We start from the raw sequence: 56,295 nt of genomic DNA, 5'->3' as shown, positions 1-56,295 counted from the left end.
ACAGCTCCCGCTGCGCCTTCTTCAGCTTCTTCTCCGCCCGGCGCAAAAACCGCGGCGAATCAATCTTCGTGCCGTCGGAGAGAACGGCGAAGTGCGTCAGGCCCAGGTCGATGCCGATCGCGGCGTCCGGCCCGGGGCCTGACCAGCGTCCCTGGCCGGTGTCGGGGTCGGTGTCGATGACGAAGGAGGCGAAGTATCTCCCTGCCGAGTCCCAGATCACCGTGACGCTGGACGGCGTGACCGGCAAAGACCTGGACCACTTCACCCGTACCTCGCCGATCTTCGGCAGGGACAGCCGCCCACGGTCGGTGATCTTCCAGCGGGCGTTCGCGGTGAACCGGATCGACTGCCGGGCGTCCTTGCGCGACTTGAACCGCGGCGCGCCCATCTTCGGGCCTTTGCGCTCGCCCTTCAAGGAGGCGAAGAAGTTCCGGTACGCGCTCTCCACGTCCCGCAGGGCCTGTTGCAGGACGACCGAGGAGACCTCGGCCAGCCAGGACCGCTGGGGGGTGTGCTTCGCCTGGGTGACCAACTGTTGGGACAGGGCCGCGGCCCTGGGGTAGGGCTTCTCAGCCGCGCGGGCGTCCTCGCGGGCGCGCACCGCGTCGTTGAACACGACACGGGCGCACCCGAACGCCATGGCCAACGCGGCACGTTGACCGGGCTCCGGGTACAACCTGAAGGCGTACCGAAGCTGCATGCGGTGACCGTACGAACGAGCCACACCAGCTGTCGCCGGGAACATCCGCTCCCCATCCCACCCCTACAGCCCCCGGTCCGGCTCCGCCGGAACGGCTTCGCTCGCGGCCCCATCGGCACGACTGCCCGGAGCTGGGCCGGCGGACGGGTGGGCGGCCGCCGCAGCGGTCGGGCTGCCCGCAGCTGCGCGGCCGAAGGGTGAGCGCCGGCCCAGCGGCGCCACTGCCCGCAGCTCGGCGAACGGACGGTGCCGCCTGCGGGCTGCGTCAGCAGCAGCGGCTCTGGGGGTGGGTCTCCCTGTGGTGGGTGCGTAGGACCTCGTACTCCCTGCGGGTCGGGAGCGGGCACTCCGGGTGGAGCTGTCGGTGTCGGTCGCAGTAGCGGTCGTACTCCGACTCTCCGGTGAGCTCCCGCAGGTACCAGCGCACCGCGCCCGCCCAGCGGGCGGCTCGCCGCATCAGTGGGCCCCCTCCGGAATGCGGGACTCGACGTACGGCGCCTCCGTAGTCGGCAGCGTGCCCGGGGAGCGGACGGCGCGTACGCAGACCACTGCCGCGTTCACCAGCACCACCGCGACCAGGAGCAGGAACAGGGCGATCAGGACGCCGTCGACCGTGGAGTTCGTGACGACCGTGTGCATGTCGTCGAGGGACTTGGCGGGCGGGAGGACCTGGCCGGCGTCGATCGCGTCGGAGTAGCGGGCGCGTTGGGCGAAAAAGCCGATCTTGGGGTCGTCGGAGAAGATCTTCTGCCAGCCGGCGGTGAAGGTGATCGCGACCACCCAGGCGAGGGGGACGCCGGTGATCCAGGCCCAGCGGAGTCGGCCGGACTTGACCAGTACCGTCGTGCAGACGGCCAGGGCGATGGCTGCCAGCAGCTGGTTGGCGATGCCGAAGAGCGGGAAGAGCTGGTTGATTCCGCCGAGCGGGTCGGTGGCGCCGGTGTAGAGGAAGTAGCCCCAGGCCGCCACCACGAGGGCGCTGCACAGCCAGATGCCCGGCTTCCAGTTGACCCGGCCGACCGGCTTCCAGACGTTGCCGAGCATGTCCTGGAGCATGAAACGGCCGACCCGGGTTCCCGCGTCCACCGTGGTCAGGATGAACAGCGCCTCGAACATGATCGCGAAGTGGTACCAGAAGGCCTTCATGGCCGTACCGCCGAAGACTCCGGAGAAGATCTCCGACATGCCGACGGCCAGGGTGGGGGCGCCTCCGGAGCGGGCGATCAGGGTCTGCTCCTCGACCGCCCTGGCCGCGTGCGTCAGTTGGTCGGGCGTGATGGTGAAGCCCAGGCCCGCCACCGCGTGCGACGCCGACTCGGCGGTCGCGCCCAGCAGTCCGGCCGGCGCGTTCATCGCGTAGTACAGGCCCGGCTCCAGGGTCGCCGCGGCGATCAGCGCCATGATCGCGACGAACGACTCCATCAGCATGGCGCCGTAGCCGATCAACCGGACCTGGGACTCCTTCTGGATCAGCTTCGGGGTGGTCCCGGAGGAGACCAGGGCGTGGAACCCGGACAGCGCGCCGCAGGCGATCGTGATGAACAGGAAGGGGAAGAGGGAGCCCGCGAAGACCGGGCCCGCGCCCGACGTGGCGAAGCCGGTCACCGCGTCCGCCCTGAGCACGGGCGCGGCCACGATCACGCCGACCGCGAGCAGCGCGATCGTGCCGATCTTCATGAAGGTGGAGAGGTAGTCGCGCGGGGCGAGCAGCATCCACACCGGCAGGACGGAGGCGACGAAGCCGTAGCCGATCAGGCAGAAGACGAGGGTCGTGGGGCTGAGGGTGAAGGTGTCGGCCAGGGAGGAGTTCTGCACCCAGCTGCCGCCCACGATGGCGAGCAGCAGCAGGGCGACGCCGATGAGGCTCGTCTCGACGACCCGGCCGGGGCGGATGCGGTGCATCCAGAAACCCATGAAGAGGGCGATGGGGATGGTCATCGCCACGGAGAAGGTGCCCCACGGGGAGTGGGCCAGCGCGTTGACGACGACCAGCGCGAGCACGCCCAGCAGGATGATCATGATGGCGAACACGGCGATCAGCGCCGCGGCCCCGCCCGCGCGGCCGATCTCGTCGCGGGCCATCTGCCCGAGCGACTTGCCGTCCCGTCGCATGGACAGGAACAGCACGACCATGTCCTGCACCGCCCCGGCGAAGATGACTCCGGCCACGATCCACAGGGTGCCGGGCAGATAGCCCATCTGGGCCGCGAGCACCGGTCCCACCAGCGGTCCGGCGCCGGCGATGGCGGCGAAGTGGTGGCCGAGCAGGACCCGGCGGTCGGTGGGGTGGAAGTCGACGCCGTCCTCGAGGCGTTCGGCGGGGGTGGCCCTGCGATCGTCCGGCCGCAGCACGCGGCGGACGATGAAGCGGGAGTAGAAGCGGTAGGCGATGGCGTACGAGCCGAGGGCCGCGACCACGAGCCAGACCGCGGAGATCTTCTCGCCCCGGGCCAGCGCGAGGACGCCCCAGGCGACGGCGCCGAGCAGGGCGACACCGGTCCACAGCAGGACGGACCGAAGTGATGTACGCGACTTTTCGGGCGCTGGCAGGCCGGTTTCGGGCAGGGTGGACGTAGGCATGGCGGCTCCTCACCGGGGCGGTGCGGGACACCTCGTGACACGAGGTGCCTGGAGATCAGCGGCGGGCGGCTCTCCCGCTCGCTGTCGGTCTGTGCAAGAGTTGCCCACCCGCCGGAACCGGTTGACAGCGAATTTCCCGAGGATTTCCCGCCGGTTCTGTGTCCTCCGATCGGGCCGCCCGCGCAACTCCCCCGTGAGGGCTCAGGCACACCAAGGACGGTGACCCATGGCCGACGGCGCCATGACCGCGACGTTCCTCGCCGTGATCGGCGGGGCGTCGCTGCTCGCCGTGACCGCCCGTCGCCTGCGCCCGAGCGACCGGCTGCCCTCGTTGGAGGGCTGGGCGCTGGCGGACCGCAGCCTCGGACCGGTGTGGACGTGGCTGCTGCTCGGCGGCACGATCTTCACCGCGTACACCTTCACCGCCGTACCGGGACTGGCGTACGGCAACGGGGCGCCCGCCTTCTTCGCGGTGCCGTACACGGTGATCGTCTGCCCGCTCGCCTTCGTCCTGCTCAGCCGCCTGTGGACGGTGGCCCGCCGGCACGGCTACGTCACCGCCGCCGACTTCGTGCGCGGCCGGTACGGGTCGCCGCCGCTGGCCCTGGTGGTCGCGCTGACGGGGATCCTGGCGACGATGCCGTATCTGGCGCTGCAACTGCTCGGCATACGGGCGGTGCTGACGGCCGGCGGCGTCTATCCGCGGGGCGCGGCCGGTGACCTGGTGATGGTGGCGCTGTTCGCGGGGCTCGCGGTGGCCACGTACCGGCACGGGCTGCGGGCGCCCGCGGTCATCTCGGCGCTGAAGGCGGTGGCGGTGTTCGTGTCGCTCACCGCCGTGTGCTGGCTGGTGCTGGTACGGCTCGGCGGGCCCGGGCCGGTCTTCGACGGCGCGGCCCGGCGGCTGGGCGGGACGGACGTGGCCCACTCCCCGCTGGTCCTCTCCCCCGCGCAGCAGCCCGCGTACGCCACGCTCGCGCTCGGCTCGGCGCTGGCCCTGCTGATGTACCCGCACGTGCTGACCGCGGGTTTCGCCGCCGACGGGCCGCGCACCCTGCGCAAGGTCTCCGTGGCGCTGCCCGCCTGGACGGGGCTGCTGGCCCTCTTCGGTTTCCTCGGCATCGCGGCCCTCGCGACGGGCGTACAGGCGCCGAAGGGCGGGGCCGAGGCCGCCGTGCCGATGCTGGTCGACCGGCTGATGCCGGCCCCGCTGGCCGGGCTGGTCTTCGCCGCGATCACCGTGGGCGCCCTGGTGCCGGCCGCCGTGATGTCGATCGCCGCCGCGACGAGCTTCGTACGGAACGTGTACGTCGAGTACGTGCAGCCGACGGCCACGCCCAAGCGGCAGGTGCGCATCGCCAAGGCGGTGTCGCTCACCGCGAAGGTGGGGGCGGTGGCGTTCGTGTTCGGGCTGCGCGACCAGGACGCCATCAACCTCCAGCTGCTCGGCGGGGTGTGGATCCTCCAGGTCTTCCCGGCCGTGGCCGTCGGGCTGTTCACCGGGCGGCTGCATCCGCGGGCGCTGCTCGCCGGGTGGGCCGTCGGCATGGTGGCCGGAACCCTGATGGTCGTGCGCGGAGGGTTCTCGTCCATCGTCACCCTGGGGTTCGGCCCGCTGGAGGTCTACGCCGGGCTCGCGGCGCTCCTGCTCAACCTCGTCGTCGCGGTGGCCGGCACCGCGGCCCTCGATCGTTTCGGCGTCCCGCGCGGCGCCGACGCAACAGACCTGCCGTCCCGCCTGACCGTCAGGCGACGCCCCGAGACGGGAGCGAACCACCCGTGAGACGCAGACACCCGATCCCCGTACCGGAGCCCTGTCTCGAGCCCGCGGCGGGGCCGTCGCCCGAGCCACTCGCCCCCGCGGCGACCGACCCGGCCGAACTGGAACGCGAGGCCGGCCTCGCCCGGCTCTTCGAGGTGCACTACTCCTCGATGCTGCGCCTGGCCGTGCTGCTCGGGGCCGACGACCCGGAGAACGTCGTGGCCGAGGCGTACTACCAGATCTACCGCAAGTGGCGGCGGCTGCGGGACGTCCGGGCGGCGGAGGCGTACCTGCGCTCCACGGTGTGCAACCTGACCCGGATGCGGATACGCCACCTCCAGGTCGCCCGCAAGCACGTGGAGAACCCGCCGGTGCCGCCGGACGAGACCGTCGCCTCCGCCGAGAGCACCGCGCTGCTGCGGGACGACCAGCGGGTGCTGATCGACGCGCTCCAGCAGTTGCCGGCCCGTCAGCGCGAGGCGCTCGTGCTGCGACACTGGCTCGGGCTGAAGGAGGGCGAGATCGCCGCCGCGATGGGCATCTCCAGCGGTTCGGTGAAGACACACACCTCACGCGGCATCGCCGCTCTGACCCAGGCGATGGAGGCCCGGCGATGAACGACACCGGTCCGGACCGCACGGACGAGAACCGAACGGACGACAACCGCACGGACGAGAACCGCACGGGCGGGGACCGCACCGAGCAGGAACTGCGCGAGGCCCTGGAGGCGCTGGCCGGCGGGGTGCGTGCCGCTCCCGACGCCTACCGCACCGCGCGCGGCGAGTGGCTGCGCCGCGAACGCCGACGGCGGCTCGTGCTGGCCGTGCTCATCACGGTCGTCTTCGCGCTGGCCACGCTGATCGGGCTGTGGGTGCTGAACCAGACCCCGTCGGACCCCGGGGTGATCTTCTCCGGTGCCGGCGGCGCCCCGAGCCACGCGTCACTCGCCCGGCCCCACCCCTGATTGCCCCACCGGTCCGCCGGGAACCCGAACTGCCGTGCACCCCCGTATCGAGGACTACGCACTGATCGGTGACGAACAGACGGCGGCCCTGGTCGGCATGGACGGTTCCGTCGACTGGCTCTGCCTGCCGCGCTTCGACTCGGCGTCCTGTTTCGCCCGGCTGCTCGGCAAGGAGGGCCACGGGCACTGGCGCATCGCCCCCAAGGGCGTCAAAGGCCCCTGCACACGGCGCGCGTACCGCCCCGACACGCTCGTCCTCGACACGGAGTGGGAGACCGACGAGGGCACCGTGCGGGTCACCGACCTGATGCCGCAACGCGACCGCGCGCCCGACCTGACGCGCGTCGTGGAGGGCCTGAGCGGCCGGGTGACCGTGCGCAGCACGCTGCGGCTGCGCTTCGACTACGGCTCGGTCGTGCCGTGGATGCGCCGCGCCGACGGCCACCGCATCGCCGTCGCAGGACCGGACTCGGTCTGGCTGCGCAGCGAGCCCGCGGTGCACACCTGGGGCGAGGACTTCGGCACGCACTCCGAGTTCACCGTGGCCGAGGGCGAGAAGGTCGCGTTCGTCCTCACCTGGCACCCCTCGCACGAGCCGCGCCCGCCGCTGGTCGACCCGCACGAGGCGCTGCGCACCAGCGTCGAGGACTGGCAGACGTGGGCGGCGCGCTGCCGCTACGACGGCCCGCACCGCGACGCCGTCGTCCGCTCCCTGATCACCCTCAAGGCCCTCACCTACTCCCCCACCGGCGGCATCGTCGCCGCCCCCACCACCTCGCTGCCCGAGGAACTCGGCGGAGTGCGCAACTGGGACTACCGCTTCTGCTGGCTGCGCGACGCCACCCTCACCCTGGGCGCCCTGCTGGCGGCCGGCTACCAGGAGGAGGCCGAGGCCTGGCGCGACTGGCTGGTGCGCGCGGTCGCGGGCGACCCGGCGGACCTGCAGATCATGTACGGCCTGGCCGGCGAGCGCCGACTGCCCGAGTTCGAGCTGCCGTGGCTGCCCGGCTTCGCCGACTCCACGCCCGTACGCATCGGCAACGAGGCCGTGTGCCAGCTCCAGTTGGACGTCTACGGCGAGGTCATGGACTCCCTGTCGCTGGCCAGGGCCGCGGGCCTGCCCGCCAAGCCGCACATGTGGGCGCTCCAGGTCGCGCTGATGAAGTGGCTGAAGGCGGAGTGGCGCCGGCCCGACGAGGGACTGTGGGAGGTGCGCGGCGGGCGCCGCCAGTTCGTCCACTCGAAGGTGATGGTGTGGGTGGCCGCGGACCGCGCGGTGCGCACGCTGGAGGAGAATCCCGCGCTGCACGGCGACCTGGACGGCTGGCGGGCGATGCGGGACGAGGTCCACCGCGAGGTGTGCGAGCAGGGCTACGACCCCGAGCGCAACACCTTCACCCAGTACTACGGCTCCCGCGAGCTCGACGCGTCCCTGCTGCTCATCCCCCGCGTCGGGTTCCTGCCGCCCGACGATCCGCGCGTGACCGGCACCGTCGACGCGGTCCTCGCGGAGCTCGGTCACGGCGGCCTCGTACGCCGCTACGGCGCCGAGGAGACCCCCGTCGACGGGCTGCCGGGCGGCGAGGGCACCTTCGTCGCCTGCTCGTTCTGGCTCGCGGACGCACTGCACATGACGGGCCGCACGAAGGAGGCCCGGAAACTGTTCGAACATCTCGTCGGCCTCACCAACGACGTGGGACTGCTGGCCGAGGAGTACGACCCCGTGGACGGCCGGCAGCTCGGCAACTTCCCGCAGGCCTTCAGCCACATCGCCCTGGTGAACACCGCCCTCGCCCTGTACGGGGACGAGGAGGCAGGATAGGGGCCATGGATCTTGGACTGAAGGACCGGGTGTACGTCGTCACCGGGGCCACGCGCGGCCTCGGCAACGCGGCCGCGCGCGAGCTCGTGGCCGACGGGGCGAAGGTGATCGTCACCGGCCGGGACGAGCAGCGCGCCGCCGACGCCGCGACCGGGCTGGGCCCGAACGCGGTCGGCGTCGCCGTGGACAACGCCGACCCCGAGGCGCCGGCGCGGCTGATCGCGGCCGCGCGCGAGCACTTCGGGGGCTTCGACGGCATCCTCGTCAGCGTCGGCGGGCCGCCTCCCGGCTTCGTCGCCGACAACACGGACGAGCAGTGGCAGGCGGCGTTCGAGTCGGTGTTCCTCGGTGCGGTGCGGTTCGCTCGCACGGCGGCGGCGGAGTTGGAGGCGGGCGGGGTCATCGGGTTCGTGCTGTCGGGGTCGGTGCACGAGCCCATTCCCGGGCTGACGATCTCGAACGGGCTGCGGCCGGGGCTGGCCGGGTTCGCGAAGTCCCTGTCCGACGAGTTGGGGCCGCGCAACATTCGGGTGGTGGGGTTGCTGCCGGCTCGCATCGACACGGATCGCGTGCGCGAGCTGGACGGGCTGTCCGCGGATCCCGAGGCCACGCGTGCGGCCAACGAGTCGCGGATTCCGTTGCGGCGGTACGGGGCGCCGGAGGAGTTCGGGCGGACGGCGGCGTTCTTGTTGTCGCCCGCTGCTTCTTACCTGACCGGGATCATGGTGCCTGTTGACGGTGGGATGCGGCACGGGTTTTGAGTTGGGGGTGCGGGCCGCGGTGGGTTACTCACGCCCACGCGGCCGAGCCGCAGATCGATACAGCCCCGCGCCCCTTTGGGGGCGCTTCAACTCACCCTCTCCGCACCGTGCTTGACCGCCCTCAACCTGACCTCCGCCGGTAGTGACGCGAGGCCCGCCGAGTTGCGGGCGTGGGCCAGGGCCTCTGTCGTGAGCTGGTGCAAGGCCGTTCCGGGGTCCACGTGGGGTTCCAGTTGGAGCCTCACCCGGGTTTCCGGGGCCGTGCGGCGGCCGGTCAGGTGGACGTGGGCGTGTGCCACGCCGTCCAACTCCGCTGCCTCCCTGGCCAGTACGGTCTGGAGGGCGCGGCCGCGCAGGAGGGCGCCCGCGCCGTCGCCCGTGTCGACGAGGACCTCGGCGAGCCGGCGTCGGCGCAGGACCGCGGTGAGCCACCACAGGACGAGGAGCAGGAGGACGGCCAGCACGGCGATGACGACCGGCCACCACCAGCCGGCGTCCCGCCAGCGGGTACGCTCGGCGTCGCTGAGCAGCACGTCGTGACGCCCGTCGTGGATCCACCAGGAGGGCGCCGGGGCGCCGAGACCGACGGCGAGCACGGAGCCGCCCAGCACGACGAGCACGAGGCCGACGACCCCGATCAGCACCCGGTTGACGGTCCTGAGCATCGTCCTCACCCCTTCCGGCCGGGCCGCCGTACGTGCACCGACAGCGCGGGCGGCCGGGTCAGGCCCAGTCCGCGGATCGCGTCGGCGAGCGTGGCGTCCAGGTCGGCGCGTACGTCGTCCAGTTCACGGAAGTGGGAGAGCGCGCGGACGTCGGCCTTCCGTCGGCCGACCCGCGCGCGTGCCGACTGCACGCCGGCGACCTCCATGGCCCGGTCGCGCAGCACCATCGCGGCGGCGCCCCGGTGCAGTCCGGGGCGTACGTCGGGGTGTGTGCGGCGCATCGGCAGGACGGCCCGCAGGCCGGGCGTGACCGCCAGCACGATCAGCCAGAGGCCGAGCGCGGCGGTGACACCGGCGCCGAGAAGCACCCAGATGTCGTCCAGGGGCCGCTCGGCGAGTTGCCGGGCCAGTTCCTTGCGCCAGGCGAGGGCGGTGTGGCCGGCGCGCACGGCGACGATGTCGTAGAGGAAGGCCCCCACGACGACCAGGAGCAGCAGCGCGACGATGCCCGCGGGGACGCGGCGCGCGGACCAGAAGCGGCGGTTGCCGCCGTCCTCGCCGTCCAGGAGGGGTGGCGGCGGTTCGTACTCCGCCGCGGACGCCGACTGGGCCGGCCGGCCCGTCCCGGTGTCGGTATCGGTGTCGTCGCCGATGTCCTTCTCGATGACCGGCAGTCGTTGTGTGGTGCCCTCGGAGCCCTGGGGCTCGCTCATCGCGTCCTCCCCTGTGCCAGGCCGTGCGCCGCCTCCGGATGCAGCCGTTCGACGTACACGGCGACCTCCGGCACCTGCATTCCCACCAACGCGTTTACCCGCTCGGTGACATGACGACGCACCTGACGGCTCCGGGCGCCGATGTCGCACGGGTACTCGAGTTCGAGATGGACGCTGACGTGGGCGGCCTCGGTCGAGGTCTGCCCCGTCGGCAGGGGCCCGGGGGCATGGGGACGCACCGCCACCGTGGCGTGCGGAGGCGCGGCGTCCGGGGGCAGGGGTCCGACCGCCTCGCGCGCCGCCTGTGAGGCGATCTTCGCGACGACGCGGTCGGCGATCCGGGTGGCGCCCCGTTCACCCGGCGGGACGACGGCCGGGCGGGTGCCGAGCGCGCCGGTCCCTTCACTCACCGGACGTCACCGCCGCCGCTCGTCGCGTGTGCGGAAGAAGTCGCCGAGTTCCCAGTCCCCCTCCAGGAACCGGCCGACGACAAAGCCGACGGCGCCCAGCGCCGCCACCAGCAGGAAGGCACCGAACCCGCCGAAGTACCCGGCGAAGCCCAGCGCCATGCCGGCGATCATGCCGACCACGGCCATGCTCATGGTGCGCTCCTCAGCTGTCCGCCTGTCCGCCAGCCGGTTCGGTTCCGGGACACGTCCCTGGGACGTGTCACTGCGACGTGTCACCAGGACGGTCACTGCAGCCGGGGCTCCGGCTCCTCTTCCTCTTCCTCGGGCAGCTTCACGTCGCTCACAGCGATGTTGACCTCGACCACCTCGAGTCCGGTCATCCGCTCGATGGCCGCGATGACGTTCTCGCGCACCGCCTGGGAGACCTCGGTGATCGACACGCCGTACTCGACGACGATCTCCAGGTCGAGCGCGGTCTGCACCTCACCGACCTCGACCTTGACACCGCGTGACACGGACTTCGTCCCGCCGGGCACCCGATCCCGCACGGCTCCGAAGGTGCGGGACAGTCCGCCGCCCATCGCGTAGACGCCCACGACGTCCCGTGCCGCCATTCCGGCGATCTTCTCCACCACACCGTCGGCGATCGTGGTCCGCCCCCGGGTTGCCGGATCCCCGCCGCCTCGCCTGGTGGTCTTGCGGGTCTGTACCGGCGTGTCCCTCTCGCCTTCGGAGGTCTGCGTCCGGTTCTGCTCCGTGATGTCGGTCATCGCCGCACGTCCCTTCCGATTTGTCTTCCTTCGACCACAGTAAGCGGCGTTGCGCCGTCGCGCGCCGGGGATGCGGCAGGCTGGAGCAATGACGGCGGACGGATGGACGCAGACGGTACGGCAGCAGTTGGGCCTCGGCAGGCTTCTGCCCCTGGGCGGCCTGCACGACGGCGCGTGGATCGCGGAGGGCGCGGCGGAGGCGGTGCTACGGCAGGGCGTGCGGGAGTTGCGCGGGGTGCGCCTCGGTCCCCTGCGGATCGCATCGGCGGACCCGGAGGGAACCTACGAGGCCGCCGTACCCCCACCGCCGAGCGCCCTGCCGCCCGGCCCCCTACGAGTGACGGCGGACTTCGCCGCGGCGGCGCCGTCCGAGCCGCTGCCGACGGTCGCCTCCCGCCTGCGCGCGGCCCTGGCGACGGCTGCGGCGCAGCGCCTCGGCCTGACGGTGACGGAGATCGACCTGCGGGTGACGGCCCTGCTGGATGCCTTGTCGGAACCCGAACCCGTACGCCCACCCGAGCCACCGGAGGCCAGACCGGGCACGGCCCCCGACGAGTCCCGCGCCGCCACGGTCGCCCTCGCAGTCCCCGGCGTGACCCGCTTGACGGGCACCCTGGGCGGCCTGGGCCGCGCGATCCACTTCGAGGAACACACCGACGACACGACCGCCCTGCCCCGCCGCCACGCACGCGTGGAGATCGCGGTACAGGCGGACCACCGCGCACTGGACGTGGCCCGGGCGGTACGCACGGCGGTCTGGGAGTCACTGCATGATCATCCGACCGTGGCGGTACTGGTCACGACGGTGGAGTGAACTAGGTTCACTCGCCCACGCCGGCCAGCTCCCGCAGTCGCCGAGCCTGAGCAGCCCGCTCCGCCGCACGCTGACCGTCGTAGTCCCGGCCCTGGGCACCGCGCAGCAATGCCTTGGTCTCGATCACCGCATCCCGGGGCGCGGCCAACACAGCTGCAGCGAGATCGGACACGGCCCCGTCCAGCTCCTGCGACGGCACCGCCAGGTTCGCGAGCCCCGAGCTCACCGCCTCCTCCGCGTGCACGAACCGCCCGGTCACACAGATCTCCACCGCACGGCCGTACCCGACGAGCGCGACCAGCGGATGCGTACCCGTCAGGTCCGGCACGAGTCCGAGGCTGGTCTCGCGCATGGCGAACTGCACGTCGTCGGCGACGACGCGCAGGTCGCAGGCGAGCGCGAGCTGGAAGCCCGCACCGATGGCATGCCCCTGTACGGCGGCGATGGACACGATGTCGTTCCGCCGCCACCAGGTGAATCCCTCCTGGAACTCGGCGATGGCCGCGTCCAGTTCGGCATCGGCGCTGTGTGCGAGTTCGATGAACGAGGGCTCGCCCTCGATCCCCTCGGGCGTGAACATCTGCCGGTCGAGCCCGGCGGAGAAGGACTTGCCCTCACCGCGCAGCACGACCACGCGGACGGAGCCCGGCAGCAACCGCCCGGCCTCGGCGAGCGCCCGCCACAGGGCGGGGCTCTGTGCGTTGCGCTTGGCCGGGTTGTTCAGCGTCACCGTGGCGAGCGCGTCGTCGACGGTGAGCCGTACGCCGTCCTTGTCGAGCAGGGGAACGAGTTCCTGGCCGGACGTGGCCATGGGGCGCCTCCGATGAGTGCGGTCAGCAGAGCGAAGCTAAGTGACTGCACAGTAACCACCCGGCCGATCGGACGACCGACCGGGTAGCCACCATCGAAGCCGATGGGCCGCCCGGAGTCAGGACGATGCGGCCTTCTTGCCCCGCGTTGCTCCGCCACGCCCACGAAGCGTGACGCCCGACTCGCTGAGCATCCGGTGTACGAAGCCATACGAGCGGCCGGTTTCCTCGGCCAGTGCCCGAATGCTCGCACCGGAGTCGTACTTCTTCTTCAGGTCTGCCGCGAGCTTGTCGCGCGCGGCGCCGGTTACCCGGCTGCCCTTCTTCAGAGTCTCGGCCACCCGTGCCTCCTCATGGGAAGTGCGCTCTGGTCCCCTCATGATCACCCCTCCGGGCCTTCATGGCCACCCATTCGGCAAGGTCCGTGCGACAGGGTTTTGACGACAGGAGCGCGTCCCCACAATCGGAATCCCTGATTCCACACGCTCGCGTCCGTACCGCCGAACGGGTTCTTTCGTGAAGTACCAGGTCAGAGACGCGCGACGGCCGATCCCTTGTCGACAAAGGGATCGGCCGCGAAATCGATGTAGGACACACCTCGATACGAGGAGATCTCACACAGATGATGGATCACGGATGGGCCGAATGATCCATAGGCGTTTGGATCATGCCAGGGCGACGAGATCCGCGTAGTCGGCGCCCCACAGGTCCTCGACGCCGTCCGGCAGCAGAATGATCCGCTCCGGCTGGAGCGCCTCGACCGCGCCCTCGTCGTGGGTGACGAGGACGACCGCGCCCTTGTAGGTGCGCAGCGCCCCGAGGATCTCCTCGCGGCTGGCGGGGTCGAGGTTGTTGGTGGGCTCGTCGAGGAGCAGCACGTTCGCCGAGGAGACCACCAGCGTGGCGAGCGCGAGGCGGGTCTTCTCGCCGCCGGAGAGGACCCCGGCCGGCTTGTCGACGTCGTCGCCGGAGAACAGGAACGAGCCCAGCACCTTGCGGACCTCGACCAGATCCATGTCGGGGGCGGACGAGCGCATGTTCTCCAGGACCGTGCGGTCCGGGTCGAGGGTCTCGTGCTCCTGGGCGTAGTAACCGATCTTGAGCCCGTGACCGGGGACGACGGCGCCGGTGTCCGGCTGCTCGACACCGCCGAGGAGCCGCAGCAGGGTCGTCTTGCCGGCACCGTTGAGGCCGAGGATGACGACCCGGGAGCCCTTGTCGATGGCCAGGTCGACGTCGGTGAAGATCTCCAGGGAGCCGTACGACTTCGACAGGCCCTCCGCCGTCAGCGGGGTCTTGCCGCAGGGCGCGGGCTCGGGGAAGCGCAGCTTGGCGACCTTGTCGGAGACCCGTACCGCCTCAAGGCCGGCGAGCAACCGGTCGGCCCGCTTGGCCATGTTCTGCGCGGCGACGGTCTTGGTGGCCTTCGCACGCATCTTGTCCGCCTGCGAGTGCAGCGCGGCGGCCTTCTTCTCGGCGTTCTGCCGCTCCCGCTTGCGGCGCTTCTCGTCGGCCTCGCGCTGCTGCTGGTAGAGCTTCCAGCCCATGTTGTAGACGTCGATCTGGGCGCGGTTGGCGTCCAGGTAGAACACCTTGTTGACGACCGTCTCGACCAGGTCGACGTCGTGGGAGATCACGATGAAGCCGCCGCGGTAGCTCTTGAGGTAGTCGCGCAGCCAGATGATCGAGTCGGCGTCGAGGTGGTTCGTCGGCTCGTCGAGGAGCAGGGTGTCCGCGTCGGAGAACAGGATCCGGGCCAGCTCGATACGGCGGCGCTGGCCACCGGAGAGCGTGTGCAGGGGCTGGCCGAGCACCCGGTCTGGCAGGTTGAGCGCGGCGGCGATGGTGGCGGCCTCGGCCTCGGCGGCGTACCCGCCCTTGGTGAGGAACTCCGTCTCCTGACGCTCGTACTGCTTGAGGGCCTTCTCGCGGGTGCTGCCCTGGCCGTTGGCGATGCGCTGTTCGTTGTCGCGCATCTTGCGGATCAGGGTGTCCAGGCCGCGCGCGGAGAGGATGCGGTCGCGGGCGAGGACGTCGAGGTCGCCGGTGCGGGGGTCCTGCGGGAGGTAGCCGACCTCGCCGGAGCGGGTGACCTGGCCCCCGGCGGGGACGCCCTCGCCGGCGAGGACCTTGGTGAGGGTGGTCTTGCCCGCGCCGTTGCGGCCGACCAGGCCGATGCGGTCGCCCTTGGCGACACGGAAGGTGGCGGACTCGATGAGGACGCGGGCACCGGCGCGCAGCTCGATGCCGGAGGCGGAGATCATGGACAGACTCCAGTGCGGGGTCGTTGGCGGGATGGGCGGCTGAGGACGTTCCCGCCGTCTAATGCGCGAGGAGAATGGCCATGGAGCCATTCTAACGGGGCCGTGCAACCACTTTTCCTGTGTCCAGGTGTCAGTGGCCGCTGCAACACTGGGCGACGAGGGGACTTTCCGGCAGGGATCACGAGGGAGTGATCGACATGACAGGCAGAAGCGGTGGACGCCCGAGCCTCTATCCGACGCTGGTGTACGCGGACGCCAAGGCGGCGATCACGCAGCTCACCGAGGCCTTCGGGTTCACGGAACTGTCCGTGTACGAGGGCGAGAACGGCCTGGTGCTGCACGCCGAACTGACGCAGGGCAACGGCGCGGTGATGCTCGGCTCGAAGGGCACCGGCGGTGTCTTCGACACGGCGATGAAAAGTGCGGGCCCGAGCGGGGTGTACGTCGTCGTGGACGATGTCGACGCACACCACCGGCGGGCCGTGGAGCACAGCGCGGAGATCCTGATGCCCCCGACGGACCAGGAGTACGGCTCGCGGGACTACATGGCCCGCGACCTCGAGGGCAACATCTGGAGCTTCGGGACCTACGCCCCGGAGATACCGGGCTGACACCCGGCCGTTCAGCTGCCCCCGGTGTGCACCTGGAAGGCCGCGCGGCGCACGGCCTTGGCCAGGGCGGGGTCGGGGTGGGCGGCGGCCAGCGCGACGAGGACCTGCACGGTGCGGGGGTGTCCGACGGCGCGGACCTCGTCGAGGAGCGCGGGCACGGTCGGCTGGAGCGCGGACTCCAGGTGCCGTACGAGCATCGGGGCCTCGCCGTGGTCGGCGACGGCGGCGGCGGTGTCGACCCACAGCCAGGTGGCCTCCTCGCGGGTGAGCACCTCGTGGGCGTCCTCGGGGTCGACGCCGTCGTGCTCGGCCAGCCAGAGCAGGGCGTACGGCCGCAGCGCCGAATCCTCGACCACCGCCCGTACGTCGGGCTCGGCGGGGGCGCCGACGACGCGCAGGGCCTCGAAGGCGAGGCCGCGCAGCAGGGCGTCCTCGCCGCGGGAGGCGGCCAGCAGCTCGGTGACGGCGTTGCCGACGGGGCGGGCGGCGAGCCAGGCGCGGTACTCGGCGCGGGCCGCGTTCGGGCGCAGTTGGGCGCAGCCGCGGAGCATGTCCTCGGCGGCCTGCTCGATGTTCCCGGCGGGGCTCTGCGCTGCGACGCAGATCTGCTCCAGTTTGACCCAGACGGCCCAGCTGCCGAGCGGGGTGAGCGTGGCCTGTCCGTCGCCGTAGGTGAGGGCGCCGACGGAGCCGAGAGCACGCAGGGCCCAGTCGAGGAGCGGGGCGAGCTCGGTCTCCTCGGCGGGCTGTGCCGGGGGGGCGTCGGCGATGGGCCCGACGGCCGGCCCGGCCGCTGACGCGGGCTCGGCTGCGGCGAGGGTCACCGGCTGGCGCTGCGGGCCGTAGGGGATCTCGCAGCGTTCTGTGCGCAGTTCGGTGACCCGCTGCTGGAGCAGGTCCAGGAGCTGCGGCACGGGGACGGGGCCTGCGGAGAGCTGGAGGAAGGAGAGCACCTGCGGCATCGCCGAGACGACCTCGGCGACGGCGGCGGGCTCCTCGTCCTCGGGCTCGGGGCAGGCGAGCGACCAGGCGTCGAAGAGGGCGACCCAGCCGCGCAGTACGGCGCTGTCGTCGCGGTGCCAGGCGCGCAGCCGCCAGCCGGGGCGGGCCCTGTCGCCGTGCACCTCGACGAGGCCGGCCAGGCGGGCGGTGTCCCAGTCGGCGCGGACCTGATCGGGGGTCAGGCGCAGTTCCCGGGCCGCGTGTTCGGCGGTCAGGTCGGCGAGGGTGGCCTTGCCGTCGGCGGTGAGGCCGTCGCGGCCGGGGCCGAGGGCGGCGTCGGCCCAGCGGGCGACGCGGGCCGCGGCGGCCAGTCCGGAGCGAGCCATTCTGGCCAGCTCCGCGGGGGCCGGTGTGCCCTCCGGAGGGCGGGGTGCGGGGCGGCGCGGGCGCCGCTGGTTCACGGCTCTGGGGGCGGCGGCCAGGGGTCGCGGGCGGACGAGTCGAAGCCTGGAGTCGCGCGGGATACGGGACGTCACGGGTGCAGTCTTCCGGTTGACGGTCCGAAAACCCAAACGGAATGTCACGGGGGGCGACGGGGATGGCCAACGCACGGGGTCCCGTGGGGGGCTCGGGGCCGAGATCAGGCCAGTGGTACGGCCTTAAACGGAATGAGGACGACCGGTGTGGAACGGGGGGTGGGGATTGCCGGGCCCGGATTACATCAGGGGGGTGAGGAAGCGGCGTAGGACCTCTTCGTAGCCCTTGGGGTCGGCGTTCCACATGGCGCCGTGGGGGGCCTGCGGGACCGTGTGGAGGGCCACCAGGCCGGGGCGGCGGGCGGCGAGGCGGCGGGAGGTGTTCCAGGGGGCGATCGTGTCGTCGGGGCCGTGGAGGATCAGCGTGGGGACCCGGAGCCGGTCGGGGTCGGCGGCCTCGGCGATGCGGCGGCCGTCCAGCCCGGTGCGGCCCTGCGCGGCCCGGACGGCCAGCGGGAGCAGCGCGCTCGGTGTCCGGCGTGCGGCGGCGAGCGCCCGTACCGTGGCCTCCCAGTCGAGGACCGGGGAGTCGAGGACCAGCCCCGACACGCGCTCGCTCAGCCCGGAGTGCGCGGCGGCGCGCAGCGCCATGGTGGCGCCGGTGGACCAGCCGTGCAGGACGACGCGCTGGGCGCCGTACCGCACCGCGTACCGGATCGCCGCGTCCACGTCGCGCCACTCGGTCTCGCCGAAGTGGTGGAGGCCGTCCGGGGAGCGGGGCGCGCCGAGGTCGCCGCGGTAGGCGAGGGCGAGCACCGGGAAGCGGTGGCGGTGCAGGAACTCCATGACGTTCATCGTGTGTTCGCGGGTGGCGCCCAGGCCGTGCACCGCGATCACCCAGGTGTCGCGGGCGCCGGGCACGAACCAGGCCGGCAGTGCGCCGAGCTCCCCGGGGACGTCGACGTCGGCGTGGTCCAGGCCGAGGGCGGCGCTCGGGTTGCCGATGTGCACGTTGGGGGTGAACCACACCGCGTCGCCCGGGTTCAGGGTGCCGTGGGTGACGCGTTCCAGGCGGCGTACGACGGTGTCGGCGGGGTGCGGGGTGGTGTCGAGGACGGCGCCGACGACCGCGTGGGAGCCGTCGCCGGCGAGGCCGTAGGTGCCGGGGCGCTGGGAGGCCAGGGCGCGGGTGAGGGTGATGCGGCCCGCCGCTGTGCCGTGCACGGTGAGCCGGGGTTCGGTGGGCAGCGGCCTGCCCGGTGTCGGCCGGAGCGCCGCGTCGCTCGCGAACCGGCCCGCGGCGACGCCGGCCGCGCCGACGGCGAGGACTGCGGTGACGGCGGCGGCCGTCGCTTTGACAGTGGGCACGGCTCCAGTGTCCCGGCGGGCCCCGCCCCCGGCCAGCGGTGCGGCGGCTCGGAGTGACGCGAGGGATGGTGCGGGGCGAGAGGCCGGGCGTGGTGCGGGGCGTGCTGCGGAGAGCGCTGCGGGGAGTACCCCGGAGAGGCGACGGCGCACGGCGACGAGAAGGCTCACCCCATTGCCGTACCCCGGTCGGCGCAGAGCAGGCTCATGCCGTCATCCCGGTGCCCGGCCTCGCCGCTCCCTCACCCTCTTTGCCCGTATCCCCGCAGCCGCTCCCCCGCCTCCGCCACCTGTTCCTCCGACAGCAGGCTCGGGGTCAGGCCGGGTACCGATGACGCGGTGAGCCACAGGCGGCACATCCACTCGAGTTGGGCCGTGCGGTCGTAGGCCTGATCCAGGGTGGTGCCGTAGGTGATCGTGCCGTGGTTCTGGAGGAGGCAGCCGGAACGGTCGGTGAGAGCGTCCCGAACGTTCTCGGCCAACTCGTCGGTGCCGTAGGTCGCGTATCGGGCGACGCGGACGGGGCCGCCGAGGGCGCCGGTCATGTAGTGGACGGAGGGGAGTTCGGTCACGAGCGTGGAGACGGCGGTGGCGTGCACGGCGTGGGTGTGGACGACGGCGCGGGCGTCGGTGGTGCGGTACACCGCGAGGTGCATGGGCAGTTCGCTGGTCGGCACCAGCGTGCCGTGGACCTGCCGCCCGTCGAGGTCGACGCCGGTCACGTCGTCCGGCGTCAGGCGGTCGTACGGCACGCCCGAGGGCGTCACGAGGACGGTGTCGCCGACGCGCACCGACACGTTGCCCGAGGTCCCGACGACCAGGCCGTCGGCGACGGTCCGCCGGGCGGTGGCGACGAGCGCCTGCCAGGCCGTCGCCTCCTCGTCGGTCACCCGCCTCCCTCGCGGCTCCCGCGCCTCCCGCTCGCGCCCCCGTGCATCCCGTTCACCCCGTCGGTCCCTCGGCTGCTCGGCCATGCGGCGATCTTGCCAGGGGGCGGCCCCAGTGCGCCCGGGATTGGCCGGAGATCGACGTGGTTTCGTGGATCTTCGCGTAGCCTTCGGGGGATTTGTCTGCACGTCGCCATTCCGGGGGGAAACATGGCCCGTGACCGCAAACCGTCCCGTCTCCGTGTCCGCGTGCTCGCGGCGCACGTGACGGCGCTCGCCATCGGGTGCACCGCGCTCATCGAGATACCGGCGTCGGCGGCGGCCCTGCCGCGGGGACACGACGTCTCGTCCCACCAGAGGAACGTGGACTGGCAGCGGGCGAAGGCCGAGGGCGCCCGGTTCGTCTACATCAAGGCGACCGAGTCCACGGACTACCGCAACCCGCACTTCGACCAGCAGTACAACGGCTCGCGCGACGCGGGCCTGATGCGCGGCGCGTACCACTTCGCGGTGCCGGACAAGTCGTCGGGCAGGGCACAGGCGGCGCATTTCGTGCGCAACGGCGGCGGCTGGACCGCGGACGGCTGGACGCTGCCGCCCGCGCTCGACATCGAATACAACCCGTACGACAAGAAGCACAAGTGCTACGGCCTGAGCGCGGCGAGGATGGTCGGCTGGATCGCGTCGTTCAGTGCCGAGATGAAGCGGCTCACCGGCCGCCGCCCGGTGATCTACACGACCACCCACTGGTGGAACACCTGCACCGGCGGCAGCCGCGCCTTCGCCTCCAACCACGCCCTGTGGATCGCCCGTCACGACTCCGCCGACGCCGGGGCGCTGCCCGCCGGCTGGTCGTTGTGGACCTTCTGGCAGTACGACAACGGCGGCACCCTGCCGGGTGACCAGAATCTCTTCAACGGCACCGGAAGCGGACTGAGGAAGCTCGCCCGCGGCTCCTAGTCGCACGGCGTGCGGGCCGCCGTTCCGGAGCGGAGCGGCGGCCCTCCTTTTGTGACACTTCAGCGCCCGTCCTAGTTCATCTTCCGTTCATCCAGGTTGCCTACGGTCGTCCAGCCAATGACTTCGAACGATTGCCTGGGTAAATGGAAAGCTTCTCGCTGATCCTCGCGATTGTGGTCGTAACCGCACTCGCGTTCGATTTCACGAACGGTTTCCACGACACCGCCAACGCGATGGCCACAACCATCTCGACCGGTGCACTCAAGCCCAAGGTCGCGGTGGCCATGTCCGCCGTGCTCAACCTTGTAGGCGCCTTTCTCTCGGTGGAGGTCGCCAACACGATCTCCAAGGGTCTCGTCGACGAGACCGGCATCCGTCCCGAGGTCATCTTCGCCGCGTTGGTCGGCGCGATCCTCTGGAACCTGCTGACCTGGCTGGTGGGCCTGCCCTCCAGTTCCTCGCACGCCCTCATGGGCGGTCTGATCGGCGCCACCATCGCCTCGGCGGGCGTCGGCGCGGTCCACAGCGACGTACTCGTCACCAAGGTCCTGATCCCGGCGATCGCGGCCCCGCTGGTCGCGGGCATCGCCGCGCTGCTCGCCACCCGCCTGTCCTACACCCTCGGCAAGAAGGCCGACGGCAAGGCCGCCGAGAAGGGCTACCGCGCGGGCCAGATCGCCTCCGCCGGCCTGGTCTCCCTCGCGCACGGCACGAACGACGCCCAGAAGACGATGGGCATCATCACCCTCGCCCTGGTCGCCGGCGGCGCCGTCGCCCCCGACTCCGACCCGCCCACCTGGGTCATCCTCTCCGCGGGCCTCGCCATCGCGCTCGGCACCTACCTCGGCGGCTGGCGCATCATCCGCACCATGGGCAAGGGCCTGACCGACCTCCAGCCGCAGCAGGGCTTCGCCGCCCAGACCAGCGCCGCGACGGTCATCCTGGCCTCCTCCCACCTCGGCTTCTCCCTCTCCACCACCCACTCGGTCTCCGGCTCGGTGATGGGCGCGGGCCTGGGCCGCAAGGGCGGCGTCGTCCGCTGGTCGACCGCCACCCGCATGTTCGTCGCCTGGGGCCTCACGCTCCCGGCCGCGGCCCTGGTCGGCGCGCTCGCCGAGTACGTGACCGGCTTCGGCACCTGGGGCACGGCCGTCGTCGCCGTCTTCCTCATCGCCTCCAGCGCCGCGATCTGGAAGATCTCGCGCCGCGAGGTCGTCGACCACAGCAACGTCAACGACGCCGAGGAGCCGCCCGGCGTGGTGACCACCGCGATCGCCGCGGTGACCCCGCCGCCCGCGGGCACGATGGCCGAGGACCTGTCGGCGACCATCCCGGCCCCCGCGGCCGAGTCCGCCCCGTCGGCCACCACCACCGTCTGAGCCGCAGCCGGCCAGGTACGAAGGAAGAGACAGCATGAAGATCGACTGGGCGGCTCTCGGCTCCGTCTTCGGGGTCAGCCTCGTGGTCACCGTGGCCCTCGTGGCCCTGTTCACCCTCGGCATCGTCGGCCTCTCCCGCCGCGAGCGGGCCGCGGCCCAGGGCGGCTCCGCCGCTCTCGCGGTCACCGGCGCGTACGCGTGCTTCGCGGCGTGCGCGGCGGCGGTGGCGTACGGGATCTCCCTGATCATCGTCTGATCGGCACCTGATCGGTCTGATCGGCGTCTGATCGGCGACACACGCGCACCACGTGGGGTGCGGGACGGAAGACCGTCCCGCACCCCACTTGTGTGTGGGGTTCTGCACACTCTCCCGTCGCAGGTCAACAGCAAGTTGACGGCTCTTCCGGGGCCGTGGTGGACTGCCGGAGCCATGTACGGCGGCAGAAGAGGAAGCCGGTGCGAATCCGGCGCGGTCCCGCCACTGTCACCGGGGTAGAAAGCCCCGGGAGCCAGGAACTCTCACCGCCGGTCTCGTCGAACCAGGGCGTGGACACCCTGAGTGAGGACATATCGCCATGCTCGGCTGCCGATTGAGGTCCAGCACCAGGTCGTTTCCCGACCCCACGGTCGGCTGAGCCGATGGGTGCCGATCGCGTCTTCGCGTACGGCGCCGCCGCCGGCCTCCTCGGTGACCTGCTCCTCGGCGATCCGCGCCGCGGACACCCGGTCGCCGCGTTCGGCCGGGCCGCGGGTGCCGTCGAGCGGGCGCTGTGGCGCGACCACCGGGGGTGGGGCGCGCTGCACACCGCCGTCTGCGCGGGCGGGGCCGTCGGCCTCGGCGCCGCCGCGGCGCGTTGCGTACGGTCCTCCCCCGCCGCCTCCTTCGCCCTGACCGCGGCCGCCACCTGGGCCGTCGTCGGCGGAACCTCCCTCGGCCGGGAGGCCCGGACCATCGGGCGCGCACTCGAAGCGGGGGACGTCGACGGGGCGCGGGAGCGGCTGCCGCATCTGTGCGGGCGGGACCCGCAGGCCCTCGACGCGGACGGGATCGCCCGGGCGGTGGTGGAGTCCGTCGCGGAGAACACGTCGGACGCGGTGGTGGGGGCGCTGGTGTGGGGCGGGATCGCGGGAGTGCCGGGGCTGCTCGGGTTTCGGGCCGTCAACACGCTTGACGCGATGGTCGGGCACAAGTCGGCTCGTCATCGGCGGTACGGGTGGGCGTCCGCGCGGCTCGACGATGTCGTGGGGTGGCCGGGGGCGCGGGTGACTGCGGTGCTCGCCACCGTGGCCGGAGGGGACGCCCGAGGGGCCGTACGGGCCTGGCGTACTGATGCGGCCAAGCATCCGAGTCCGAACGCCGGGCCTGTGGAGGCGTCGTTCGCGGGGGCGCTCGGGGTGCGGCTGGGGGGGACGTTGTCGTACGGGGGGCGTGTTGAGCATCGGCCTGTGCTGAACGGGGAGGGGCGTGCGGTGGAGGTTTCGGACATTGAGCGGGCTGTTCGGTTGTCTCGGCGGGTGAGTTGGCTGGCGCTGGGGGTGAGTGCGGCCGGTTCGCTACTGCGGGGGCGGGTGGCACGGCGCCCGGCGCTGTCGGCTGTGCCCACCCTCCCCCACTCTCGGCTTCGCTCGAGCGGGGGGACCCCCATCGCCCTGCGGAACGACTGCCCACAGCGGTTGGGAGGTCGCGCATGACCGGACGTGGGCTGTTGGTCGCCGGTACTACCTCCGATGCCGGGAAGAGTGTCGTCACCGCCGGGATCTGTCGGTGGCTGGTGCGGCAGGGGGTCAAGGTCGCGCCGTTCAAGGCGCAGAACATGTCGCTCAACTCGTTCGTGACGCGGGAGGGTGCCGAGATCGGGCGGGCGCAGGCCATGCAGGCGCAGGCCTGTCGGGTGGAGCCGACCGCGCTGATGAATCCGGTGCTGCTCAAGCCGGGCGGGGAGCAGAGCAGTCAGGTCGTGCTGCTCGGGAAGCCCGTGGGTGAGATGGGCGCGCGTGGCTATCACGGTGGGCGGCAGCAGAAGCTGCTCGGGACCGTGTTGGACTGTCTCGCCGAGTTGCGGGGCACGTATGACGCGGTGATCTGTGAGGGGGCCGGCAGTCCCGCCGAGATCAACTTGCGGCGGACCGACATCGTGAACATGGGGATCGCCCGCAACGCGCGGCTCCCCGTGCTCGTCGTCGGCGACATCGACCGCGGGGGTGTGTTCGCCTCCTTCTTCGGGACCGTCGCCCTGCTGTCGCCCGAGGACCAGGAGTGGGTCGCCGGGTTCCTCGTGAACAAGTTCCGGGGGGACGTCTCGCTGCTGGAGCCGGGCCTCGACATGCTGCACGGGCTCACCGGACGGCACACGTACGGCGTCCTGCCCTTCCGGCACGGCCTCGGCATCGACGAGGAGGACGGGCTGCGGGTCTCGCTGCGGGGCACGGTGCGGGAATCGAACGTCGCGCCGCCCGTCGGTGCGGACGTGCTGCGCGTCGCCGTCTGCGCGATCCCCCTCATGTCCAACTTCACCGACGTGGACGCGCTGGCCGCCGAGCCGGGTGTCGTCGTGCGGTTCGTGGACCGGCCGGAGGAGCTGGTCGACGCCGATCTGGTCGTGATCCCGGGGACCCGGGGGACCGTCAAGGCGCTGGAGTGGCTGCGGGAGAGGGGGCTCGCGCAGGCCATCGCCCGCAGGGCCGCCGAGCACAGGCCGGTCCTCGGTGTCTGCGGCGGCTTCCAGATCCTCGGTGAGCACATCGAGGACGAGGTCGAGAGCCGGCGCGGGCACGTCGAGGGTCTCGGGATCCTGCCCGTGCGGGTGCGGTTCGCCCGCGAGAAGACCCTCACCCGGCCGGTGGGGGAAGCCCTCGGCGAGCGGGTCGAGGGGTACGAGATCCATCACGGGGTCGCCGAGATCGCAGGCGGAGAGCCCTTCTTGGACGGCTGCCGGGTCGGCCAGACCTGGGGCACGCACTGGCACGGCTCGCTGGAGTCGGACGGTTTCCGGCGGGCCTTCCTGCGCGAGGTGGCGGCCGCCGCGGGCCGTCGCTTCGTGCCCGCCCCCGACACGTCGTTCGCCGCGCTGCGCGAGGAGCAGCTCGACCGGCTCGGCGACCTGATCGAACTGCACGCGGACACGGACGCGCTGTGGCGGCTCATCGAGTCCGGCGCGCCGCAAGGACTGCCCTTCATTCCACCGGGAGCGCCCGCATGAGCACTGTGTTGTTGTTGTCGACCGCCGACACCGATCTGTTGGCGGCTCGGGCCGCCTCCGGTGCCACCTACCGGATCGGCAACCCGACCCGGGTGGACGTGGCGCAGGAGTTGCCCGGCCTCGTCGCGGGCGCGGACATCGCCGTCGTACGCCTCCTCGGCGGCAAGCGTGCCTGGGAGGACGGGCTCGCCGCGCTGAAGGCGTCCGGCATCCCGACCGTGCTGCTGGGTGGCGAGGCCGTTCCGGACGCGGAGTTGATGGCCGAGTCGTCCGTCCCGGCCGGTGTCGTGGCGGAGGCGCTGCGCTACCTCGTCGAGGGCGGGCCCGCCAACCTCACGGAGCTGGCGCGGTTCCTGTCCGACACCGTGCTGCTGACCGGCGAGGGTTTCGTCGAACCGCAGAAGATGCCGGAGTACGGAGTTCACGGCGAGCGTGCCTTCGTGGACGGCCGTCCGACCGTCGGTGTGCTCTTCTACCGGGCTCATGAACTCAGCGGCAACACCGCCTTCGTGGACACCCTGTGCGACGCGATCGAGGCTCGGGGCGCCAACGCCCTCCCCGTGTTCTGCGGTTCGCTGCGGGGTGCCGACGCCGGTCTCTTCACGATCCTCGACACGGCCGACGCCCTCGTCGCCACCGTCCTCGCCGCCGGCGGCACGCACGCCTCGCAGGCCTCCGCGGGCGGCGACGAGGAGTCGTGGGACATCGGGGCGCTGGCCGACCTCGACATCCCCGTGCTTCAGGGCCTTTGCCTCACGTCGTCGAAGCAGGCCTGGGACGAGTCCGACGCCGCCCTCTCCCCCATGGACGCGGCGATGCAGGTCGCGATCCCCGAGTTCGACGGACGCCTCATCACCGTCCCGTTCTCGTTCAAGGAGCAGGGCCCCGACGACGTGCCCGTGTACGTCGCCGACCCCGAGCGGGCGGCGCGGGTCGCCGGGATCGCCGTACGGCACGCGCGGCTCAAGCACACGGCGAACGCGGAGAAGAAGATCGCGCTCGTCTTCACCGCCTACCCCACCAAGCACTCGCGGGTCGGCAACGCGGTCGGGCTCGACACGCCCGCTTCGGCGGTTCGGGTGCTGGACGCCCTCAGGGAAGCCGGCTACTCGCTCACCGAGTACCCCGACAACGGCGACGAGCTGATCCACCGGCTCATCGAGGCCGGCGGCCACGACGTGGAGTGGCTGACGGAGGAGCAGCTGGCCTCCGCGCCCGCGCGGGTGCCGCTCGCCGACTACCGGGCGTGGTTCGACAAGCTCGACCCCGAGCTGCGCAACGGGATGCTTCAGGCGTGGGGCGAGCCGCCGGGCGGTCTGTACGTGGACGGGGACGAGATCGTGCTGGCCTCCCTCCAGTTCGGGAACGTCGTCGTGATGATCCAGCCGCCGCGCGGCTTCGGGGAGAACCCGATCGCGATCTACCACGACCCCGACATGCCCCCGTCGCACCACTACATGGCCGCCTACCGCTGGCTGGAGAACAGTTTCGGCGCCGACGCGATCGTCCACATGGGCAAGCACGGCACGATGGAGTGGCTGCCGGGCAAGGGGCTGGGGCTGAGCGGGGGGTGCGCGCCGGACGCCGTCCTCGGCGACCTGCCGCTGATCTACCCGTTCATCGTCAACGACCCCGGTGAGGGCACACAGGCCAAGCGGCGCGGACACGCCACGGTCGTCGACCACCTGGTGCCGCCGATGGCGCGGGCCGACACCTACGGCGACCTGGCCAAGCTGGAGCAGCTCCTCGACGAGTACGCGCTCGTCTCCGACCTGGACCCGACGAAGGCCCCGGCCGTCCGCGCGCAGATCTGGACGCTGGTGAAGGCGGCCGAGCTCCACAACGACCTGCACGTGGACGAGCAGCCCGGCGACGACGACTTCGACGAGTTCGTCATGCACATCGACGGCTACCTGTGCGAGATCAAGGACGTGCAGATCCGGGACGGGCTGCACATCCTCGGCGGCGGTCCGGTCGGCGAACCGCGCGTCAACCTGGTGCTGGCCGTGCTGCGCGCCTCGCAGGTGTGGGGCGGCAAGGCGAACGCGCTGCCGGGTCTGCGGGCGTCGCTCGCCGCACACTTCGGGCTGGTGGAGAAGGAGCTGCTGGCCGAGCCGGGTGCGCCGGTGAAGCTGCCGGTGGAGCTGACGGACCTGGTCGAGGGCCCGTCCCGTACGGCGGCCGACGCGATCGACCTGCTGGAGCAGCTGTGCCGGCGGATGGCGGAGGGCATGGAGGCCCGGGCGTGGGACGTGACGGCGGTCCCCGCCCTCGTCCGTGAGGTGGCCGCCGCCGAACTCCCGGACGCCGTCGCGGTGTTGGAGTTCGCCTGCACCGAGGTCGTGCCCCGGCTGGAGAAGACCACCGACGAGATCGGGCACATCCTGCACGCCCTCGACGGCGGTTACGTCCCGGCGGGTCCGTCCGGTTCGCCGACGCGCGGTCTGGTCAACGTGCTCCCGACCGGGCGCAACTTCTACTCCGTCGACCCCAAGGCGATCCCCTCCCGGCTGAGCTGGGAGGTCGGGCAGTCCCTCGCGGACTCGCTGGTGCAGCGCTACCTCCAGGACACCGGCGAGTACCCGAAGTCCGTCGGCCTGACGGTCTGGGGTACGTCCGCCATGCGCACCCAGGGCGACGACATCGCCGAGATCCTGGCGTTGCTGGGCTGCCGTCCGGTGTGGGACGACGCGTCGAGGCGCGTGACCGGCTTCGAGGTGGTGGGCCTGGAGGAGCTGGGCCGGCCGCGCATCGACGTCACGGTGCGTATCTCCGGGTTCTTCCGGGACGCCTTCCCGCACGTCGTCGGGCTGATCGACGACGCGGTGCGGGCGGTGGCCGAGCTGGACGAGCCGGGCGAACGGAACTTCGTGCGGGCGCACGCCGACGCGGACACCGCCGAGCACGGCGACCGGCGCCGGGCCACGGCCCGCATCTTCGGCTCCAAGCCGGGCGCGTACGGCGCGGGTCTGCTGCCCCTGATCGACGCCCGCAACTGGCGCTCCGACGCCGACCTCGCCGAGGTGTACGCGGTGTGGGGCGGCTACGCCTACGGGCGCGGGCTCGACGGCAGGGCGGCGCGCGGGGACATGGAGACGGCGTTCAAGCGGATCGCGGTCGCCGCGAAGAACGTGGACACGCGTGAGCATGACCTCGTCGACGCCGACGACTACTTCCAGTACCACGGCGGCATGGTCGCCATGGTGCGCCATCTGACGGGGGCCTCCCCCGAGGCGTACGTCGGTGACTCCGCCGTCCCCGACCAGGTCAAGACCCGCACCCTCGGTGAGGAGACCCACCGCGTCTTCCGCGCCCGCGTGGTCAACCCGCGCTGGATGGCGGCGATGCGGCGCCACGGCTACAAGGGCGCCTTCGAGATGGCGGCGACCGTCGACTACCTCTTCGGCTACGACGCCACGGCCGGGGTCGTCGACGACTGGATGTACGAGAAGCTCAGCGCGGAGTACGTCTTCGACGCGGAGAACCGGGACTTCATGAAGAAGTCCAACCCCTGGGCGCTGCGCGGCATCACGGAGCGGCTGCTGGAGGCCGCCGACCGCGGTCTGTGGGCCGAGCCGGACGCGGACACGCTGGAGCGGCTGCGCGCCACCTACCTGGAGCTCGAAGGCGACTTGGAGGGCGACGAAAAGTGAGTACCCCCTTTCCGTTCACGGCTGTCGTCGGGCAGGACGATCTGCGGCTCGCGCTGCTGTTGAACGCGGTGTCGCCGGCGGTCGGTGGAGTGTTGGTGCGCGGGGAGAAGGGGACCGCGAAGAGCACCGCGGTGCGGGCGTTGTCCGCGCTGCTGCCGGAGGTCCCGGTCGTCCCCGGGTGCCGTTTCTCCTGCGACCCCGCCAAGCTCGACCCCGCGTGCCCGGACGGGCCGCACGAAGTCGGCGCCGGCATCGAGCGGCCGGCCCGGATGGTCGAGCTGCCCGTCGGCGCCTCCGAGGACCGGCTGGTCGGCGCGCTGGACATCGAGCGGGCGCTGGCGGAGGGCGTGAAGGCGTTCGAGCCGGGGCTCCTCGCGGACGCGCACCGCGGGATTCTGTACGTCGACGAGGTCAACCTGCTCCACGACCACCTCGTCGACCTGCTGCTGGACGCGGCCGCGATGGGCGCCTCGTACGTCGAGCGCGAGGGTGTCTCCGTACGGCACGCCGCCCGCTTCCTGCTCGTCGGCACCATGAACCCCGAAGAGGGCGAGCTGCGGCCGCAGTTGCTCGACCGGTTCGGTCTGACCGTCGAGGTCGCGGCCTCGCGGGAGCCGGAGCAGCGGGTGGAGGTCGTGCGCAGGCGGCTGGCGTACGACGACGATCCCGCAGGGTTCGCGGCGAGGTGGGCCGACGAGGAGACCGCCGTACGGGCGCGGATCGTGGCGGCGCGGAAGTTGTTGCCGTCGGTGCGGCTGGGCGACGGGGCGCTCAGGCAGATCGCGGCGACCTGCGCGGCCTTCGAGGTGGACGGCATGCGTGCCGACATCGTGATGGCGCGTACGGCGACGGCGCTGGCCGCGTGGGCCGGGCGGACCGATGTGCTGGCGGAGGACGTGCGGCAGGCGGCGCTGCTCGCGCTGCCGCACCGCAGGCGACGGAATCCCTTCGATGCGCCGGGGCTCGACGAGGACAAGCTGGACGAGACGCTGGAGGAGTTCGGGGACTCCCCCGACGACGACCCCGACCCAGATCCCGACCACGACCCAGATCCCGACCCCGATTCCGGGCCCGACGGGCCCGGTGGAGGTGGCGGGGAGCCGCCGTCGGAGGGGCCCGAAGGGGGCGACACCGGGGCGCGGCCCGAGGCCGGTGAGGACGGTCAGCCGCAGGCTTCGGGAGCTGCCGAGCAGTCCGCCGCACGGGCCTCCGAGCCGTTCCGCACCAAGGTGCTCAGCGTGCCCGGCATCGGTGAGGGTGCCGCCGGGCGGCGTTCACGGGCGCGGACCGAGCACGGACGGACGACCGGGGCCCGGCGGCCCCGGGGGACGCTCACCAAGCTGCATCTGGCGGCGACCGTGCAGGCGGCCGCGCCGCACCAGCGGGCGCGGGGCAGGTCGGGGCCGGGTCTGGTCGTGCGTCGGGACGATCTGCGGCAGGCGACCCGGGAGGGGCGCGAGGGCAACCTCGTGCTGTTCGTCGTGGACGCCTCCGGGTCGATGGCGGCGCGGCAGCGGATGAGTGCCGTGAAGGGTGCTGTGCTGTCGCTGCTCCTCGACGCCTACCAGCGGCGGGACAAGGTGGGGCTGGTGACCTTCCGGGGGTCTGCGGCCGATGTGGCGTTGCCTCCGACGTCATCCGTGGACGCGGCGGCGGCCCGGCTGGAGTCGCTGCCGACCGGCGGGCGGACGCCGCTCGCCGCCGGACTGCTCAAGGCGCACGACGTGCTGCGCGTGGAGCGGCTGCGGGATCCGGCGCGGCGGCCGCTGGTCGTCGTCGTGACGGACGGGCGGGCCACCGGAGGGCCGGAACCCGTTGCGCTCGCCGGGCGGGCGGCTCGGCTGTTCGCGGCCGAGGGCACCGCCTCCGTGGTCGTGGACTGCGAGTCGGGGCCCGTGCGGCTGGGGCTCGCGGGGCAGCTCGCCGGTGAGCTGGAGGGTACGGCCGTGACGCTGGACGAGTTGCGGGCGGACTCGATCGCCGGGCTGGTCAGGGACGTTCAGGGCTATTCGAGGAGGGCCGCGTAATGCCGCAGGGGCAGCCGAGTGTCGTGCCGGACGACGGACTGACGACTCGTCAGCGTCGTAATCGGCCGCTGGTCGTCGTGCACACGGGCGTCGGGAAGGGCAAGTCGACCGCTGCGTTCGGGCTCGCTCTGCGTGCCTGGAACCAGGGGTGGCCCATCGGGGTGTTCCAGTTCGTCAAGTCGGCGAAGTGGAAGGTCGGCGAGGAGCGGGCGCTGCGGGTGCTCGGGGACTCCGGTGAGGGCGGGTCCGTCGCCTGGCACAAGATGGGTGAGGGCTGGTCGTGGGTGCAGCGCGACCTGCAGGGGGACAACGTCAGCAACGAGGAGAAGGCCCGGGAGGGCTGGGAGCAGGTCAAGCGGGACCTCGCCGCCGAGACGTACCAGCTGTACGTGCTCGACGAGTTCGCGTACCCGATGCACTGGGGATGGGTCGACACCGATGAGGTCGTCGACGTCCTGCGCAACCGGCCCGGGACCCAGCATGTGGTGATCACGGGGCGCAACGCTCCGGAGAAGCTCGTGGACCTCGCCGACCTGGTGACCGACATGTCCAAGGTCAAACACCCCATGGACGTCGGGCAGAAGGGGCAGAGGGGCATCGAGTGGTGACTTCTTCCGTCCCACGACTGGTCATCGCCGCGCCCTCCTCGGGCAGCGGCAAGACCACCGTTGCCACGGGGCTGATGGCCGCGTTCGCCGCGCGGGGGCTCGCCGTGTCCCCGCACAAGGTCGGGCCGGACTACATCGACCCCGGGTATCACGCCCTCGCCACCGGGCGCGTGGGACGGAACCTCGACGCGTACCTGTGCGGGCCGGAGTTGGTCGGGCCGCTGTTCGCGCACGGTGCGGGCGGGTGTGACATCGCCGTCGTCGAGGGTGTGATGGGGATGTACGACGGGGCCGCGGGGGAAGGGGAGCTGGCGTCCACGGCTCATGTCGCGAAGCTGTTGCGGGCGCCGGTGGTGCTGGTCGTCGACGCGTCGTCGCAGTCTCGGTCCGTTGCGGCCCTGGTGCACGGGTTCGCGTCCTGGGATCCGGAGGTTCGGGTCGGGGGCGTGATTCTGAACAAGGTCGCGTCGGATCGGCATGAGGAGCTGTTGCGGGAGGCGCTGGACTCGGCGGGGGTGCCGGTGCTCGGGGTGCTGCGGCGGGTGGCTCAGGTGGATACGCCGTCGCGGCATCTGGGGTTGGTGCCGGTCGCCGAGCGGCGGGGGGAAGCGGTCGACGCCGTCGGGGCGATGGCCGCGCAGGTGTCCCGGGGCTGCGACTTGGACGCCCTGATGGCGCTCGCGCGGAGTGCGGGTGCGTTGTCGGGTGCGGCCTGGGACGCGGCTGAGGCAATGACCTCGCCCACCCACGGCCACCCGACTCGGCCGGCCGAGAAGCAGGAGCAGAAGCCGACGCCGCACGCAGAGGAGCCCGCGCCGCGCGTTGCCGTAGCCGGTGGGTCCGCGTTCACCTTCTCCTACGCCGAGCACACCGAGCTCCTCACCGCCGCCGGTGCCGAGGTCGTCCCCTTCGATCCTCTCCGGGACGAGCGACTGCCGGAAGGCACGGCTGGGTTGGTGATCGGTGGTGGATTCCCCGAGGTGTACGCCGCCGAGCTGTCCGCCAACGAGCCGCTGAGGAAGGCCGTTGCGGACCTCGCGGAGTCCGGGGCTCCCGTCGCCGCCGAGTGTGCCGGGCTGCTGTATCTGTGCCAGGAACTGGACAGGCTGCCGATGTGCGGGGTGCTCGATGCCACCGCCCGGATGTCGGAGCGGCTGACCCTCGGGTATCGGGACGCGGTGGCCGTGAGTGACAGCGCGCTCGCCGTGGCCGGGACGCGGATGCGGGGGCACGAGTTTCACCGGACCGTCGTCGAGCCGGGTTCGGGCGCTGCTCCCGCGTGGGGGGTGCGCGCTCCGCTGCGGCGGGTCGAAGGTTTCGTACAGCGTGGTGTGCACGCGAGTTATCTGCACACGCACTGGGCGTCCGAGCCCGGTGTGGCCCGTCGGTTCGTGGAGAGGTGCCGGACGTCATGAGCAGCAGGCTGATCGGAGTCGGGGTCGGGCCGGGCGATCCGGAGCTGGTGACCGTCAAGGGGGTCAACGCGCTGCGGGCCGCCGATGTGGTGGTCGTGCCCGTGATGGCTGCGCCGGACGGAAAGGACGGCGGGGAGCGCGGGCGGGCCGAGGCGACCGTGCTGCACTACGTGCCCGAGGAGAAGGTCGTGCGGGTGGTGTTCGCGCTGAACGAGCGCACCGACCGGGCGCGGCGGGAGGCCGCCTGGGACGCGGCGGGCGAGCGGGTGGCGGGGCTGTTGCGGGAGCACGGCTCGGTCGCCTTCGCGACGATCGGCGACCCGAACGTGTACTCCACGTTCACCTATCTCGCGCAGACCATCGCCGAGCTGGTGCCGGGTGTCGGCGTCGAGACCGTGCCCGGGATCACCGCCATGCAGGATCTGGCGGCCCGGTCGGGTGCCGTGCTCACCGAGGGGACCGAGCCGTTGACGCTGGTGCCGGTGACGGCGGGGTCGGCGGTGCTGAAGGACGCGCTGGCCGGGCCCGGGACGGTCGTCGCCTACAAGTTCGGGCGGCAGGCCGGCGAGGTCGCGGAGGCACTGCGGGAGACCGGGCGGATCGGCGACGCCGTGTGGGGGTCGGCCCTCGGGCTCGCCGACGAGTCGATCCAGTCGGCCGCCGGCCTCGACGGGGCTCCGCTGCCGTATCTGTCGACGCTGATCGCGCCCGCGCGACGCGACGGCGGGCGGGGCGGCAAGCTGTGACCGCCCCCCGAAGAAGCGGATCAGCCGGCGAGGCCCACCACCAGCCAGATGAAGCCGACGCCCGCGATCGTGCACAGCAGGGTCGAGCGGGCGGGGTGTTCGTGGTGGGCCTCGGGAAGGATCTCGGCGGCGGCGAGATAGAGGAGCGCGCCGCCGAAGAGGCCGAGGTAGCCGCCGAGCACGTGCTCCGGGATGGTGACGAACGACGTCGAGGCCGCGCCCACGACCGGGGCCACCGCGTCCGCGAACAGCATCGCGAGCGCCCTGCGGCGGGCGTTGCCGTACAGGCTGGTGAGTGTGTACGTGTTGAAGCCGTCCGCGAAGTCGTGCGCGATGACCGCGAGGGCCACCGCCACGCCCATGCCTCCGTCGACCTGGAAGGCCGCGCCGATCGCCACGCCGTCCATGGCGCTGTGACCCACCATCGCGGCCGCGGCCGTCAAACCCACTTCGGGTGTTCTGCCGTTGGTCTCCTCCGCGCCGTGCGCGGCCTGGCGGTGGGCCAGCAGGCGTTCCACCAGGTGGGCCAGGAGGAAGCCGGCCACGAACAGGAGCAGGGCCGCGGGGACACCGTGGATCTCCCTGCCGGCCGCCTTCAGGGCCTCCGGCAGCAGGTCCAGGCCGACCACGCCCAGCATCAGGCCGCCGGCCAGGCCCAGCACGAGGTGACGGCGGTCCGTCACGCGCTGTGCCGTCCAGCCGCCGGCCAGCGTCATCAGGAACGCGCCGAGCGCGACGAAGACCGCCATGTGCCCTTGCTATCCGATCGACCCCCGCTCACGCACCTCCGACCCCCGACTCTTTGACGTTGCGGACGACTTGTCCCTGTATGACCTGTACGTCCCGCCCCCCGAAGTTCCGTACGAGAGGACCCGATCCCATGGCCGATGCCCCCACCGGCAAGGTGACCTTCGTCGGTGCCGGCCCCGGCGCCGCCGACCTGCTGACGTTCCGCGCCGCGCGGGCCATCGCCGACGCCGACGTGGTGATCTGGGCGGCGAGCCTGGTCCAGGCGGAGGTCCTCGAGCACGCGCGCGAGGGCGCGGAGATCCTCGACTCGGCGACCATGTCCCTCGAGGACGTCGTCGCCGTGTACGAGCGGGCGTTCGCCGAGGGGCTCAGGGTCGCCCGGATCCACTCCGGCGACCCCGCGCTGTGGGGTGGCACGCAGGAGCAGGTCGACCGGTGTGCCGCGATCGGCATCGCGACGGAGATCGTCCCGGGTGTCTCGTCGTTCTCCGCGGTCGCCGCGCTCGCGCAGCGCGAGCTGACCATCCCGGAGGTCGCGCAGTCCGTGGTCCTCACCCGGCTCGGCGGCGGCAAGACGCCGATGCCGCCCGGCGAGGAGGTGCGGGAGTTCGCCAAGCACGGCACGACCATGGCGATCTTCCTGTCGGCGGCCCGCAGCGGGCAGCTGGTGCGGGAGCTGCTGGAGGGCGGCTATCCGACGTCCACGCCGGTCGTGGTCGCGTACCAGGCGACCTGGCCGGAGGAGCTGGTCGTGACGTGCACGATCGGCACGCTGGAGGAGACGGTCAAGGAGCACAAGCTCTGGAAGCACACCCTGTTCCTCGTCGGCCCGGCCCTGGACGCGCACGGCACCCGCTCGCACCTCTACCACCCCGGTCACTTCCACGGGTTCCGCAAGGCCGACCCTAAGGCCCGCAGGGCCCTGCGCACCAAGGGCGCCAGCACGTGATCACCGTCGTCGGCACGGGGACGGGCGCGCCGGTTCCCCTCGACGCGGTGGCCGGTGCCGAGCTCGTCGTGGGCGGGCGACGGCACCTGGACGCCGTACGGCTTCCCGAGGCCGCGGAGCGGGTGGTGCTGGGGCCGTTGGCGCCCGCGCTCGACACCGTCGCGGAGTACGTGGAGAAGGGGCGGCCCGTTGTCGTGCTGGCCTCCGGGGATCCCGGGTTCTTCGGGATCGTGCGGGCCTTGGCGGAACGGTTCGGTTCCGACGTGCTCGACGTCCGGCCCGGGGTGTCCTCCGTCGCCACCGCCTTCGCCCGCACCGGGCTGACCTGGGACGACGCGGTGGTGGTCAGCGCGCACGGGCGGGAGCTGCGGACAGCCGTGAACGTGTGCCGGGCGCATCCGAAGGTCGCGGTGCTGACCGGGCCCGGGGCGGGGCCCGCCGAGCTGGGGGCCGCGCTGGCCCGGACGGCCGGTGGGCGGGTGCTCGTCGTCGCGTCGGCGCTGGGCGACCCCGCGCAGGAGCGGGTGGAGCGCGTCTCCCCCGCCGAGGCCGCTTCCCGCGACTGGGGTACCGCGGTGAGCGTGGTGCTGTGCCTCGACGAGGCGCGGGCGCTGGGTCCCGTGCGGACGCTCGCGGGGGCGGCCGTGCCGGCCGCCGGGTGGGCCCTGGACGAAGGCGACTTCGCCCACCGCGACTCGATGATCACCAAGTTCGAGGTGCGGGCCCTCGCCCTGGCCCGGCTCGGGCCACGCCCGGGCGACCTGGTCTGGGACGTGGGCTCCGGGTCGGGATCCGTGGCCGTGGAGTGCGCGCGGCTGGGCGCCGCCGTGAGCGCGGTGGAGAAGGCCGCGGACGGTGTCGGGCGGATCCGTGCGAATGCCGGTGCGCACGGCGTCGACGTGCACGTGGTGCACGGGGTGGCGCCGGAGGCGCTGTCCGGCCTCGACGATCCCGACGCCGTTTTCGTCGGGGGCGGCGGGCGCGAGCTGACCGGGATCGTCGCGGAGTGTGCGCAGCGGGCCCGGCGGGCGGTGGTCGTCGCGCTCGCCGCGCTGGACCGGGTGCCGGAGGTGCGCTCCGCGCTCACGGGCGCCGGGTTCGACTGCGACGGGGTGCTGTTGCAGTCCTCGCGGCTGGCACCGTTGCCGGGGGATGTGACCCGGCTGGCGGCCACCAATCCGGTCTTTCTGTTGTGGGGCGTCAGAAGCCCCGTCCTGCGAGAAGGAGTTGCCCAGTGATCGGCCTCATTTCCGCCACCGCGGCGGGGGCGGCGGCGCGCGACCGGCTGGCCGCGGCCTGGCCGCAGCGGACGCGCGTGTACGACGGGCCTGTGGGGGACGCGGTACGGCGGGCGTTCTCGGAGTGCGAGCAGCTCGTGTGCTTCCTGGCCACGGGGGCCGTGGTGCGGTTGGTCGCGCCGCTGCTGGAGGACAAGTCGGCCGACCCCGGTGTGGTGTGTGTCGACGAGGGCGGGCGTTTCGCCGTCTCCCTCGTCGGTGGGCACGGAGGTGGGGCGAACGAACTCGCCGTCGAGGTCGGGGAGTTGCTGGGGGCCGATCCTGTGGTGACCACGGCGACGGACTCCGTGGGGATTCCCGGGCTGGACACGCTCGGTTTCCCGCTGGAAGGTGATGTCGCCGCGGTGACGAGGGCCGTGCTGGACGGGGAACCGGTCGCCCTCGACACCGAAGTGGCCTGGCCGCTTCCTCCGCTGCCGCTGGCGGCGCAGGGGGCGTACACCGTCCGGCTGACCGACCGAGCCGTCGAGCCCGGCGCGCAGGAGGTGCTCCTGCGCCCGCCCTCCCTCGTCGTCGGCGTCGGTGCCTCCAAGGGTGCCCCCGTCGAGGAGGTGCTGGAGCTGATCCACGGCGCGCTGCAGGACGCGGGCCTCTCTCCTCGTAGCCTCGCCGAGCTCGCCACCGTCGACGCCAAGGCCGGGGAACCGGGGATTCTGGACGCGGCCCGGCGCCTCGGTGTCCCCCTGGTGACCTACTCCGCCGACGAGTTGGCCGGGATCGACGTCCCCAATCCGTCCGACGCCCCGCTCGCCGCCGTCGGCACCCCCTCCGTCGCCGAGGCCGCAGCCCTCGTACGCGGTGGCGAACTCCTCGTCCCGAAGCGGAAGTCCGCCGGGCAGCCCGCCATGGCGACCTGTGCCGTCGTACGGCGGCCCGCGCGGGGGCGGCTCGCGGTGGTGGGCCTCGGGCCGGGTGCGCGGGACCTGCTGACGCCTCGGGCGAAGGCGGAGCTGCGGCGGGCCTCGGTGCTCGTCGGGCTCGATCAGTACGTCGACCAGATCCGTGATCTGCTGCGGCCCGGCACCCGGATCCTGGAGTCGGGGCTCGGGGCGGAGGAGGAGCGGGCGCGGACGGCCGTCGCCGAGGCCCGGAAGGGGCAGGCGGTCGCTCTGATCGGCAGCGGGGACGCGGGCGTGTACGCGATGGCCTCGCCGGCGCTGGCCGAGGCGTCCGACGACATCGACGTGGTCGGGGTGCCCGGTGTCACCGCCGCGCTCGCGGCGGCCGCGATCCTCGGTGCTCCGCTCGGGCACGACCACGTGTCGATCAGCCTCTCCGACCTGCACACGCCGTGGGAGGTCATCGAGCGGCGGGTGCGGGCGGCGGCCGAGGCGGACATCGTGGTCACCTTCTACAACCCCCGTTCCCGGGGGCGGGACTGGCAGCTGCCGAAGGCGCTCGCGATCCTCGCCGAGCACCGGGAGCCGACGACGCCGGTGGGTGTCGTCCGCAACGCCTCACGGCCGGACGGGACCGCCCGGGTGACGACTCTCACGGACCTGGACCCGGCGACGGTCGACATGATGACGGTTGTGACCGTGGGCAACACGGCGACCCGGGACATCGCGGGGCGCATGGTGACGCCGCGCGGCTACCGCTGGCAGGAGTCCGCGTCGAAGAGCGGCTCCGCCGCGGGGCAGGAGGAGCCCAAGTGAACCGTGTGGTCCACCCGATCGAGCAGGAGTCCTTCCGGCGGCTGCGTGCCCGCCTGGACACCTCGCACTTCCCGCCGCTGACCCGGGCGGTCGTGGAGCGGGTCATCCACTCCGCCGCCGACCTGGAGTACGCGAGCGATCTCGTCACGGACGAGGGTGACCTGGAGAAGGCGCACCTCGCGCTGCACGCCGGGGCGCCCGTCGTCGTGGACGTGGAGATGGTCGCGGCCGGGATCACCCGGCGGGACACCGTCTGCCGGCTCAAGGAGGCCACCGCCGGCCCCGGGCTGACCCGTTCCGCGCACGCGATCCGGCTCGCGTACGAGCAGGTCGGGCCCGGTGCGCTGTGGGTGATCGGCTGCGCGCCGACCGCTCTGGAGGAACTGCTGACGCTGGACGCCTCCCCCGCGCTCGTCATCGGTCTGCCCGTCGGCTTCGTCGGGGCGGCCGAGTCCAAGGCCGCGCTCCGCGAAAGCGGGCTGCCCGCCGTGAGCAACGTGTCCGAGAAGGGCGGTTCGGCCGTGGCCGCGGCCGCGCTCAACGCCCTGCTGTACCACCCCGTTTCCGCTGAGGAGAAATCGTGACCACCCCGCCGCCCGCCCTGCTCATCGCCGGCCATGGCACCCGGGACGATGCCGGAGCCGAGGCGTTCCGTGACTTCGTCCGGGAGCTGGGTCGCCGCCACCCCGAACTGCCCGTCGCGGGCGGCTTCATCGAGCTGTCCCCGCCGCCGCTGGGCGAGGCGGTGACCGAGCTGGTGGAGCGGGGAGTACGCCGTTTCGCCGCCGTTCCGCTGATGCTGGTGGCGGCCGGGCACGCCAAGGGGGACATCCCGGCGGCGCTGGCCCGCGAGAAGGAGCGGCACGCCGGGATCACGTACACGTACGGGCGTCCGCTGGGCCCGCATCCGGCGCTGCTGAGCGTCCTCGAGCGGCGTCTCGACGAGGCCCTGGGGGCCCGTGGGCGCACGCCCGAGGACCGCTCGGACGTGACCGTCCTGCTCGTCGGCCGCGGCTCCACCGATCCGGACGCGAACGCCGAGGTGTTCAAGGCGGCGCGGCTGCTGTGGGAGGGGCGCGGGTACGCGGGTGTGGAGACGGCGTTCGTGTCGCTGGCGGCGCCGGACGTGCCGAGCGGTCTGGACAGGTGTGTGCGGTTGGGTGCGAAGCGGATCGTCGTCCTGCCGTACTTCCTGTTCACGGGCATCCTGCCCGAGCGGGTGCGGCAGCAGACGGAGGGCTGGGCGGCCGCGCACCCGGAGGTCGAGGTGCGGTCGGCGGACGTCATCGGTCCCGAGCCGGAGCTGCTGGACCTGGTGATGGAGCGGTACGAGGAGGCCGTGCAGGGCGACCTGCGGATGAACTGCGACTCGTGCGTGTACCGCGTCGCGCTGCCGGGGTTCGAGGACAAGGTGGGGCTGCCGCAGCAGCCGCATTTCCACCCGGACGACGACGGGCACGACCACGGCCACGGGCATCACCACCATCACGGAGGGCACGCGCACTCACATGCACACTGACGGGCACGATCTGCGCCACCACGGGGACGTCGAGGTCCGTGACGACGGCTCGGCGCTGGTCGACCTCGCCGTGAACGTCCGCGCGGACACGCCACCTGAGTGGCTGCGCGCGCACATCGCCGGGTCGCTGACAGCTCTCGCGGCCTACCCGGACGGGCGGGCCGCGCGGGCGGCGGTGGCGGCGCGGCACGGGCTGCCGGTGCAGCGGGTGTTGTTGACGGCGGGCGCGGCGGAGGCGTTCGTGCTGCTGGCGCGGGCGTTGAAGGTGCGCAGGCCGGTCGTGGTGCACCCGCAGTTCACGGAGCCGGAGGCGGCGCTGTGGGACGCCGGCCATACGGTCGACCGGGTCCTGCTGCGCGAGGAGCACGGCTTCCGCCTGGACCCGGCGGCGGTGCCCGAGGACGCCGACCTGGTGGTGATCGGCAACCCGACGAACCCGACGTCGGTGCTGCACCCGGCCGCGTCCATCGCCGAACTCGCCCGTCCCGGGCGGACGTTGGTGGTCGACGAGGCGTTCATGGACGCCGTGCCGGGTGAGCGGGAGGCGCTCGCCGGGCGGACGGACGTGCCCGGGCTCGTCGTCCTGCGCAGCCTCACCAAGACATGGGGGCTGGCCGGGCTGCGCGTCGGCTACGTCCTGGCCGCCCCGGAGACGATCGCGGAGCTGGAGCGGGCCCAGCCGCTGTGGCCGGTGTCCACGCCGGCGCTGGCCGCGGCACAGGCGTGTGTGTCCCCGCGGGCTCTGGCGGAGGCGGCCCACGCGGCCCATCGCGTCGCCGCGGACCGGGCGCATCTGGTCGCCGGGCTCGCCGAGTTCGCGGTGGACGGCGTCCGGGTGGCCGAGCCCGCCGAGGGGCCCTTCGTCCTCGTACGGCTGCCCCGGGCCGCCGCCGTCCGCCGCCGCCTGCGCGACCTGGGCTTCGCGGTCCGGCGCGGGGACACCTTCCCGGGCCTGGGCGAGGAGTGGCTGCGGCTGGCGGTGCGGGACCGGGCGACGGTCAACTCCTTCCTCCAGGCTCTGGACCAGGCGATGACACTGACGAATCCCTGAGGCACGGCACCCGCTCCCGGGTACCGTCCGGGAAGCGGATCTCCACGGCTTCGTCGTCGGTGACGCGGGCGCTCACGCCGGTCGTCCGCAGGGCGTCCGGGTCGGCGCTGAGGAGCACGAGCGTCACCAACAGGCGTGCTCCGTCCGCGCGGTGCAGGACGGGCGTCGCCGAATGATGTCCGACCGCGTTGACGCCACAGGCCTGTACGACCGTGCCCTCGGTGTCGCCCCAGCCGTACAGGCCGACGAGCGCGCTGGTCAGACCGTCCGCGCGGCGGGCCACGGCCAGCGCGGGGCCGGTCTCCCCCACCGGCGGCGCGGTGTCGTCGGCGACGGCCCAGCCGCCCTCGCGCACCGGCGTTCCCGGGGGCGCGTCGAGGCGGTGCACGCGCACCTCCCACGGCCCGTGCACCACGCTCACGGTTTCGATCCCCCCGTCCTGCCGGGACCCGGCGCACCGGCCCCGGACGCCCAGGGAGTGGATACGCCCCCGCTGCGAGGGTGTGCTGTCGGGAGGGAGCAGGGCGATGTGGTTGTCGGGGCCGGGCGGGGTGTCGGGGGCGGTGGCGCTGGAGTAGGCGAGCTTGGCGTAGTGCGGGCTGTCGTCGGCGGCGGCGGGCGGGGGCGGCAGCCGGTCGCTGCCGTGGTTGACGAGCCGTACGATCCCGTCGGCGGCCGTGGAGTGCAGCAGCCAGCCCGGTGCGGGCAGCGCGAGGGTGGTGTCGGCAGTGTCGACGGGCCCGGGTTCCTCGGTCGCCGTCCACACGGGATGGTCGTCGGGCAGCAGCAGACCGAGGAAGGCCTTGCTGGCCCAATAGGGGGAGGCGGGGCCCGAGTAACGCTGGGTGACGGGCAGGAAGGGCCGGTACCAGCCGAGGCTGAGCAGTCCCTGCTCGTCGGGCACGCCCCGCTCGGCGAAGTGCTTCAGAGCACCCGAGGCGAGCCGGCGCGTGCGGCCGGGCGGCAGCGGCGTGGCGTCGGCGAGGGCGCCCGCCCACAGCGGAGCAGTCGTCGCGAACCGGTACGTGAGGGAGCGGCCCTGGTGGACCGGGGCGCCGTCGGAGCCGAAGAAGTACTGGTGGACGGCGAGGAACTCACGCAGGCGGCCCCGGTGCCGCAGGACCGTGCCCAGGTCGGCGCGCTCCCCCGCGATCCGCGCCCACAGCACCGGATACAGGTGCAGCGCCCAGGCGTTGTAGTAGTCGAACTTCCTGCCGTCGCCGTCGGTGTACCAGCCCCCGCCCCGGTACCAGTCGTCGATGCGGGCGAGCCCCGCGTCGATCTCGGCGCGGCGGTACGGGGCGCCGACGGAGGCGAGGAACTCCTCCGTGATGACCTGGAACAGCCGCCAGTTGGAGTCGTTGACGTCCGCACCGACGAACCCGCCCAGCCAGTCGCCGACCCGGCCCCGCACGCCGTCGTCGAGGTGGTCCCACAGCCAGCGCCGGGACTCGTGCAGGGCGATGGCGATGGAGGCCGCCTCGACCATGGGCTGGGCTCGGTCGGTGACGGGCGGCCAGTGCTCGGGGTGGTGCGGGTCGGTGCCGGCGGCGAGGCCGGCGGCGTACCGCTCGATGAGAGCGGGTCCGACGCGGCCGCCCGAACCCGCGATGCGGAAGGCGGCGAGCAGGAAGGACCGCGCGAAACCCTCCAGACCGTCGGACCAGGGCCCGGAGTGGCTGGGCGGTCCGGGCAGCCGGTACTGGGCGAAGTCCGGGGTCGCGTAGGGCAACAGCCCGTCGAGGAGCCGATCGGCGACGGCCTCCCAGTGGGCGCGGGTCCAGCCGGTGACGGGAGACGAGAGGTAGTCGGGGAGCGGGAGCAGGTGCGTCGGATCGTCGGGGGGCGACACATGCGGCGCGGTCATGCGGGGTGAGTCCTCCATGTTCGTCGGATGACAGGCGCCCCGAAGGGGCGCGGGGAACTGCGCGACCAGCCAGACATCACCCGCACTCGCCCGACGGCCCTCCCAGCGAAGCGACGCTACGGCGCACGACGATGTGGGTACCGAGCAGATGACGAGTGCCGGCAGCCTGCTCCGGGTCCCGCAGAGCGATCCGCACAGCCGCCCGCCCGAGCTCCTCCGCAGGCGTACGCACCGTGGTCAGCGGCGGGTTGAAGTCCTCGGCCAGCGGGATGTCGTTGTACCCGACGACCGACACGTCCTCGGGGACGCGCAGCCCCGCCTCGGCGAGCGCGCGGAGCGCTCCCGCGGCGACCATGTCGTCCCCGGCCACCACCGCCGTGAACTCCCGTGTCTCCTTGAGGAGTTCGGTCATCGCGCGCAGGCCCGCCGCGCGACCGAGGCCACAGTCCACGACACGGGCGGCGCCCGGCGGCAGCCCGTACTCGGCGAGCGCGGCCCGATACCCGGCGACACGGGCGTCCAGCGCGGTGTTCCCGGGCAGCCCCCCGAGGAAGACGATCCGCCGGTGCCCCGCCGACAGCAGATGCCCGGTGATGGCCCTGGCCCCCGCCTGGTTGTCGAACTCGACGACCAGCGCGGGGATGTCCGGGTCCGGGGCGGGCCTCCCGCACAGCACGAGCCGGGCGCCCGAGGAGTCGAGGGCCTGCGCGTAGTGCGCCACGCGCGAGCGGTACGCGTCGTCCTCGACGACCCCGCCGACCAGGATCACCAGCCGCGCCCCCTCCTCCCGCATGAGCTGCACGAACTCCATCTCGCGCTGCGGGTCCCCGCCCGTCGCGCCGACCACGCAGAGCCAGCCGCGGTCGGCGGCCTCCGCCTCGACGCCCTCGGCGACCTGGGCGTAGAAGGGGCTGGTGACCTGGCGGACGACGACGGCGGCCATCTTGCGGCCACCACCCACCAGCGCACGCGCATGCGCGTTGGCGACGTAGTCGAGGTCACGCGCGGCACGCAGCACACGGGCCCGGGTGGCGGCGGGCACGGGATGGTTGCCGCTGAGCGCCCGCGATGCCGTGGCCATGGACACGCCCGCCCGCTCGGCGACCTCGCGGATCGTGACCCGCCCCTTGCCTGTCATGCCGTTCCCCATCCCCGCGTCTCCTGTTCCGCCGGCGGAGCGTCACGTGTTGGCCGTGAAGTCCTTCGCGAACTCCTCGGCCATTCTGTCGCCGCCCCGGCCCCGCCACTTCTTCACCGTCGCGTCCCATTCGGACAGCGGAAGCCGCCCGGCGACGATCCCGGTGACGGTGTCCTCGAGGAGCGCCTTGAGGGTGGTGCCCTGGGAGTTCTTCGTGCGGGACTGCAGGCCGTAGGAGGCGTTGCGGATGGCGCGCGGGACCGTCTTCTGCTGCCAGGCGTGCAGGGCCCGTACGGCGTCGGGCATGCCGGGCACGAACAGCACCTGGGGGCCTTCGGCGAGGTACTTCAGCGGCAGGTTGGTGTTGTTCTCGACCTCGCCGAGCTTGGTGGGCTGCGGGGAGCCGTCCTTGCCGCGGGTGAAGTGGGTGCCCTCGACGCCGTAGTGGACGAGTTCCCACTCCTGGCTGCCGAAGGGGGCGGCGAGGTAGTCGAGGACGCGCAGCAGCAGCTGGACGCGTTCCTTCTTCGCCTTCTTCAGCACGGTGTAGCCGAAGGAGCGGCGGGCGGCGACGATGCCGCCGGGCTCGCCGTCGACGCTGTACGGCAGTGCCGCCGCCGGGGTCAGCTTGCCTCGGGACTCCCGGTACTTGGGGAGGTAGGCGCCGAAACCGTCCTGCATGGAGCCGACGGTGCCGTTGTAGTAGAGCGTGGTCAGGTCGATCTGGGAGATGGACGTGGCGTCGGGGTGGTAGCAGCCGTTCTTGCGCAGCTCGGCCTGGAAGGCGATCGACGCCTTGAAGCGGTCGTCGGCCCAGGCCGGTCTGAAGGTTCCGTTCTCGGTGACGGCCCACTCCTGGGGCGCGTTGTGGGCGGCGGAGTGCACGGCGTTGCCGAAGAGGGAGCCGGAGGCGGCGCCGAGCGCGTACGTGCGGCCGCTGGTCGCCTGTTTCGCGACGGCGGCGAAGTCGGTGGAGGTCCAGCCCTCCTTCATGCCCGCGCCGGTGAACATGCCCTGGTTGAGCCAGAGGGTGGAGCCGGGCAGCGGGCGTTCGAGGGGGATGCCGTAGACGCGGCCGCCGATGCGGCCCATGTCGCGCCAGGCGTGGGTGGGGATGTTCGCGAGGTTGGGGTAGTCGGCGACGGCCTCGCCGGAGAGGTGGGGGGTGAGGTCCTCGGCGCGCCGTTGGACGAACTCGGCCTCGCGGGGCAGCACGAAGCCGGAGAAGATGTTGATGACGTCCGGGAGGTCGTCGGGGTCGGCGGCCATGACGGTCGCCATCTTCTTCTGGTAGTCGGCCTGGGAGACGATCGTGTACTCGATCTTCACGCCGAGGGCCTTCTCGACGGCCGCCCAGAACCGGTTGGCGGAGGCGGGCTTGGGGGGCGTGCCGAAGGAGACCGACATGACCTTGATGGTGGAGCCGTCGCCCGGGGTGCGGGAGACGGACTTCACCAGGTCGGCGGGGTAGGCCGTGTAGCCGGCCTGGACGCCGGCGTCGCTGGGGGCGAGGTCCGGCTGGGGGCCCTTGGCGGGCTTGTGGGCGGGCCAGGGGGCGAGTTTCTTGCCGGCGTTGGAGACGTCGCTGTCGCCGGATTCGGTGGAGCAGGCGGTCAGCAGACCGGGGACACAGACGGCGGCGCCACCCGCGGCCATGGAGCGCAGGAGGGTGCGTCGGGACATGCGGGGCATGGGCGGATCACCTTTCTACACACGGCTGTTGATGAGATGTCAGCTCTTGATGGCGCCGGTGAGCACGCCCTTGGTGAAGTACCTCTGCAGGAACGGGTAGACGAGCAGGATCGGCACGGTGGCGATCACCAGCACCGCCATCTGCACGGTCTGCGGGGCGGTGATCGTGCCCTCGCCGGTGGTGGCGTCGGTGAGGCCGGAGCCGGCCACGACGTAGGTGCGCAGGACCTGCTGGAGGGGCCAGTGGTCGCTCTCCAGGTAGAGCGAGGCGTAGAACCAGGAGTTCCAGTACGCCACCGCGTAGAACAGGCCGACCACGGCGAGCGCGGCCTTGGACAGCGGCAGGACCACCGAGACCAGCACCCGCCAGTCCCCGGCTCCGTCGAGCCGCGCGGCCTCGTACAGCTCCTCGGGGATGCCCTGGAAGAAGCCGCGCAGAACGACGAGGTTGAAGACGTTCACGAGGACGGGCAGGACCAGTGAGGCGTAACTGTCCAGCAGGCCCAGCTCCTTGACCAGCAGGAAACTCGGGATCATGCCGGGCGGGAAGAGGAACGTGAACAGGACGAGCAGCAGGACGGGCCTGCCGCCGAGGACGCCGGGGCGGGAGAGGGCGTAGGCGAGGGTCACGGTGCAGGCGAGGCTGAGCAGGGTGCCGACGACGGTGACGCCCGCGCTGACACCGAGGGCGTGGGTGACGATGCCGCCGTCGAGGATGTCGCGGTACGCCTTCAGCGAGGGCTCGGTCGGCCACAGCACCCAGCCGCCGTTGTCCACGACCTCCTCGGTGGAGGCGAGCGAGGTCGAGACGATGACGAGGAACGGCACGCAGACCAGCAGGACGACGGCGGCGAGGGCGAGGACCTTGCCGACCTGCGTCACCGGCTTCGGCTTCTCCATCCACCCCGGACGGACCTGGGCACTCACTTGTAGACCCCCTGTTCGCCGAGGCGGTGGGCGACCTTGTTGGCGGCGTAGACGAGGAGGGCGCCGATGACGCCCTTGAAGAGGCCCGCGGCGGCCGCGAAGCCGTAGTCGCCGCCGACGATGCCCTGGTAGTAGACGAAGGTGTCGATGATCTCGGCCGTCTCGGGGCCGACCGCGTCGCGCTGGAGCAGCATCTGCTCGAAGCCGACGGAGAGGATGTCGCCGAGCCGCATGATCAGCAGCAGGATGACCACCGGGCGGATGGCGGGCAGGGTGACGTGCCAGAAGCGCCGCCAGGGGCCGGCTCCGTCGAGGGCGGCGGCCTCGTACTGCTGCTCGTCGACCTGGGAGAGCGCGGCGAGGAAGATGATCGTGCCCCAGCCGGCGTCCTTCCAGATGACCTGGGCGACGACGAGCGGCCGGAAGGCGTCGGGGTTGCCGATGAGGTCGACGGTGTGCAGTCCCATGCCGTCCAGCGAGGAGTTCAGCAGCCCGGTGTCGCCGAGGACCTGCTGGAAGAGGGCGACGACGATCACCCACGAGATGAAGTGCGGCAGGTACGCCACCGACTGCACGAAGCGGCGCACCGAACTCCAGGTGAGACTGTGCAGCAGCAGGGCGAGGCCGAGCGGCACGGGGAAGTAGAAGACGAGCTGGAGGACGGCGATCCAGAGGGTGTTGAGGACCGCGGCCCAGAACTCCCCGTCCTCGAACATGCGCTGGAAGTTGCCCAGGCCGACCCAGGGGCTGCCCCAGATGCCGTCGAAGGGCACGTACTCCTTGAACGCGATGACGTTGCCGACCAGTGCGCCGTAGTGGAACAGCAGGAAGTAGGCGAGACCGGGCAGCATGAGCAGCAGGAGAGCGGGGCTTTGAAAGCGCTTTCGCGACGGACGCGGGCCGCTCGTGCGACGACGAGCGCTGCCGACCTCCTTTTCACCTGCGTGTTCCCGTAGTGCAACGGCCACGGGTCCCCCTCATGTCTCGGAGTCGAGTGAGAGGAAGTTAAAACGCTTTCATTAGGCGGTCAACAGCCCTGACACAGAAGGGGCGTTGACCAATTCTCGAAAGTTTTCGGACGCCCTCAGTCGACGACCCGTCCGGCGAGGACCACCCGTCGCGGCGCCCCCAGCACCCGTACGTCCGCGCGCGGGTCGGTGTCGTAGACGACGAGGTCAGCCGCCGCGCCCTCCTCCAGCCCCGGTCGGCCGAGCCACCTGCGGGCCGCCCAGGTGGTCGCCGCGAGGGCCTCGACCGGTGGGATGCCGGCCGTGACCAGTTCCGCGACCTCGGCGGCGACCAGGCCGTGGGGCAGGGTGCCGCCCGCGTCCGTGCCGACGTACACCGGGATGCCGGCGTCGTGGGCGTTGCGGACGGTGTCGTAGCGGCGTTCGTGCAGGCGCCTCATGTGGGCCGACCAGCGGGGGTACCTCGACTCGCCGCCGTCGGCCAGCTCGGGGAAGGTGGCGATGTTGACCAGGGTCGGGACGATCGCCACACCGCGTTCGGCGAACAGCGGGACCAGGTCCTCCGTGAGGCCCGTCGCGTGTTCGATGCAGTCGATGCCGGACTCGACCAGGTCCCGCAAGGAGTCTTCGGAGAAACAGTGGGCCGTGACCCTCGCACCCAGGCGGTGGGCTTCTGTTATCGCCGCCTCGACCGCGGCCCGCGGCCAGCAGGGCGACAGGTCGCCCACCTCGCGGTCGATCCAGTCGCCGACCAGCTTGACCCAGCCGTCGCCCCGGCGGGCCTCCCGGGCGACGTACGCCACCAGGTCGTCCGGCTCGATCTCGTGGGCGTAGCCGCGGATGTAGCGGCGGGTGCGGGCGATGTGCCGGCCGGCGCGGATGACCTTCGGCAGGTCCTCGCGGTCGTCGATCCAGCGGGTGTCGGAGGGCGAGCCCGCGTCGCGGATCAGCAGGGTGCCGGCCTCGCGGTCGGTCAGTGCCTGCTTCTCCGCGACGTCCGTGTCGACCGGGCCGTGCGCGCCCAGGCCCACGTGGCAGTGGGCGTCGACCAGGCCGGGCAGCGCCCAGCCCTCCACCGTGCGGACGTCGCGGGCGCCCGCGGGCCGGTCGTAGGAGACCCGCCCGTCGACGACCCACAGCTCGTCGCGGACGTCGTCGGGCCCGACCAGGACCCGGCCCTTCACGTGCAGCACCGCGTGATCGCTCATGTACCGCACCTTAGCTACTCCGTCTTGCCCACCTGCTGAGACGTCTCCTCCTCCACGTCCGCCATCGCGGGGTCGAGGAGGCGGGAGAGGAAGTGGCGGGTGCGGGCGTGCCGGGGGTCGCCGATGACCTGGGCGGGGGTGCCGTCCTCGACGATCACGCCGTCGTCCATGAAGACGACCCGGTCGGCGACCTCGCGGGCGAAGGTCATCTCGTGGGTCACCACCATCATCGTCATGCCCTCGTTCGCCAGCATGCGCATGACCGCCAGTACGTCGCCCACCAGCTCCGGGTCGAGTGCCGACGTCGGCTCGTCGAAGAGCATCACCTCGGGGCCCATGGCCAGCGCGCGGGCGATGGCCACCCGCTGCTGCTGGCCGCCGGAGAGGGAGGACGGGTACGCGGTCGCCTTCTCGGACAGGCCCACCCGCTCCAGGTTCTCCGCGGCCACCTTCGCGGCCTGCGCCTTGTCGCGCCTGAGCACCCGGCGCTGGGGCAGGGTCAGGTTCTCGGTCACCGTGAGGTGCGGGAAGAGGTTGAACTGCTGGAAGACCATGCCGATACGGCGGCGGGCCGCGTCGATGTCGACGTCGGGGTCCGTCAGTTCGGTGCCGCCGACGAAGACCTGGCCCTTGGTCGGCTCCTCCAGGAGGTTCACGCAGCGCAGCAGCGTCGACTTGCCCGATCCCGACGGGCCGATGACACAGACGACCTCGCCCCGCCTGATCTCCAGGTCGAGGCCGCGCAGCACCTCGTTGTCGCCGAAGGACTTGTGCAGTCCGCGTACCTCGATCTCGGGTCGGCTCATTTCACGGCCTCCTGGGCCTTCGCCTCCATGCGGCGCACGACGAAGCCGAGCGGGATGGTCACCAGCAGGTAGCACAGGCCGGCGACGAGGATCGGCGTGGAGTTGGCGGTCTGGCTGGCCAGGTCGCGGCCGTACTTGGACAGTTCGCGCTCCTCCAGGGTGACGCCGAGGAACAGCACCAGGGAGGAGTCCTTGAACAGCAGCACCAGTTCGTTGGTGAGCGGCGGGAGGATGATCCTGAACGCCTGCGGGATGATGATCGAGATCATCGCGCGGGCCGGGGAGAAGCCCAGGGAGCGGGCTGCCTCCATCTGCCCCTTGGGCACCGCCTGGATGCCGGCGCGGATCGTCTCCGCCATGTACGCGGCCGCCACCAGGCCGAGCGCCAGGGCGACCTTGCCGTACGTGCCGCCGATGATCTCCGTGCCGGGGAAGGCGAGCGGCACGGCCACGCCGATGAAGATGAAGATCAGCAGGGCGGGCAGTCCGCGGAAGATCTCGATGTAGATGCCGGCGAGCCACCGGTAGGGGCCCACGGACGACAGTCGCATCAGCGCGACGACCATGCCGAGGGCGAGGCCCACGGCGAAGCCGGACACCGTGTACAGCACGGTGTTCTTCAGCGCCAGCGTGATGACGTCCGGGAACATCCGCTCGGCGATGTCGGCCTGCGCGAACTGGTTCTGCAGTCGTCCCCAGTCGGCCGAGACCGCGAAGGCGATCACGGCGGCGACGAACACGGCGTACTGCACGCCGCGCGAGACGCTCCGCTTCTGCCGGCGGGTCAGGCCCTTCTTCCGGGGCTGGAGTCGTACGTCTGTGTCGGTCATCGGGTCAGGAGGCGGACGGCGAGGCCGCGGACGCGTCGTAGGGGCCGATCCACTTCTCGTACAGCTCCTTGTAGGTGCCGTCGGCCTTGGCGTCGGCGATCGCCTTGTTGATGGCGGCGACGAGCTTGGCGTTGCCCTTCTTCACCGTGAAGCCGTACTGCTCACCGGTGTTGAGGTTGTCGACCACCTTGAAGGCGTCCGCGGTGGCCTTGTCCTTGAGCCAGCCCTGGACGACCGGGTAGTCGATGACGACCGCCTTGACCTGGCCGGTGCGCAGGCCGTTGAGGACGGCGTCGGAGGACTCGAAGGAGACCGGGTCGAAGCCCTGCTTCTGCACGTACTCCTCGCCGGTGGTCTGCGCCTGGGCGCCGAGCTTGACCTTCTTGGACTTGATGTCGGCGAGGGAGTTCACCCCGGCGTCCTTGTCGACCAGGACGGCCTGGGTGGCGTCGAAGTACGGGTCGGAGAAGTCGACGTTCTTCTTGCGCTCGTCGGTGATGGTCATGCCGGCCGCTGCGAGGTCGCACTCACCGGAGTTGAGGAAGGCGCCGGTCTTGAAGTTCTCGAAGGGGGTGTCGAGGACCGCCTGCTTCACGCCCAGGTCCTTGGCCACCAGGTCGACGAGGGCGACGTCGAAGCCCTGCACCTTGCCGTCGATCTCCGACTGGAACGGCGGGTACGGCAGGTGCGTGCAGGTGGTGAGCTTTCCGGCCTTGACCAGCTCGACCCCGCCGGCGGCGGTCTTCGAGCCGCTGCCACCGTCGTCGGTGGAGGTGCAGCCGGAGACGGCGGCAGCCACGAGCATGAGCCCTGCCGTAGCGGTGGTGACGGCCAGGACACGGGTCCGACGCCCGGGGAGCGTGTTCACGGCGGGCCTTCCTGTGGGGGAACTATAGGTTCCGATTATAAGGAGAAGTTTGAGTCTCTCAAACCAAACCAGTGGTCGTGAAGCCGTTTGACCTACGAAGTCGCCAGCCCGAGGGTCAGGTGCATGCCGGTTACTCTCGTCACCTCTACCCCGTGAGTGAAGAGAGCACCGCCGTGACGCACCCGTTCCTGGACCTGCCCCCGCTGAGCGCCGCCCGCTTCGCCTCGATCGAGGACCGGGTGGCGCGACTGCTCGACACCCGGCAGGACGTCGTGATCATGCAGGGCGAGGCGCTGCTGCCGCTGGAGGGCGCGATCCGGGGCACGGCCGGCCCCGGCACGACGGCCCTGAACGTCATCACGGGCCCCTACGGGCAGACCTTCGGCGACTGGCTGCGGGACTGCGGCGCGACGGTGATCGACCTGGCGGTGCCGTTCCACACGGCCGTCAGGGCCGAGCAGATCCGGGAGGCCTTCGCCGAGCACCCCGGCATCGACTTCGTGTCGCTGGTGCACGCGGAGGCCGCGACCGGCAACACCAACCCGGTCGCGGAGATAGGCGAGGTGGTGAGGGAGCACGGCGCGCTGTTCTACCTGGACGCGGTCGCCTCCGTCGGGGCCGAGCCGGTGCTGCCGGACGCGTGGGGCGTGGACCTGTGCGTGATCGGCGCGCAGAAGGCGATGGGCGGTCCGGCGGGCGTGTCGGCGGTGTCGGTGAGCGAGCGGGCGTGGGCGCGGATGGCGGCGAACCCGAAGGCTCCGCGCCGGTCGTACCTCTCCCTCCTCGACTGGAAGGAGCGCTGGATCGACGGCGGCCGGGCGGCCCTGCTGCACGCGCCCGCCCAGCTGGAGATGCTGGCGCTTCAGGCGTGCGTCGAGCGGATCGAGACGGCGGGACTGGACGCGGTGATGGCCCGGCACGCGCGCGCCGCGGCGGCCACGCGGGCGGGGGCGGTGGCGCTGGGCGGCCTCGAACCTTATGTGCACGAGGCGCAGGACGCGGCCCCGGTGGCCACGACGCTGCGGACACCGCCGGGGGTCGTGGCGGCGGATCTGGTGAGCAGGTCCCTGGAGGCCGACCCGGCGCTGCCGCTGGCCGCGGGTGGGGGTGCGCTGGCCCAGGAGATGATCCGGGTCAACCACTACGGCGCGGACGCGACACCGGGGGCGGTGCGCAGTTGCCTGGCGGCGCTGGGCGGGGCGCTCGCGGGGAAGGGTCTGGTGGTGGATCTGGGCGCGGCGCTCGGGGCGGTCGAGGACGCGTGGCGGTGAGGTCCGCCCCGAGCTGAGGGCGGCACCGCTGTCAGTGGGTCCTGCGATGCTCACGGCATGACCACCGAGACTCCCGGGACCCTCCCCGACGGCCGCCCCATCCCCCTCATGACCGGCGACGAGCGCCCCATGCTCGAGAGCTGGCTGGACTTCCACCGCGCCACGCTGGAGCTCAAGTGCCGTGGGCTGGACGACGCGCAGGTGCGGCTGGCGTCCGCCGAGCCGTCGGGACTGACGCTCCTCGGGCTGGTGCAGCACCTCGCCGAGGTCGAGCGGAACTGGTTGCAGCGGGCGTTCGCGGGGCTGGACGTACCGCCGGTGTTCGAGGAGGAGACCGGGTACACCCTCGATCCCGGGCGGGGGCTCGACGAGGCGCTGGCGGTCTGGCGGCGGGAGATCGCGCGGGGGCGGGGGCTGTGCGCCGGGCGGTCGCTGGAGGACTCCGGGCGGATCGCCGACGGTCCGATGGCCGGCCTCGAGGTCAGTCTGCGCTGGATTCTCATTCATCTCATCGAGGAGTACGCCCGGCACAACGGTCACGCGGACATCCTTCGAGAGCGCATCGACGGAGTTACCGGAGCCTGAATTCAAGGAAATTCTGGCTATTGCTTTCGAGATAGCTTTCCATATTCTTCTGCCCGCTTTCCCGGTACCTAAACGCAAAGATTCTGCGAACGTCGAGCGGGGTGATTCGGGCAGATTCCGTGAGGGTTACGCCCCTGTGACGCGTTCCACAGGTGAGGTGTTTTGCGTCTTTTGAGGCGAACAAACTCGGACATTCTCCACATTCCCGCGCGCCCGCTCCCGCACGCGCGATAACACATCGACCTCCCGCGCGTAACCCCGAGCGGCAATGCATTTTCGAATTTCCCTGGGTAAATTCAATTCGCATGACTGCCGCACCAGCAGACCTGCACATAGACCACCCGAAGGTGGCCGACGGGGCCGCGCTCTGGCGGATTGCCAAGGAGTCGGGAACGCTCGACCTGAACTCCTCCTACAGCTATCTGCTGTGGTGTCGCGACTTCGCCGGTACGTCGGCGGTGGCCCGTGGGGCCGACGGCGAGCCCGTCGGCTTCATCACCGGCTACCTGCGTCCGGAGCGCCCGGGGACCCTCCTCGTGTGGCAGGTCGCCGTCGACGCCGCGCAGCGGGGGCGGGGGCTCGCTGCCCGGCTGCTCGACGGTCTGACCGCGCGTGTCATGGCCGAGCACGGTGTGACGTCCGTCGAGACGACGATCACGCCGGGCAACACCGCCTCCGAGCGCCTGTTCACGTCGTTCGCCGCCCGACACGGCGCCGCCGTCGAGCAGAAGGTCCTGTTCGACCGGGACCAGTTCCCGGACGGTCCGCACGATCCCGAAGTTCTGTACCAGATCGGCCCGTTGAACCACCCGTCGCATTGAGGAGCGATTCGCCGTGACCATCACCCAGCCCGACCTCAGCGTCTTCGAAACCGTGGAGTCCGAGGTGCGCAGCTACTGCCGCGGCTGGCCCACCGTCTTCGACCGTGCCAGCGGCAGCCGCATGTACGACGAGGACGGCCACACCTACCTCGACTTCTTCGCGGGCGCCGGATCACTCAACTACGGCCACAACAACCCCGTGCTGAAACGGGCGTTGATCGACTATCTGCTGCGGGACGGTGTCACTCACGGCCTGGACATGTCGACCGTGGCCAAGCGGTCCTTCCTGCAGACCTTCCAGGACCTCGTGCTGCGGCCGCGTGACCTGCCGTACAAGGTCATGTTCCCGGGGCCGACCGGCACCAACGCCGTGGAGGCCGCGCTGAAGCTGGCGCGGAAGGTGAAGGGGCGCGAGTCCATCGTGTCGTTCACCAACGCCTTCCACGGCATGTCCCTGGGGTCGCTGGCCGTCACCGGCAACGCGTTCAAGCGCGCCGGCGCGGGCATCCCGCTCGTGCACGGCACCCCGATGCCGTTCGACAACTACTTCGACGGCACGGTGGAGGACTTCCTCTGGTTCGAGCGGCTCCTGGAGGACCAGGGCTCCGGCCTCAACAAGCCCGCCGCGGTGATCGTGGAGACCGTGCAGGGCGAGGGCGGCATCAACGTCGCGCGTCCCGAGTGGCTGCGCGCGCTCTCCGAGCTGTGCGAGCGCCAGGACATGCTGCTGATCGTCGACGACATCCAGATGGGCTGCGGTCGTACGGGCGCCTTCTTCTCCTTCGAGGAGGCGGGGATCGTGCCCGACATCGTCACCGTGTCCAAGTCCATCAGCGGCTACGGACTGCCCATGTCGCTGTGCCTGTTCAAGCCCGAGCTGGACGTCTGGGAGCCGGGCGAGCACAACGGCACCTTCCGCGGCAACAACCCGGCGTTCGTCACCGCCACCGCCACCCTGGAGACGTACTGGGCCGACGGCTCCGCCATGGAGAAGCAGACGAAGGCGCGCGGCGAGCAGGTCGAGCAGGCGTTCATCTCGATCACCGAGGAGAACCTGACCGACGTCAAGGAGTACCGCGGCCGCGGTCTGGTCTGGGGCATGGAGTTCCACGACAAGGAGCGCGCCGGGAAGGTCGCCAAGCGCGCCTTCGAGCTCGGGCTCCTGGTCGAGACCTCGGGTCCGGAGAGCGAGGTCCTCAAACTGCTCCCGGCCCTCACCATCACGCCCGAGGAGCTGGACGAGGGCCTGCGCGTCCTCGCCCGCGCCGTACGGGAAACCAACTAGCGAGGAGGCACGCACCCCGTGATCGTCCGTTCGTTCAAGGACATCGAAGGAACCGACCGGCATGTGAGGTCGGCGTCCGGCACCTGGGAGAGCAAGCGCATCGTGCTCGCCAAGGAGCGGGTCGGCTTCTCGCTGCACGAGACGGTTCTGTACGCCGGGACCGAGACGTCCATGTGGTACGCCAACCACATCGAGGCCGTCGTCTGCGTCGAGGGCGAGGCCGAACTGACCGACCACGAGACCGGGCAGGCGCACATCATCACGCCCGGCACCATGTACCTCCTCGACGGGCACGAGCGGCACACGCTGCGCATCAAGGAGGACTTCCGCTGCATCTGCGTCTTCAACCCGCCCGTGACCGGACGGGAGGACCACGACGAGAACGGCGTCTACCCGCTGCTCACCGAACCCGAGGAGGTGTGAGGGATCATGACCACGACCATCGCCACTGATCTGTACCCCAGCCGCGGAGCCACCGAGGTGTCCGTGCCCCGGCAGGACCCCGTCGTCTGGGGTTCGCCGGGCACGCCCGGCCCGATCGCCGCCGGTGAGCTGGAGGCGTTCGAGCGGGACGGCTTCATGGCCGTCGAGCAGCTCATCACGGACGACGAGGTCGCCGTCTACCGGGACGAGCTGAACCGGCTCGTCGCCGACCCGGGGATCCGCGCCGACGAGCGGTCGATCATCGAGCCGCAGTCCAAGGAGATCCGGTCGGTCTTCGAGGTACACAAGATCAGCCAGCTGTTCGCCGCGCTGGTGCGCGACGAGCGGGTCGTCGGGCGGGCCCGGCAGATCCTCGGCTCGGACGTGTACGTCCACCAGTCACGGATCAACGTCAAGCCGGGCTTCGGTGCCTCCGGCTTCTACTGGCACTCGGACTTCGAGACCTGGCACGCCGAGGACGGTCTGCCGAACATGCGCACCGTGTCCGTCTCGATCGCGCTGACCGAGAACTACGACACCAACGGCGGGCTGATGATCATGCCCGGCTCGCACCGCACCTTCCTCGGGTGTGCGGGGGCCACGCCGAAGGACAACTACAAGAAGTCGCTGCAGATGCAGGACGCGGGCACGCCGTCGGACGAGGCGCTGACGGCCATGGCCTCCCAGTACGGCATCAAGCTGTTCACCGGGCGGGCCGGTTCGGCGACCTGGTTCGACTGCAACTGCATGCACGGGTCGGGCGACAACATCACCCCGTTCCCGCGCAGCAACGTCTTCATCGTGTTCAACAGCGTGGAGAACGAGGCCGTGGCGCCGTTCTCGGCACCGGTGCCTCGGCCGGAGTTCATCGGAGCGCGGGATTTCACCCCAGTGCGGTGAGCTGCACTCGGCCGGGGGTCCGGGGGTCGGCCCCCGGAGAATGCAGCATCGGAGCGCGGGATTTCACTCCAGTGCGGTGAGCTGCGCTCGGCCGGGGGTCCGGGGGTCGGCCCCCGGAGAATCCAGCATCGGAGCGCGGGATTTCACTCCAGTGCGGTGAGCTGCACTCGGCCGGGGGTCC

Annotated in this window: 53 protein-coding genes and 1 riboswitch (1 of these 54 only partly in view); of the genes, 29 read left to right on the top strand and 24 right to left on the bottom strand. The window is 71.9% G+C overall.

The annotated features are described in order from the left end of the window. From ACFYWX_RS42525 to ACFYWX_RS42515, 3 genes are all read right to left on the bottom strand, one after another. Positions 1-700: the 5' portion of an RNA-guided endonuclease InsQ/TnpB family protein gene (locus tag ACFYWX_RS42525; protein WP_389430645.1), read on the bottom strand. Its footprint begins 530 nt before the window's first position; 700 of the gene's 1,230 nt are visible here — the first part of the coding sequence; it begins with the start codon at positions 698-700; its stop codon lies beyond the left edge, outside the window. 265 nt (positions 701-965) lie between these two features. Continuing rightward, complete coding sequence (locus tag ACFYWX_RS42520; protein ID WP_389430643.1) at positions 966-1,157, bottom strand: YbdD/YjiX family protein; 192 nt, start codon at positions 1,155-1,157, stop codon at positions 966-968. Continuing rightward, positions 1,157-3,280 (bottom strand): carbon starvation CstA family protein, encoded by a 2,124-nt coding sequence (locus ACFYWX_RS42515; protein ID WP_389430642.1) that lies wholly within the window; start codon positions 3,278-3,280, stop codon positions 1,157-1,159. The genes ACFYWX_RS42520 and ACFYWX_RS42515 overlap by 1 nt, the downstream gene beginning before the upstream one ends. 226 nt (positions 3,281-3,506) lie before the next feature. On the opposite strand from ACFYWX_RS42515, the gene ACFYWX_RS42510 reads away from it, so the two are divergent. The 5 genes from ACFYWX_RS42510 to ACFYWX_RS42490 are packed head-to-tail and all read left to right on the top strand — an operon-like array spanning position 3,507 to position 8,589. Next, a complete protein-coding gene (locus ACFYWX_RS42510) occupies positions 3,507-5,063 on the top strand; it encodes a sodium:solute symporter (protein ID WP_389430641.1) in 1,557 nt (518 codons plus the stop codon). Then, positions 5,060-5,659, top strand: a complete 600-nt coding sequence (locus ACFYWX_RS42505; protein ID WP_389430640.1) for an RNA polymerase sigma factor — start codon at positions 5,060-5,062, stop codon at positions 5,657-5,659. The genes ACFYWX_RS42510 and ACFYWX_RS42505 overlap by 4 nt, the downstream gene beginning before the upstream one ends. Beyond that, positions 5,656-6,006, top strand: coding sequence for a hypothetical protein (locus ACFYWX_RS42500; protein ID WP_389430639.1), 351 nt, complete (start codon positions 5,656-5,658; stop codon positions 6,004-6,006). The genes ACFYWX_RS42505 and ACFYWX_RS42500 overlap by 4 nt, the downstream gene beginning before the upstream one ends. Positions 6,007-6,040: 34 nt before the next feature. Then, positions 6,041-7,828, top strand: a complete 1,788-nt coding sequence (locus tag ACFYWX_RS42495; RefSeq protein ID WP_389430638.1) for a glycoside hydrolase family 15 protein — start codon at positions 6,041-6,043, stop codon at positions 7,826-7,828. Positions 7,829-7,833: 5 nt separating this feature from the next. Continuing rightward, positions 7,834-8,589 carry an SDR family oxidoreductase gene (locus tag ACFYWX_RS42490; RefSeq protein ID WP_389430637.1) on the top strand — a complete coding sequence of 252 codons (756 nt, stop codon included), beginning with the start codon at positions 7,834-7,836 and terminating at the stop codon, positions 8,587-8,589. A gap of 86 nt (positions 8,590-8,675) precedes the next feature. On the opposite strand, the gene amaP is transcribed toward ACFYWX_RS42490, so the two are convergent. The 5 genes from amaP to ACFYWX_RS42465 form a co-directional block, all read right to left on the bottom strand. Beyond that, complete coding sequence (gene amaP / locus ACFYWX_RS42485) at positions 8,676-9,254, bottom strand: alkaline shock response membrane anchor protein AmaP (protein ID WP_389430636.1); 579 nt, start codon at positions 9,252-9,254, stop codon at positions 8,676-8,678. 5 nt (positions 9,255-9,259) lie between these two features. Then, on the bottom strand, positions 9,260-9,967 hold the full coding sequence (locus ACFYWX_RS42480) for a DUF6286 domain-containing protein (RefSeq protein WP_389430635.1): 708 nt from the start codon (positions 9,965-9,967) through the stop codon (positions 9,260-9,262). Beyond that, positions 9,964-10,377 carry an Asp23/Gls24 family envelope stress response protein gene (locus tag ACFYWX_RS42475; protein WP_389430634.1) on the bottom strand — a complete coding sequence of 138 codons (414 nt, stop codon included), beginning with the start codon at positions 10,375-10,377 and terminating at the stop codon, positions 9,964-9,966. Before ACFYWX_RS42475 ends, ACFYWX_RS42480 begins: the two co-directional genes overlap by 4 nt. A gap of 6 nt (positions 10,378-10,383) precedes the next feature. Continuing rightward, on the bottom strand, positions 10,384-10,569 hold the full coding sequence (locus ACFYWX_RS42470; RefSeq protein ID WP_037668301.1) for a hypothetical protein: 186 nt from the start codon (positions 10,567-10,569) through the stop codon (positions 10,384-10,386). A gap of 92 nt (positions 10,570-10,661) precedes the next feature. Beyond that, a complete protein-coding gene (locus tag ACFYWX_RS42465) occupies positions 10,662-11,147 on the bottom strand; it encodes an Asp23/Gls24 family envelope stress response protein (RefSeq protein ID WP_389430632.1) in 486 nt (161 codons plus the stop codon). An 88-nt stretch (positions 11,148-11,235) separates the two neighbouring features. Here ACFYWX_RS42465 and ACFYWX_RS42460 point away from each other — a divergent pair, with 88 nt between their 5' ends. Then, positions 11,236-11,961: a nucleopolyhedrovirus P10 family protein gene (locus ACFYWX_RS42460; RefSeq protein ID WP_389430631.1), complete on the top strand. Its 726-nt coding sequence runs from the start codon at positions 11,236-11,238 to the stop codon at positions 11,959-11,961. A gap of 7 nt (positions 11,962-11,968) precedes the next feature. Here the strand turns inward: ACFYWX_RS42460 and ACFYWX_RS42455 are convergent, their stop codons facing one another. From ACFYWX_RS42455 to ACFYWX_RS42445, 3 genes are all read right to left on the bottom strand, one after another. Then, complete coding sequence (locus ACFYWX_RS42455; protein ID WP_389430630.1) at positions 11,969-12,772, bottom strand: enoyl-CoA hydratase/isomerase family protein; 804 nt, start codon at positions 12,770-12,772, stop codon at positions 11,969-11,971. Positions 12,773-12,889: 117 nt separating this feature from the next. Beyond that, positions 12,890-13,111, bottom strand: coding sequence for a helix-turn-helix domain-containing protein (locus ACFYWX_RS42450; RefSeq protein ID WP_004002281.1), 222 nt, complete (start codon positions 13,109-13,111; stop codon positions 12,890-12,892). A gap of 324 nt (positions 13,112-13,435) precedes the next feature. Next, positions 13,436-15,034, bottom strand: coding sequence for an ABC-F family ATP-binding cassette domain-containing protein (locus ACFYWX_RS42445; RefSeq protein ID WP_389430628.1), 1,599 nt, complete (start codon positions 15,032-15,034; stop codon positions 13,436-13,438). 197 nt (positions 15,035-15,231) lie between these two features. Here ACFYWX_RS42445 and ACFYWX_RS42440 point away from each other — a divergent pair, with 197 nt between their 5' ends. Beyond that, a complete protein-coding gene (locus tag ACFYWX_RS42440; protein WP_389430626.1) occupies positions 15,232-15,645 on the top strand; it encodes a VOC family protein in 414 nt (137 codons plus the stop codon). An 11-nt stretch (positions 15,646-15,656) separates the two neighbouring features. Here ACFYWX_RS42440 and ACFYWX_RS42435 read toward each other — a convergent pair whose 3' ends face one another. The 3 genes from ACFYWX_RS42435 to ACFYWX_RS42425 all read right to left on the bottom strand — a co-directional run bounded on the left by ACFYWX_RS42435 (position 15,657) and on the right by ACFYWX_RS42425 (position 19,402). Next, positions 15,657-17,123, bottom strand: coding sequence for a hypothetical protein (locus ACFYWX_RS42435; RefSeq protein ID WP_389430624.1), 1,467 nt, complete (start codon positions 17,121-17,123; stop codon positions 15,657-15,659). 180 nt (positions 17,124-17,303) lie between these two features. Beyond that, the gene (locus ACFYWX_RS42430) at positions 17,304-18,431 is read right to left on the bottom strand and encodes an alpha/beta hydrolase family protein (protein ID WP_389430623.1); all 1,128 of its coding nucleotides are present in this window, start codon (positions 18,429-18,431) and stop codon (positions 17,304-17,306) included. A gap of 239 nt (positions 18,432-18,670) precedes the next feature. Then, positions 18,671-19,402, bottom strand: a complete 732-nt coding sequence (locus tag ACFYWX_RS42425) for a class II aldolase/adducin family protein (protein WP_389430621.1) — start codon at positions 19,400-19,402, stop codon at positions 18,671-18,673. 123 nt (positions 19,403-19,525) lie between these two features. Here ACFYWX_RS42425 and ACFYWX_RS42420 point away from each other — a divergent pair, with 123 nt between their 5' ends. From ACFYWX_RS42420 to cobI, 10 genes are all read left to right on the top strand, one after another. Beyond that, positions 19,526-20,275, top strand: coding sequence for a lysozyme (locus ACFYWX_RS42420; protein ID WP_389430620.1), 750 nt, complete (start codon positions 19,526-19,528; stop codon positions 20,273-20,275). Between the two features lie 143 nt (positions 20,276-20,418). Continuing rightward, a complete protein-coding gene (locus tag ACFYWX_RS42415; RefSeq protein WP_389430618.1) occupies positions 20,419-21,654 on the top strand; it encodes an anion permease in 1,236 nt (411 codons plus the stop codon). 34 nt (positions 21,655-21,688) lie between these two features. Further along, positions 21,689-21,910: a hypothetical protein gene (locus ACFYWX_RS42410; protein WP_389430616.1), complete on the top strand. Its 222-nt coding sequence runs from the start codon at positions 21,689-21,691 to the stop codon at positions 21,908-21,910. Positions 21,911-22,051: 141 nt separating this feature from the next. Then, positions 22,052-22,194, top strand: a riboswitch (cobalamin riboswitch). 99 nt (positions 22,195-22,293) lie between these two features. Next, positions 22,294-23,346, top strand: a complete 1,053-nt coding sequence (locus tag ACFYWX_RS42405) for a cobalamin biosynthesis protein (RefSeq protein WP_389430615.1) — start codon at positions 22,294-22,296, stop codon at positions 23,344-23,346. Further along, positions 23,343-24,854, top strand: coding sequence for a cobyric acid synthase (locus ACFYWX_RS42400; protein ID WP_389430614.1), 1,512 nt, complete (start codon positions 23,343-23,345; stop codon positions 24,852-24,854). The genes ACFYWX_RS42405 and ACFYWX_RS42400 overlap by 4 nt, the downstream gene beginning before the upstream one ends. Continuing rightward, positions 24,851-28,507, top strand: coding sequence for a cobaltochelatase subunit CobN (gene cobN / locus ACFYWX_RS42395; RefSeq protein WP_389430612.1), 3,657 nt, complete (start codon positions 24,851-24,853; stop codon positions 28,505-28,507). The genes ACFYWX_RS42400 and cobN overlap by 4 nt, the downstream gene beginning before the upstream one ends. Next, positions 28,504-30,534 carry a putative cobaltochelatase gene (locus ACFYWX_RS42390; protein ID WP_389430610.1) on the top strand — a complete coding sequence of 677 codons (2,031 nt, stop codon included), beginning with the start codon at positions 28,504-28,506 and terminating at the stop codon, positions 30,532-30,534. The genes cobN and ACFYWX_RS42390 overlap by 4 nt, the downstream gene beginning before the upstream one ends. Continuing rightward, a complete protein-coding gene (gene cobO / locus ACFYWX_RS42385; RefSeq protein WP_389430609.1) occupies positions 30,534-31,142 on the top strand; it encodes a cob(I)yrinic acid a,c-diamide adenosyltransferase in 609 nt (202 codons plus the stop codon). Before ACFYWX_RS42390 ends, cobO begins: the two co-directional genes overlap by 1 nt. Further along, positions 31,139-32,557 carry a cobyrinate a,c-diamide synthase gene (locus tag ACFYWX_RS42380; RefSeq protein WP_389430607.1) on the top strand — a complete coding sequence of 473 codons (1,419 nt, stop codon included), beginning with the start codon at positions 31,139-31,141 and terminating at the stop codon, positions 32,555-32,557. Before cobO ends, ACFYWX_RS42380 begins: the two co-directional genes overlap by 4 nt. Further along, positions 32,554-33,303: a precorrin-2 C(20)-methyltransferase gene (cobI, locus tag ACFYWX_RS42375; RefSeq protein ID WP_389430606.1), complete on the top strand. Its 750-nt coding sequence runs from the start codon at positions 32,554-32,556 to the stop codon at positions 33,301-33,303. Before ACFYWX_RS42380 ends, cobI begins: the two co-directional genes overlap by 4 nt. Before the next feature lie 20 nt (positions 33,304-33,323). Here the strand turns inward: cobI and ACFYWX_RS42370 are convergent, their stop codons facing one another. Beyond that, on the bottom strand, positions 33,324-34,052 hold the full coding sequence (locus ACFYWX_RS42370) for a ZIP family metal transporter (RefSeq protein ID WP_389430605.1): 729 nt from the start codon (positions 34,050-34,052) through the stop codon (positions 33,324-33,326). A gap of 131 nt (positions 34,053-34,183) precedes the next feature. On the opposite strand from ACFYWX_RS42370, the gene cobM reads away from it, so the two are divergent. Genes cobM through cobC form a run of 6 tightly spaced genes read left to right on the top strand, consistent with a single transcriptional unit; the run spans position 34,184 to position 40,525 of the window. Next, the gene (gene cobM / locus ACFYWX_RS42365; protein ID WP_389430603.1) at positions 34,184-35,002 is read left to right on the top strand and encodes a precorrin-4 C(11)-methyltransferase; all 819 of its coding nucleotides are present in this window, start codon (positions 34,184-34,186) and stop codon (positions 35,000-35,002) included. Continuing rightward, the gene (gene cbiE / locus ACFYWX_RS42360) at positions 34,999-36,240 is read left to right on the top strand and encodes a precorrin-6y C5,15-methyltransferase (decarboxylating) subunit CbiE (protein ID WP_389430601.1); all 1,242 of its coding nucleotides are present in this window, start codon (positions 34,999-35,001) and stop codon (positions 36,238-36,240) included. The genes cobM and cbiE overlap by 4 nt, the downstream gene beginning before the upstream one ends. Continuing rightward, entirely contained in the window at positions 36,237-37,955 is a 1,719-nt protein-coding gene (cobJ, locus tag ACFYWX_RS42355) for a precorrin-3B C(17)-methyltransferase (RefSeq protein ID WP_389430600.1), read from the top strand. The genes cbiE and cobJ overlap by 4 nt, the downstream gene beginning before the upstream one ends. Further along, the gene (locus ACFYWX_RS42350; RefSeq protein WP_389430599.1) at positions 37,952-38,539 is read left to right on the top strand and encodes a precorrin-8X methylmutase; all 588 of its coding nucleotides are present in this window, start codon (positions 37,952-37,954) and stop codon (positions 38,537-38,539) included. Before cobJ ends, ACFYWX_RS42350 begins: the two co-directional genes overlap by 4 nt. Then, positions 38,536-39,474, top strand: coding sequence for a sirohydrochlorin chelatase (locus tag ACFYWX_RS42345; RefSeq protein WP_389430597.1), 939 nt, complete (start codon positions 38,536-38,538; stop codon positions 39,472-39,474). The genes ACFYWX_RS42350 and ACFYWX_RS42345 overlap by 4 nt, the downstream gene beginning before the upstream one ends. Continuing rightward, positions 39,464-40,525 (top strand): Rv2231c family pyridoxal phosphate-dependent protein CobC, encoded by a 1,062-nt coding sequence (gene cobC / locus ACFYWX_RS42340; RefSeq protein ID WP_389430596.1) that lies wholly within the window; start codon positions 39,464-39,466, stop codon positions 40,523-40,525. Before ACFYWX_RS42345 ends, cobC begins: the two co-directional genes overlap by 11 nt. Here the strand turns inward: cobC and ACFYWX_RS42335 are convergent. The 9 genes from ACFYWX_RS42335 to ACFYWX_RS42295 all read right to left on the bottom strand — a co-directional run bounded on the left by ACFYWX_RS42335 (position 40,473) and on the right by ACFYWX_RS42295 (position 50,829). Then, a complete protein-coding gene (locus tag ACFYWX_RS42335; protein WP_389430595.1) occupies positions 40,473-42,392 on the bottom strand; it encodes a DUF2264 domain-containing protein in 1,920 nt (639 codons plus the stop codon). The genes cobC and ACFYWX_RS42335 overlap by 53 nt on opposite strands. Positions 42,393-42,468: 76 nt before the next feature. Continuing rightward, positions 42,469-43,530 (bottom strand): LacI family DNA-binding transcriptional regulator, encoded by a 1,062-nt coding sequence (locus ACFYWX_RS42330; RefSeq protein WP_389430594.1) that lies wholly within the window; start codon positions 43,528-43,530, stop codon positions 42,469-42,471. A 42-nt stretch (positions 43,531-43,572) separates the two neighbouring features. After that, the gene (locus tag ACFYWX_RS42325) at positions 43,573-45,222 is read right to left on the bottom strand and encodes an extracellular solute-binding protein (protein WP_389430593.1); all 1,650 of its coding nucleotides are present in this window, start codon (positions 45,220-45,222) and stop codon (positions 43,573-43,575) included. Positions 45,223-45,261: 39 nt separating this feature from the next. Beyond that, positions 45,262-46,149 (bottom strand): carbohydrate ABC transporter permease, encoded by an 888-nt coding sequence (locus tag ACFYWX_RS42320; protein WP_389430591.1) that lies wholly within the window; start codon positions 46,147-46,149, stop codon positions 45,262-45,264. Next, positions 46,146-47,000 carry an ABC transporter permease gene (locus ACFYWX_RS42315; RefSeq protein WP_389430590.1) on the bottom strand — a complete coding sequence of 285 codons (855 nt, stop codon included), beginning with the start codon at positions 46,998-47,000 and terminating at the stop codon, positions 46,146-46,148. The genes ACFYWX_RS42320 and ACFYWX_RS42315 overlap by 4 nt, the downstream gene beginning before the upstream one ends. A gap of 233 nt (positions 47,001-47,233) precedes the next feature. Then, complete coding sequence (locus ACFYWX_RS42310; protein ID WP_389430589.1) at positions 47,234-48,325, bottom strand: amidohydrolase family protein; 1,092 nt, start codon at positions 48,323-48,325, stop codon at positions 47,234-47,236. Between the two features lie 14 nt (positions 48,326-48,339). Further along, a complete protein-coding gene (locus ACFYWX_RS42305) occupies positions 48,340-49,131 on the bottom strand; it encodes an amino acid ABC transporter ATP-binding protein (protein ID WP_389430587.1) in 792 nt (263 codons plus the stop codon). Beyond that, on the bottom strand, positions 49,128-49,961 hold the full coding sequence (locus ACFYWX_RS42300; protein WP_389430586.1) for an amino acid ABC transporter permease: 834 nt from the start codon (positions 49,959-49,961) through the stop codon (positions 49,128-49,130). The genes ACFYWX_RS42305 and ACFYWX_RS42300 overlap by 4 nt, the downstream gene beginning before the upstream one ends. 4 nt (positions 49,962-49,965) lie before the next feature. Further along, entirely contained in the window at positions 49,966-50,829 is an 864-nt protein-coding gene (locus ACFYWX_RS42295; protein ID WP_389430584.1) for a transporter substrate-binding domain-containing protein, read from the bottom strand. Between the two features lie 152 nt (positions 50,830-50,981). Between ACFYWX_RS42295 and ACFYWX_RS42290 the strand changes: the two genes are divergently transcribed. From ACFYWX_RS42290 to thpD, 6 genes are all read left to right on the top strand, one after another. Next, positions 50,982-52,100: a pyridoxal-phosphate-dependent aminotransferase family protein gene (locus ACFYWX_RS42290; RefSeq protein ID WP_389430582.1), complete on the top strand. Its 1,119-nt coding sequence runs from the start codon at positions 50,982-50,984 to the stop codon at positions 52,098-52,100. A 57-nt stretch (positions 52,101-52,157) separates the two neighbouring features. Then, positions 52,158-52,685, top strand: a complete 528-nt coding sequence (locus ACFYWX_RS42285) for a DinB family protein (protein ID WP_389430581.1) — start codon at positions 52,158-52,160, stop codon at positions 52,683-52,685. A gap of 305 nt (positions 52,686-52,990) precedes the next feature. Further along, complete coding sequence (gene ectA / locus ACFYWX_RS42280; RefSeq protein ID WP_389430579.1) at positions 52,991-53,506, top strand: diaminobutyrate acetyltransferase; 516 nt, start codon at positions 52,991-52,993, stop codon at positions 53,504-53,506. Between the two features lie 13 nt (positions 53,507-53,519). Then, positions 53,520-54,791 carry a diaminobutyrate--2-oxoglutarate transaminase gene (ectB, locus tag ACFYWX_RS42275; protein WP_389430578.1) on the top strand — a complete coding sequence of 424 codons (1,272 nt, stop codon included), beginning with the start codon at positions 53,520-53,522 and terminating at the stop codon, positions 54,789-54,791. 18 nt (positions 54,792-54,809) lie between these two features. Then, the gene (locus tag ACFYWX_RS42270; RefSeq protein WP_389430576.1) at positions 54,810-55,214 is read left to right on the top strand and encodes an ectoine synthase; all 405 of its coding nucleotides are present in this window, start codon (positions 54,810-54,812) and stop codon (positions 55,212-55,214) included. A 6-nt stretch (positions 55,215-55,220) separates the two neighbouring features. Continuing rightward, on the top strand, positions 55,221-56,114 hold the full coding sequence (thpD, locus tag ACFYWX_RS42265) for an ectoine hydroxylase (protein WP_389430574.1): 894 nt from the start codon (positions 55,221-55,223) through the stop codon (positions 56,112-56,114). The last annotated feature ends 181 nt before the right edge of the window (positions 56,115-56,295 follow it).

The sequence above is a fragment of the Streptomyces sp. NPDC002888 genome (assembly GCF_042888465.1).
In the GTDB taxonomy this organism is placed as follows: domain Bacteria; phylum Actinomycetota; class Actinomycetes; order Streptomycetales; family Streptomycetaceae; genus Streptomyces.
The sequence above is the reverse complement of the archived record's forward strand: the minus strand, read 5'-3'. Positions and strand labels throughout refer to the sequence as shown.

Coding starts and splice junctions, on each gene's coding strand:
- ACFYWX_RS42520 (WP_389430643.1), bottom strand. CDS start 1,157: ATGCGGCGAGCCGCCCGCTGGGCGGGCGCGGTGCGCTGGTACCTGCGG.
- ACFYWX_RS42515 (WP_389430642.1), bottom strand. CDS start 3,280: ATGCCTACGTCCACCCTGCCCGAAACCGGCCTGCCAGCGCCCGAAAAG.
- ACFYWX_RS42510 (WP_389430641.1), top strand. CDS start 3,507: ATGGCCGACGGCGCCATGACCGCGACGTTCCTCGCCGTGATCGGCGGG.
- ACFYWX_RS42500 (WP_389430639.1), top strand. CDS start 5,656: ATGAACGACACCGGTCCGGACCGCACGGACGAGAACCGAACGGACGAC.
- ACFYWX_RS42490 (WP_389430637.1), top strand. CDS start 7,834: ATGGATCTTGGACTGAAGGACCGGGTGTACGTCGTCACCGGGGCCACG.
- amaP (WP_389430636.1), bottom strand. CDS start 9,254: ATGCTCAGGACCGTCAACCGGGTGCTGATCGGGGTCGTCGGCCTCGTG.
- ACFYWX_RS42480 (WP_389430635.1), bottom strand. CDS start 9,967: ATGAGCGAGCCCCAGGGCTCCGAGGGCACCACACAACGACTGCCGGTC.
- ACFYWX_RS42470 (WP_037668301.1), bottom strand. CDS start 10,569: ATGAGCATGGCCGTGGTCGGCATGATCGCCGGCATGGCGCTGGGCTTC.
- ACFYWX_RS42465 (WP_389430632.1), bottom strand. CDS start 11,147: ATGACCGACATCACGGAGCAGAACCGGACGCAGACCTCCGAAGGCGAG.
- ACFYWX_RS42460 (WP_389430631.1), top strand. CDS start 11,236: ATGACGGCGGACGGATGGACGCAGACGGTACGGCAGCAGTTGGGCCTC.
- ACFYWX_RS42455 (WP_389430630.1), bottom strand. CDS start 12,772: ATGGCCACGTCCGGCCAGGAACTCGTTCCCCTGCTCGACAAGGACGGC.
- ACFYWX_RS42445 (WP_389430628.1), bottom strand. CDS start 15,034: ATGATCTCCGCCTCCGGCATCGAGCTGCGCGCCGGTGCCCGCGTCCTC.
- ACFYWX_RS42440 (WP_389430626.1), top strand. CDS start 15,232: ATGACAGGCAGAAGCGGTGGACGCCCGAGCCTCTATCCGACGCTGGTG.
- ACFYWX_RS42425 (WP_389430621.1), bottom strand. CDS start 19,402: ATGGCCGAGCAGCCGAGGGACCGACGGGGTGAACGGGATGCACGGGGG.
- ACFYWX_RS42420 (WP_389430620.1), top strand. CDS start 19,526: ATGGCCCGTGACCGCAAACCGTCCCGTCTCCGTGTCCGCGTGCTCGCG.
- ACFYWX_RS42415 (WP_389430618.1), top strand. CDS start 20,419: ATGGAAAGCTTCTCGCTGATCCTCGCGATTGTGGTCGTAACCGCACTC.
- ACFYWX_RS42410 (WP_389430616.1), top strand. CDS start 21,689: ATGAAGATCGACTGGGCGGCTCTCGGCTCCGTCTTCGGGGTCAGCCTC.
- ACFYWX_RS42405 (WP_389430615.1), top strand. CDS start 22,294: ATGGGTGCCGATCGCGTCTTCGCGTACGGCGCCGCCGCCGGCCTCCTC.
- ACFYWX_RS42400 (WP_389430614.1), top strand. CDS start 23,343: ATGACCGGACGTGGGCTGTTGGTCGCCGGTACTACCTCCGATGCCGGG.
- cobN (WP_389430612.1), top strand. CDS start 24,851: ATGAGCACTGTGTTGTTGTTGTCGACCGCCGACACCGATCTGTTGGCG.
- cobO (WP_389430609.1), top strand. CDS start 30,534: ATGCCGCAGGGGCAGCCGAGTGTCGTGCCGGACGACGGACTGACGACT.
- cobI (WP_389430606.1), top strand. CDS start 32,554: ATGAGCAGCAGGCTGATCGGAGTCGGGGTCGGGCCGGGCGATCCGGAG.
- ACFYWX_RS42370 (WP_389430605.1), bottom strand. CDS start 34,052: ATGGCGGTCTTCGTCGCGCTCGGCGCGTTCCTGATGACGCTGGCCGGC.
- cobM (WP_389430603.1), top strand. CDS start 34,184: ATGGCCGATGCCCCCACCGGCAAGGTGACCTTCGTCGGTGCCGGCCCC.
- cobC (WP_389430596.1), top strand. CDS start 39,464: ATGCACACTGACGGGCACGATCTGCGCCACCACGGGGACGTCGAGGTC.
- ACFYWX_RS42335 (WP_389430595.1), bottom strand. CDS start 42,392: ATGACCGCGCCGCATGTGTCGCCCCCCGACGATCCGACGCACCTGCTC.
- ACFYWX_RS42330 (WP_389430594.1), bottom strand. CDS start 43,530: ATGACAGGCAAGGGGCGGGTCACGATCCGCGAGGTCGCCGAGCGGGCG.
- ACFYWX_RS42325 (WP_389430593.1), bottom strand. CDS start 45,222: ATGCCCCGCATGTCCCGACGCACCCTCCTGCGCTCCATGGCCGCGGGT.
- ACFYWX_RS42315 (WP_389430590.1), bottom strand. CDS start 47,000: ATGCTGCCCGGTCTCGCCTACTTCCTGCTGTTCCACTACGGCGCACTG.
- ACFYWX_RS42310 (WP_389430589.1), bottom strand. CDS start 48,325: ATGAGCGATCACGCGGTGCTGCACGTGAAGGGCCGGGTCCTGGTCGGG.
- ACFYWX_RS42305 (WP_389430587.1), bottom strand. CDS start 49,131: ATGAGCCGACCCGAGATCGAGGTACGCGGACTGCACAAGTCCTTCGGC.
- ACFYWX_RS42300 (WP_389430586.1), bottom strand. CDS start 49,961: ATGACCGACACAGACGTACGACTCCAGCCCCGGAAGAAGGGCCTGACC.
- ACFYWX_RS42285 (WP_389430581.1), top strand. CDS start 52,158: ATGACCACCGAGACTCCCGGGACCCTCCCCGACGGCCGCCCCATCCCC.
- ectA (WP_389430579.1), top strand. CDS start 52,991: ATGACTGCCGCACCAGCAGACCTGCACATAGACCACCCGAAGGTGGCC.
- thpD (WP_389430574.1), top strand. CDS start 55,221: ATGACCACGACCATCGCCACTGATCTGTACCCCAGCCGCGGAGCCACC.